We start from the raw sequence: 56,662 nt of genomic DNA on the forward strand, positions 1-56,662 counted from the left end.
TCCCAAGTGGAGCCGATCACCCATGGCTCATCCGGCCGAGATTCGGCAAAATCGCGAATGATCGCAAGCGCCTCTTCCTCCGAACGGGCCGGGAACAAATAGGCGCTATCCATCGTGACAGCCCCATCCATCACGTGAAGGTGAAAATCGTGAAAGCCCGGCATGATCAGCTGGTCTTCAAAGTGATAGACTTTGGTATGCTCGCCCGTGAGCGATTTCATCTCCTCCGCCGTACCCACTGCGATGATTCTGTCCTTTGCGATCGCGATCGCCGCGGGCTGTGGCTGATCGGTCAGGCCTGTAAATACGGCATTGCCGGAAAGAATCAGATCTGCGATTTGTTTTGTCATGACGCATCGTTCCTCTCATTATGGTGATATATGTCCTCCCTCGTGATCAAGCTTCCTCAATCGCGAGCTCGGGAGGTGGTTGTCTAAACATCTTCGTCAGGTTCAACAGGTACAAAAATCCTAAGGCAAGCCAGATCCCGCCCAAAATCAGCGAGTGAATGTCCAGCTTCAGCCAAAACAATCCGGTGAGGCAGGCGCCAATGAATGGAAGGAGGAAATACCGAATAGTCCCCTTCAAGGACCGCTGCTTTTCCCGAATGAAATAGTGGGAGATCACAGACAGATTCACGAACGTAAAAGCGAAAAAGGCACCGAAGCTGATGAGCGATACGGCCGTCGTCAGATTCAGGAAGATGGCGGATAGCGCGACGCATCCAATCAGCAGCAGGTTGAACACAGGTGTCTGGTAGGTGGGCGAAAGATAGCCGAATACTTTGGCGGGAAGCACACGCTCACGTCCCATCGCATATAAAATGCGGGAGGCGCTTGTCCCTGACGCAACAGCGGATGAAAAGCTGGACATGATCCCTTCGGCCAGAACATAGCTGGTCAAAAAGTTTCCCCCGATATGAAAGGCGATCTCCATATAAGCCGCTTCCGGGTTTTGAAAGGATTGGTAGTCCGGCCAAACCAGCTGCAGAAAATAGGAGCCGGTCATATAGTAGATCCCGCCAATGACGGTGATGAGATAAATGGCCCGGGGAAGCGATTTTTGAGGGTTCTTCGTCTCCTCCGACAATGTCGTTACCGCATCAAACCCCAGGAACGAAAAGCACAAAAGAGGAATGACAGCCATAAAGTCCGACATGTTTACATGTGGATCGATAAACGGCAGGCTTGAAAGCAGAGTCCCGGCCCCTTTCCCATTCAGAAGGCCCTGAATCGAGAAAGCCACAAATAAAACGAGTGTTCCGAATTGCAAGAACAAAAGGCCCGTATTGAATTTGGCTGCCACGGTAATGCCGAGGATATTTACCGTCGTCACCGTTACGATAAAGCCGATAATCCAAATGTACATCGGAATGGAAGGAAAGTATGCCTCCATGGCGATCCCGAGCAGAAGTGCACTGATCATGGGACTGAGCACATAATCCAGCAGAATAGTCCAGCCTACGAGAAACCCGATGTGCGGACTTAAGGATTTCTGGGTAAACGTGTAGGCAGCGCCTGCATTGGGAAGGGCCTTTACCATTTGGGCGTAACTGTAGGCCGTAAACAGCATGACGATCAAGGCAACGAGGTAAGCCGTCGGAATCATCCCGTTGGTAGTGTGGACCGCTACTCCGTAAGTAGAAAACATCGTTGTCGGAGCCATAAAGGCCAGCCCGAAGAACACGACGTACTTCAAGGAAAGAGAACGTTTCAGGGTTGGTGAGCCGGTATTACTCATCTGCCTTCCTCCTCACTCGTCACGTAGGGAAACCTTTTCATAAACCACGCTGCCATCTACCATCGTCAACTGGACCTTTGCCTCGAGGATTTCGTCTGCCGATCCATCAAAGAGATTTCGGTCCAGGACGACGAGGTCGGCCAGCTTGCCAGCCTCCAATGTCCCGAGCTCATGCTCGCGGAAAGCGCCGTAGGCGGGGCCGGACGTGTATGCCTTCAAGGCATCAGCCAGCGAGATTCGTTCATGCGGATGCCAGGCCGTCTTTCCGCTGCTGTCGATTCGGGTGACCGCTCGATAGATTTGGAGGAGCGGATGTAAGACATCGATCGGGAAGTCGGTGCCGAATGCCAGCTTCGCTCCGGCTTGTTGCAACGTCCGAATGGGAAAAACGTACTTTTCCCGCGCAGCACCAATCCGGTCCGTATATCCCCCTCTCTCCGACATCGCCAGGTGATCCGGCTGCATGGAAGCCGTGACACCCAGCTCACTGAAGCGCGGAATGTCATCCGGATGAATCACTTCCACATGCTCAATGGAATGGCGCAGCTCCCGCTTACCGTTCGACCTTTGCGCTTCTTCAAAGGCATCGAGGGCGAGGCGAATCGCCCCATCTCCAATCGCGTGGAACCGAATGCTGAATCCCTCTTTATCTGCATCCACGACCCATTTTTTGATCGTCTCGGGGGGAAAAGACGTCTCCCCCCGCGTATCCGGGTCATCTGCATAAGGCTCGAGCATATAAGCCGTCCGGGCTGTGATGACTCCATCGATGAATTGCTTCAGCCCTGACACGCGGAGCCGATCCGACCGGTATCTCGCCCGTAACTGCTTGGCACGTTCCAGATCGCCGTCCAGAGCGGGCCACAAATGAAGGCGCGCGGTGAGTTTCCCACTCGCCTCGCATTCTTCAAACACATCGTAGGCATCGATCGTTTTCAGCCCGTGCAAATCGTGGACAGACGTTACGCCCAAGCTTTTTGCATGGGCAAGGAATCGAGAAAACATCTCCTTCTTCCGGGAATGGGAAAAATCGAAGGCATGGCGCACAACCGGTCCCATCGCTTTTTCAAATAAAATGCCGTTCGGCTCTCCCTTCTCGTCTTTTCGAATCACCCCGTACGGAGGATTTTCCGTCTCGCGCGTGATGCCTGCGATCTCCAGCGCCTTCGTATTGACCCATGCATGGTGGCCTTCCGCGTGAAACAGAATGGCAGGACGGTCTGGCAGAATCCGGTCCAAAGAATGGCGCGTCGGCAATTGCCGGGTGTCCCAATAGCCCGCATCCCACATAAACCCGATAATCCACGGATTCTCCCGGTTTGCATCCGCAAATTGGCGAATCATTTCCACCGCTTCCTCTTCGGAGCGTGCCGCGAACAGATTGACGCTCGTCAACGCCACCGCCCCTTGCATGATGTGGAGGTGGAAGTCGTGAAAGCCCGGGAGGATCAATTGGTCTTGGAATGAGTAGACCTTCGTGTGCTCCCCGGCGTAGCATTGGAGCTCTTCCTCGGAACCCACCGCCACAATTCGATTGGCCCGAATCGCCATACAGGCGGGCGCGGGCCGATCGGAAAGCCCCGTAAAGACAGCCTTGCCTGAAATCAAGATGTCCGCTGCCTGGTGACTCATCCCGCCACCATTCCTTTCGTTTTTCCTGCGTCCTGACGCGGGCACCCGAAAGCGCTTTCAACAATGAATAACGTTGCCGAACCTTGTTCCCCCAATCTTGCGCTGCTGCGTCCCATGACTTGCCCCCCTTGCATCGTTTTCTCTCTCTGTTGCGGATCTATGAGCCCAGTATAAAGTCTCGTCTTACTCCAGAGTAAAGGGGGGAATTTGCACACAAAAAAACAGCCCTGAAATGAGCCAATGGTCATTTCGCGGCTGTGGATCAGTCACCTTTCTCTACAATGGGAATCTGGATCTCGTAATAGGCCTCCTCATACTGATCCGTCAAGGAAATGTCCACTTGCATGATGCGAACGGCGTCCCCGGTAATCACATAGCCATGGGCATCGCAATAATCGAGGAGCTTCTTCAGCTGCGTCAGCATTTTTTCCCGGACCAGCCCTCCGTGATAGGAGCATAGGAAAGCTCCCTTTTCGATCTTTTGCGTGGGCTGGTCCGATGCCTCGTCCTGCACCAGCAGGAAAAGCTGCGACTCCCATTCGCCAAAGCTGTCGCTAAAATCGGTTGCCTGGCGGACTTGATCAAAGTACTCCCGTGGGATGAAGTCTCCAAACTTATTGCTTGCCAGTACCGGGATGATTCCGCCGATCCGGTTTTCCAGCTCCAGGAACCCAAAATACGCTTCTTCGGTATCCGCCCATTTTACCGGCCTGGCTAGCTGGATGTATTCCCGTTCTTCGAAATGCTTCACGACGATGTCCGAATCCTTGTAGCTTTCGAGAAACCTTTCGATGTGGGTAAGCCGGTTCATCATGATGCTGTGGATGGCTTGCAGCTCCCTGATTTTTTCCTGGATCCTGTCCATCGATTGCTGGAGGAATTGAACCGATTTTTTGACGGTGCGATTCGTCAGGAAGTCTTTGATTTCCTCCAGGGAAAACCCGATTCTCCGCAGCTCCTTGATGGTTCCGAGAACTTCATACTGGGAAATCGAGTAGTAACGGTAGCCGGAATCCGGATCTGTGTAATACGGCTTGAGTAATCCAATCTTGTCGTAATGGCGCAGCGTGTCCACCGTCACGCCCCGCAGCTTTGCCATTTCTCCGATCGTCAGCTTGTTTTGCATGTTCTTTCTCCCGCTTACTGGTATCGAAATGAATCGTGGATCGCCATTCTATCTTTTAAAGTACGTGCCCGTTCGAGCCCTCGTCAATGGAGATTTTGTATATGCATGGCGTGTGCCAAAGCCTTTACGGAGCTCTGCCTGGTAGGGATAGTCAGCATTATGGTGCGAGCTTATTCATTTTTGCATGATTGATTTATTTTTGCATACAAAAAAGCCTCTTGGGGAGGCTTTGCAGTTGATCCAATTCCACATTGACCCGTCCATAATGATACGCCATGCCCGCTTGCTCGGTAAACTTTCGTTCATTTCTAATCCTGCAAGTTTCCATGCTTCGTCGTCATTTTGCCGCATCTGCCTTGGGCTTCCGGACGACCGGCTTGATTTTGCCGAACGGTTTGAAATAAGAGATCGCCGTCATGAAGATCAGCGAGACGATATTGGCAATGGCCCCGCCAATCAACGAATAGCTTGCGTTCAGAAAGGCGGAATCGCTCAGCGCAAGAAATCTCTCCTGTTTGGCGATGCGCACGATTTGGGATAACCAGTCTCCCATATACTCGATGCCGAAGCCGATCAACAGGATCGTCAGGATCAGCTTGGTCACGATCCAGTAATGCTTGAAAAGCCCCCCAATTCGTCCAAACGGATAGGACAATTCCGGTGAGCAGCGCGACTAAAGCAGTGTACCGGATGAAGACGACATCGATCACGTGTATATTTTCCAGGGTGTAATAGAGCTGCTCTCCGTTCCCCGCCTTCAGCATGTGCGTACCGAGCAGCAGCATGACCATCGCTCCGCCAAGCCAACAGACTACCGAAAGCACATGGATGATGATGACCATTTGCTTTTTCCTGATAGACAATTTGTACCCCATGTTTCCATCCTCCCTAACCACTTCTTTGGTAGCTATCCTACCAGCAAAATGTTGCGAACTTGTGGTGATCCTCTTTACACATTGTGGGGACTGCCGATATCCTGAAAGTGGTAAATCGGGCAGGATTGGGAGGCTGGAAATGGGCCATAAAGTTCTCATCGTGGAGGATGAAATCAAAATCGCCTCGCTCGTCGAATCGTTTCTTCAAACCGAAGGATACGATTGCCTGACAGCGACGGATGGCAATGCGGCCTTGCAGCTCTTTGCCAAGCATAAACCGGATATCGTGCTCCTGGACTGGATGCTTCCGCAAATGAACGGACTGGACATATGCCGGCAGCTCAGACAGATCGGGTCTCCCGGCATCATTATGGTCACGGCCAAATCCGAAGAAGCAGACAAAATCGTCGGCCTCGAGATGGGCGCGGACGATTACCTGACAAAGCCTTTCAGCTTGAGAGAGCTCTCTGCACGCATCCGTTCCCTCTTGAGACGAATGAACCGAAGCGAACACGACGGTTCCGGCAACGTGCTCCGACGAGGCGATTTGACGATTCACGAGGACAGTCTGCAGGTGTTTAAAGGCACAGAGGAGCTGCATCTCACTCCAACCGAATTCAGGATCCTGCACCTTTTGGCGTCGAGGCCCGGACGGGTATACAGCCGAATGCAGCTGCTGCAGCACGCTTTCGAGGAGGAATTTGTCGTCGACGAACGGACGGTGGATTCCCATATCAGCAAGCTCCGCAAGAAAATAGAGAGCGAGAACCGGACCTTTGACTACATTCAAACGGTTTACGGCTTCGGCTACCGATTCGGAGCGGAACATGAAAATTAGAACCAGGCTGATCCTGACGATGAGCGTGATGATCGTGCTGCTCCTGCTGTTTCAGCTCGGCGTCACGCATATCCAGTTCTATATTTCTCGCGATTTTGCTTATCTGGAGGAGAAAGACACGTTTGAATCCTTGCGGAAGGAGTTCGAACAATTCTATCGGGAGCACGGCGATTCTTGGGAAAATGTCGGCGGAGCAAGGCTTGCCTATTCCGGCTCCTTCGCCGAGATCGTTTTGTCTGTGGATGGAAAAGTCTTGTATCAGCAAGGCAAGCTGAGCGCGGACGAGCTTCGCAGCGACGGCTACAAACTCGCGCTTGCCTCCGGCGACAAAAGGATCGGCAGACTGTACGTGATGAACGACAGTCAGTACAAGACCTACGAGTTTAAAACAATGTGGTACGGCATCTTGCCCAATATCGGCATCGCATCCCTGCTGTTCACTTTTATCGCGGCTCTGCTGGCCATCTTTTTCTTGTCGTGGAGACTGACAAGCCCGATACGAAAAATCATCGCCGGAATCGAAGCCATCAAAAAAGGCGACACTCCAGCAATCTTTCCCGAGCAAAGGAAAGATGAATTCGGAGCGATTTCCAAAGCCCTTCGGGAGATGAACGATTCGCTGGCAGCCGCGGAGCGAGCCCGGAAACAGCTGCTATCCGATGTCGCCCACGAGTTGAAAACCCCGCTGATGATCATTCAAGGGGAATTGGAGCTGGCTCATGAGACGGGCGCCCCCCTTTCCGCGGCCAAGCATGCTTCCCTTCTCGATGAAGTATTGCGGCTGTCGCGGTTGGTACACGATGTGCTGGATTTGTCCAGGCTTGAGGCCGGCATGACCGAGCTCCACCCGCGAACGGAAAACCTGGTTGCGCTATTGGAGGATGTAACGGCGAAGACCCGGTTTCTGGCAGAGGATAAGAACATACAGGTTTCCATTCACGCCGAGGAAGAGATGATTCCTGTTTCGGTCGAGAAATCCCGTATTCTTCAAGCATTGTACAACCTCTTGTCAAACGCCATCTCCTTTACGAATCCCGGCGGAAAAGTCCACCTTCATGCGGAAACCGTACGCCTGCCGGACCGGGAACATCCATACGCCCGCATCCGGGTGGAAGACAACGGGGTCGGCATACCCGAGGCGGATTTGCCCCATATCTACAACCGATTTTACAGAGCCGATCATTCCAGGGCTCGCCCAAGCGGCGGAACGGGTCTCGGGCTCGTGATCGCGCAGCAAAACATTGCGGCTCATCAGGGGTGGATTGAGGTGGAAAGCGCAGTGGGGATGGGGACAGTGTTCAACGTCTATTTGCCGTTGTGAGGGATGGGGAAAGGCGATAGCTCTGTATTCTTTGTGAAAGGGGAAAAGGCAGCCGGTTAATTTGCCGGCTGCCTTTGTGTTGGTGTTCGGTTGTTGAGACTCGATTACTCAAAAACAAAAGCATACTCCGGCCAATGAACAGACAGGAATATGCTTCGTGGTATCCTTATTATGTATGGTGGAGGCGAGTCGTGGCTGTTTAAAACCACAATTCAACGCCTTAAACTGATCAGAAAGTAGAACATGGTAGCATAAAGAAATTTGTAGTACACATTTCAGTAATTTGAAAAATCTATACAAAGAAATGTGCCAAAAAATAGTTTAGCAACTTCCATTTATGTCAAATTTCTCTCCTTCATTCATAATTCAATAGAATATACCAAAATAAATTCTTGACTTCGCAAAGAATCCATGCTATATTTACAAAGTCAGATCGGGAAGTAGCTCAGCTTGGTAGAGTACTTGGCTTGGGACCAAGGGGCCGCAGGTTCGAATCCTGTCTTCCCGACCATATCTGAATTGTTTATTAATTAACCGCCGGGGTGGCGGAATAGGCAGACGCAACAGACTTAAAATCTGTCGGGAGTTTCTCCCGTACCGGTTCAAGTCCGGTTCTCGGCACCACATGCGGGTGTAGTTCAATGGTAGAACTCCAGCCTTCCAAGCTGGTCGCGTGGGTTCGATTCCCATCACCCGCTCCAATTACATAATTAACTAGAAGGCCATTTAGGTATTCAATCCTACATGGTCTTTTTATTGTTCATATAATTAATCCTTGCGATGAGAACGAACATTCGATATACTTGTTTTGCTGATGAGTAGCTTTTGATAGTGTTGCAAAATGTTTGTGGGTTTTTGAGGTTCAACAATTCACTAATGAAGGAGATAACAATGAAAACTGTTGACTCTAAACAATCAGTTACAACTACAGGGGCAGCAAAATATTTAGGAGTAAGTAATGCAACTATTTATAGAATGGTCGAAAATAACTTGTTAAATCCCTTAAAAACCCCTGGTGGTCAAAGACGCTTTGACATTAAAGAACTTGAAGAGTATAAAATAAAAAGCAAAGAAATCAAAGCTCCACAAAACCCTTCAATTAAAGAAAATTTGGTCAAAGAAGGACAAACTTCTTATCAGCAGTTGAATCTTTTAGATTTACCGAACGTAGAGGACTCTAATTCTGTCGATAGCTCCGATGAATTAGTAACAGAATCTGATGGAGTAATTGATCCCAGAAATAAGTTGAATGATTTATCAGGTAAAGATTGGCTCCCAGAAACTAAAAGCTTTTGGTTTCAAAAAGGTCTAGGGTCAAAACATCCACATGCACAAATTGAAAGACAACATCCAGCACCATTTTCATTTCAAGATGTTGGAAGATTAATTAAATTTTTCACTAAAGAAGGACAACATGTATTAGACCCGTTTTCAGGAGTTGGATCTACTTTAAAAGCTGCCGCATTGCTAAATAGAATTGGGACGGGCATTGAACTTTCCGAACACTGGAATACGTTAGCAAAAGAACGTTTAGATTATGAAGTAAGTACAGGTGAGGCTTTGAAACACACCTTTATTACAGGAGATTGTAGAAAAGAATTGAAGAAAATGGTTGACGATTCTTTTGACTTTATCGTAACCAGCCCTCCGTATTGGTCAATTCTTAATAAAAAGGCTGATCATAAGGTTCAACGAGATAGAGTAAATAATAATTTAGCTACAAATTACTCAGATAGTGTTGATGATTTAGGAAACATAAGCGATTATAGCGAATTTCTTGATATATTAGTAGACCAGGTGTTTGTTCAATGTGGAAGAGTCTTAAAAACTAGCAAATATATGTGCATTATCGTATCTGATTTCCGTAATAAGTCAGAGTTTGTAAGTTTTCATAGTGATATTATCCAACGCTTAAACTTAAAATCAATATGTAACAGATCACGACTAACACTCCAAGGCGTTAAGGTTCTATTACAAAACCATAAAAGTTTATTACCTTATGGTTACCCATTTGCTTACGTCGAGAATATACATCATCAGTACATATTGATATTCAAAAAAGTAGAAATAAAAAAGAAGTCAAAAAAGGATATGAATTAAAATGACTTGGGAATTTAATAAAATATACAACCTTGATTCAGATAAGGCATTAACCCAACTTCTCGACTCTGGAATCAAATTTGACCTAATTTTGACAGATCCTCCTTACAACTTAAATAAGGATTTTGGAAATGATAGTGATAAACTAGAATTTAATGAATTTATTAGCATTAACAGAAAACGACTCTCTGTATGTTCCGATCTATTGCATAAGGACGGAAGTATCATTTGGTTTGGAATCCATCATTATATTGGTTTTATCCAGACCATAATGTACGAGTTGGGATTACATTACAGAAGAATGAACATATGGTATTACGAAAATGGATTTTCAAGAACAAAAAAAAGCCCGTTAACCCAATATGAGCCATTTCTATGGTTCTCTAAATCTAATAAAAAGTGGACCTATAATGTAGACGATGTTAGGGTTCCCTACAAGAGTACTGATAGATTAAAAAACCCAATCTATTATAAAGGTTCAAACGGTGAGACCAAAGTCTGGACCCCCAATCCATTAGGGGCAATGAGAGGCGATGTTTGGCAATTCCCAACTTTAGCAGGGAAATTATTTCAAAAAGAAAAGACGGAACATCCTACTCAAAAACCCCAAACTCTAATAACTGAAATTATTAAAGCATATTGCCCCAAAAATGCTGATGGTTTTTACGAGGGGACCATACTAGATCCATTCTTAGGATCTGGAACTTTAGCTGTATGCTGTGAAATATTAAACAAAGAGGGGCATAATATTAAGTGGATTGGAATAGAAATAGAAAAGAAGTGGGTAGAAGTTAGCTATAAACGGTTAAGTGACATTACTTTGATCAACTAAGATCAGTATCAGAAAGACGGACTATTAAATCAACAGTCCGTCTTTCTAATCCCTAATAATTATTTTGCCACCTCAAGTATTCCGCCAATAGAAATATTGGGGTTATCCCCTATTATATTTGCTATAGAACTTCTAATTTCCATACATTCTGAATCTGCATAGAATGAGTCCGTATTAAAATTAACTTTCTTTAGATTCCAAATTAACAGTATTAGAGCACCTATAGTGATAGAATTTATTTTTATTTGAAGCACATTATTAATATCATTAATTACTCTCCAATACTCAGAACGAGTATTAGGAAATGCAATACTGACGATCACTGGCGTAATGTCACTATAGTTGATACCATATCTAGATGATAGTACAGCTAAGTCATCTAATATATTTCGTGGAGAGTCTAACAATGCATTTGAATCAAACTCCACTTCCATTACTCCATAGTTTGTCCCTGGAGGCCCTAGAACTGCATCCATTCTTACATTTACATCTCCACGTCTCCGTATAGAACAAGTAGTACCCAAAGTCATTAACAAGTTTCTTGAAAAAATGTTAGGAAATTGTGCATCTAAGTCTATTAATGCAAGCTGGTTATATATGTTCGTAATTACTTCATCTGTTTCTATTTTCAATTTCCCCGATCTTTTAACCTCACTTAAAAGATACATTTTTTCGCCGAAAATTTTACTGGTATCCCCATCATCTTCATCCAAATTAATCAGATAGTCTCCAATATGATTATTGTTAATCTCTATTCCTTCTTCAATCATATAAATAGCCCCTACTGGGCAACGATCGACACATATCCCACAACTTATACACCTATTATTATCCACCACTGGTATTCCATTTTCATTATCCCAAGCAATCGCATTCGTTGCACAAACCGCAGCAGATTGATCTTGTGGAAATTCAGGAAATGCACTATTTTGCAATTCATGGTCCTTAAAACTTAGACACGGAGCATCAGGGCAATGCAAACAGGATGCAATTTTTCTTTCACCAGTACTAAGTACTATTTCAGCTGGATTTCCAGGTAGGTAAACAATTTCCCTCGGGACACAGCCGTCTCGAAAAACTTTAGGCTGTGTATAATTATTTTTCTGTTTAAATATCTTGGACATCTATAATCCCCCCCAGCATCCTTAGTTGTTCCATAGTAATCGTTTTTCCTCTAAGTACTTTTTGTACTACCAAAATTAATAATGTCCGCAAATCAAATACAGCTATTTTAATACCAAATGTATCGTAAATGTCACTTATTAATCTACCTACATCAGCTCGTTCATTAGGCGAGTTAAATCCAACAACAAACGAAGGGCTTTCGAAATTAGTTGGGTGAACCTTTCTAGAAAGAAGAACTATTTTATTTTCTAAAGCTTGTCTAATAGCTTTAACAGAGATGAACTCTTCTTCCGATGGAGATTTTATCTCAATTGGAATACAGTATTGATCATCCACTATAATTGCATCCCATCTTTGATAATTAATCCCATGCCTTGGATTCTCACATGGAAATCCTAGTAGTTGAAAGAGATTTGCCACGAGAGGATAAAAGACAGTCTTATCCGCAGTTTCATACTCTTTTATTAATTGCTCTACAATGTTATCAATATCCTCTCCATAAACAGCTTTCTTTTCATGAATTTGAAGTGCAATTCCATTTGAAAATTTTGGTTTATCACTAACAATCTCTTTTAGCACTATAGTAGATTTTAGAACTTTTTGCTTTTCTACTTCATAACTGGGTAGATGATCACTTGGTAATTTCTTAGCCTGCTCATCTATCATATTCTTTTCAGATTTATAATACTTACCTAGTGCACTCTCCAACTTTTCCCGACGGAAAGTTTGATATGGAGAAAGAAGTATGTCTTTATTTCTGTATATTTCTTCAATATCAGCGAATTCACTTGCTAGTTCTTCTCTTATTGACGAAATATCAAAATATGACCTCTCAAGCATTTTAAAAAATGAAATTCGTATAATCTTATCTAAATCTTCTTTGGACTCGTGTTCAGATATTTCCGCCCCTATATCAATAGAGCTTTTTATCCATTCCGCCCTTTTTCTTCCTTCATCCGTCAACTTTAGCATGGTCCCTCTCCCCTTGTATATTTTGATTTTATCAGAGGAGACCCAACCGGAATATTTTAATGCGGCCAACGGAAATCTTGTATAATTGTGTAAAGTATTTACTTTTATCTTTGTACTTTCTGACAATTTATTTAAAGCATCAGCTAACTCTTTATTATTATTTTTCTCTCTCCTAATCTTCCTTATCATATCAATCATTACTCGATAGTTGTTATCTACATCATTTAAACTCAGTGGTCCTATAATCATTTCATCTCGACATAATATTTCGTCTAGATCCAACATGCATCTTAAAATAGTAGCAAATGGCCTTATTTTATTATCCGATTTAACAGATATAACCTCATTCGGATAGTTTATACCAAGTAGACTTTCCTGAAATAACGGTAAAGGATTACTTTTAGCACTTGCCATATGTTCGCCAAGATATGTAAAAGAGAATTCTAGTGTTTTTTCTTCTGTTGATTGAATCCATCCTAAAATTCTATATAGTTCGGCATACATCTTTGATTGATTGTAAAGTGGATCTCTAGACCTATCATTCCTAGTTGATAATCTTAATGCTTGCTCACCCATATAACCAGAAGAACTAGCTAAATTCGTATAAGTAAGGGTTGATGACATATCATCTAATGAAAAACTACCATTATTTTTTAGATATGAATGCAGGATCTGAAATATACGAATAAAAGTTGGTATATCAGAACCTGGATTTGGAAACCTTTGCACGATATCTCCACCTTATTTTGTATTTTACTGGTTAAAGACTAGTGTACAGTAAAAATATTGAAAAAAGTAGAGTTGCAGTATATTTCTATATATTAGTATGATTTGTAATAAAACAATTGTCAAATTGATATTATTATTTTGCAATCGATGTATTGCATGTATTTTGCAACTCAAAAATGCAGAGTTTGGCGGCCAATTTATGCAGAACACTGCCAACATCAATACAAAAGAATTTAGGAAGACTTCATGCTGGATAGAGCATGGCGCAGTCGGTAGCTTTCTCCGGTAAACGCCAGAATATGGGCGTGGTGGACGAGGCGATCCACAAGGGCTGCCGTCAATCGCGTATCTCCAAACACCGTATTCCACTGCCCAAACTCCAAATTCGACGTCACAATCACACTGTTTCTCTCATAGCAGGCCGAGATAACATGAAACAACAGCTCAGCCCCCGTTTGGTGAAAGGGAACAAACCCAACCTCGTCCAAAATCAACAACTCACAGTCTGCCAGTTCTTTTTGAAACCGCATCAGTGCCCCATTCGCGTGTTTTTCCTGCAAGAGCGCAACCAGATCGGGAACACGGAAGAATCGAACGGCATATCCCCTTCGGCACGCCTCTACGCCAAGCGCTGTTGCCAGATGGGTCTTCCCCGTGCCCACTTTTCCCAGCATCAGCACATTTTCCTTGCGCTCCAAAAAACGTAGGTCGATCAATCCCTCCTTTGTACATGTTTCCGGTAAGGTGACTGCCTCAAAAGCGTAATCTTCCAGTGTCTTCAGTTGGGGAAACGCGGCTTTCTTTATCAGTCGCTTCAGCTTTGTCTCCTCCCGCCGTTGAATCTCCATCCGCAAGACTCCCAGCAAGAAGCTCTCCCGATCTTCAAACGGCACCTGTTCATAGGTTTCCATCACATGCGCCAAATGCAAAGTTTTGCACACCTTTGCCAGCTCTTCTCTCATTCCACCCTCACCCCCAGGATCCGGTCGTACTCATCCAGCATGGGTATCTGCCCGTGAAGGGCAGGGGGTGTATGCGACTCTGAAAACGGTTCCGGGCGGAAAACAGGGTGTTTTATCGCGTAAAGGGCATGCTCCAAGGCAACAGCCAGATGCTCTTGCTGATGCGACAATTCTCCCAGTACTTGCCCGATTTCCTCCAACGTATAGGTGTCGAGCAATCGATGGAGCAGGCGAATTCGTGCTTTTCGTGCATTCATGTCTTCCACCGTCAAAAACGTTTGGAGCGCCTGAGGCATCATGTTGGTAAAGGAAGAATACATCACCGCCCGCGGGCGTTTTTCATATCTCTTCAATACCGCCTTCCAATCTACTGAAATGACTTTCTCCGTATAGGGACGAGGCAATGTCACAATCGGGGTATATGTCCCGTCTGCCGTTAACACCTCCAGCACATCCCACTTGACTTTCACCAAAACCGGCTGCATGGCCCGACACTGCGGCAACGGGAAGAGAGCCGCGTCAAACGACAGCTCAGCGTATTTGTTCAGGTGGCACGTCTCCAGCCGGAAAATCTCCAGCGGTGTCGTCGGCAGCGTCAGCAGCTTGCATTTTTCTTGCTCCCACAACTCGGCAATGGTTTGCTTTTTCACATAGTGAGGGCGCTGCATATCCGCACGGGCAGCTTCCGCCAAATACGTCTCCAGTTGTTCCGGCGTATCGATAACCGGTGGCGGAACACACCAGTTCCGGCGTCCATACCCCACTTTGTTTTCCACATGGCCTTTCTCATGGCCGCTGTATGGATTGCAAAACAGGGGCTCAAAGCGGTAATGGGCGCAGAAACGCCGAAACGCTTCCGTACACTCTCGTTTTCCGCCTTGCTGGATGGACACAACAGCAGCGGACAAGTTGTCAAACCAAATCTTGCGAGGAACCCCTCCCATTTGCTGAAATAGCCGCCCTAAGGCCTCCAGAAAGCATTCCGTGTTTTCTTTCGGAACCGGGAACACAAAGGCGGCATTGCTGTACGGAAACGACAGGGTCAATACTTTCCGCTCCACCAGTTCTCCCGACTTGACCACGTACACCGTCCCGAAGTCAGCCTGAGCTTCTCCACCTGGATGCTCCAAACGCTCAAAATGTTCGGCTCGTTCGGCTGCCATGGCTTTCTTCCGTTTGGAGACATATTCGGATACCGTTCGCTGCCCGCCAGGGAAGCCGTACTCATCCCGTAACCGCTGAAACATGCGGACGGCTGTATGGCGTTGCTTGCGTGGAAGACGCTCATCATCCTCCAGCCATGTGTCAATAATCTCTAAGTACGGTCCCAACACCGGATGGCGGCCTTTTCGCTTGCATACCGGTTCATTCCAATCGTCGCGATCCGCATATTTCTTGGCGGTTCGCCAATTCACCTGGACACGTTCCGCAATTTCCTGAATCGAACACCCTTCGACTTCTCGCAAAAATCGGATATACTGTTGTTGTGGCACTTTCAACATTCCTCTCACTCCCTCAGATTTTCGCCAAATCCAAGGGTAGATTTTGTAGGGGGATGTTGGCAAGTGCCTTTTTCATGGCCTCAGAATTGCGGTGGAACTCTGCAGTTTTCCGCCGCAATTCTCTGCACTTTTATCCTGCCATAAACAGTATTGCATATACACGATTGACCGGAAATGCCATTCACCCTCAAGTGGATGGCTCTTTTACACTTATTGGGAGGAGAATAATGGAAAATATAAAATGGATGTACTGGCCAACTGAAGAATGTGGGTCAGCAAATAACAACTTCTACTAATCAATAAAAATCGAGAGAGGCACCTTCCCCTAACGACTTTGGGGGAAGGTGCCTTTTCCAATTTGGAGGATGAAAATGAGAACCATCAAAACCATCCAAGGTGTACGCATCTTGCAAAAAGCACGAGTGTTTTCGGTTCATTTCACCAAGTATTTAGAAGATGAATTTTTAGGGTTAAAGGAAGCGTTCGATTTCGATGGCGCGGACACGTCATTTATACTGGATTTGCACGGCTTCATGGTCGTTCTTGAGAAAGGCGATAATCTACGCGATCTCAGCATCGTCGGTCTGAACAGACTAGACGGTGGCTTGCTCGGCAGTCTTCCCAAATTTGTGGAAAAGGTTCAGTGTGATCAAGAGCTATGGCACAAGTTTGTTGTGATTTAAACCAATGAATACGGCATGGCGCTCTACCTTCCCGATGGCTGTTACCGATGATGAAGAAATCCAAACTTGGCTGAGGTGCATGTGGAATGAAAACAGCAGTTTCTACGGGTTCAGATGGTACGAGATTCTAGTCTCCTGTACCCGCAGAGAAGGTGCGAACGGCAAAAGACGTTGTGGAGCTGTTTCTGCGATTTTTGGACCAACCGGATCGTGAACAGTTCTTTTTGCTTTGCATTAATACCAAAAATCAGCCAACAGCCATTCACACGGTATCCATTGGCTCACTTGACGCATCGATCGTGCATCCAAGGGAGGTATTCAAAGCGGCCATTTTGGCTAACGCTTCTTCTATCATTATAGGTCACAATCATCTATCCGGCGATCCAACCCCAAGTCGAGAGGATGTCAATTTCACCCATTCGCTCAAGAACGCTGGTGAACTGATTGGCATTTTGGTTTTGGATCACGTCATCGTCGGTACCGAAGGAGCGTTTGGGAGCATGGAAGAAAAAGGAGACATGTATAGATAATGGGTGGAGAACCAGTATGAGCATGAAATTGCTCATCGATTGGCATTTCTTGAATTTGACCCTTACTGATACGCTAGGGATTATGAAAACTAACGAACTAATATGGGAGGCATAATACGATGATCCATTCATACAAAACAACCATCTCTCGCAAAAGCCTGAAAAGCGGCCAGTACCTGACTGAGAAACTGACCGTGATCAAGGAGTCACCCATTGACTATGACGCTGATAATTACTACGAACCCGCAGTTGCCCTGCTCGGCAAGATGTACCCTGAGTTGAACCGATAAATCCGCCCCTCCCCCTTCCGATTGGGAGGGGCAATATTTCAAGAGAGGAGAAACAAGAGATGAATAAAAAAGCAGCCATCTACACACGCTTCTCAAGCGATAACCAGCGCGACAATCAATCGACGCGCAAATCCGAGCTATCGAGGATTACGCCAAGCGCAACCACTACGACATCGTAAAGGTCTACGCCGACCGCGCCAAAAGCGCCACATCGGACAAGCGTCCCGAATTTCAAAAGATGATTCAGGACAGCACGCTCGGACTGTTTGAAGTAGTAATCGTCCACAAACTGGACCGCTTCAGCCGTGACAAGTACGACAGCGCCACCTATAAACGCAAGCGCAAGCAGAACGACGTCAAGCTGGTCTGCGTCACCGAGAACCTGGATGGCTCGCCTGAAAACGTCATTCTCGAATCTCTGCTGGAAGGAATGGCCGAATACTACAGCAAAAACCTCGCCCGTGAAGTGATGAAGGGCATGAAAGAGAACGCCTACCAGTGCAAACACACTGGTGGCCTCCCTCCCCTCGGATACGACGTAGACCCGAATACCAAACAGTATGTCATCAATGAAACCGAATCCGCTCCGGTCAAGATGATCTTTTCTATGTATCTGGATGGCTATGGCTACAACAAGATTATCGATGCTCTAAACGCAAAAGGTTACAAAACCAAGCTGGGAAAGCCATTCGGTAAGAACAGCATTCACGACATACTGCGAAACGAGAAGTACAGTGGTGTGTGTATGTCTTCAACAAAACGGCAGGTAAAAACCCTTTCGGAAACGAAACGGACACTCAGTCAAAAGTGACGATGACGTGATTCGCGTTCCTGACGGTATGCCAGCACTTGTCTCCCCCGAAGACTACCAAATGGTCGTGGAATAAATGAAAGCAAACAAGCGCTCACCCGCTGCGTACAAATCCAAAGAATCCTACCTGTTAAGCGGCCTGATAGTCTGCGGCGAGTGTCTAGATATACACGGTCGAGAATTCGCGATGATGGGAAACTGCCGACCCATTCGCAGAAGCAAAATGAAGTACGTCACCTACCGCTGCGGGAATCGGGACAACAAGAAGAACCGCGACAACAAAGAGTTGCGCCGGGAACACATCGAAAACTTCGTCATCTCCGAGCTGCACAGCAAAATTTTCAATGACGAGGTGATTCCCCAGCTGGTTGAGCAGCTCAAACCAGAATTCGTTGAATACCGAAAGACAGGAGGAATTGACTGCACTAAAAGCAAAACTGCAAGAAGTCAGCAAGCAGCTCGACAACATCGTTTCGGCTGTCGCCCAAGGCTTCACCCAAGCGTCTTTCCTGGAGAAAATGTCGGAATTGGAGGAACAGAAAAATACTCCCTCTTTTTTCAGCATCAAAGAGCTGGAAATGGACAACAAAAAAACAGTCATCACGGACGACATCCTGCAACAACTGTTTGGCATGTTTAAGACGTATGTAGCTGAAAGTAATATTCCTGAAATCAAGAGGTTCATCGGTAGTTATGTCGAAAAGGTAATCGTCTACAAAGAGCATGTAGATGTTTTCTTCAAGATCAAAATTGTGGATTTGTTAGGTGGAGGCGGGGGGATTCGAACCCCCGTCCGAAAACAGCGATACATGAGCATCTCCGAGCGCAGTCACTCATTTGAATTTCGGCGACAGATTCGCGGAGCGACGCGCTGACCTGGCACCTAGCCTGATTGATCTTCTTCCTTTGGCCCCAGGCGGAGACCTCCGGCGTATCCCACTAAAGTTGAGCGCTAGTCACGCCACATGGGCGATGGAGTGGTAGCGCCTCACTGGTTATTAAGCAGCGAGAGAAAGTTGTTTGTTGCCAGTTAATGGCGTTTGCGTTGATGACGAGGTCCGCAACCCCCCGGCTCGCTTCTCATGCTCTACCATCCCCGTCGAATCCAGAACGCCCCCATGGTATAAGAGGTGCCCAAAAGATCGTGTCTGTCCGATGCCCTCAATGGAGCAGCGGTACTTCCGCCTTTTGAACGGGAACTACCTGTCGAGAAGGTGACAAAAAGTCTAGGTGAAGAGAGGTTACAGACCGTTCCACACCTAGACTGTGTTGTTAACAGTGTGTACTGCTTGCTACCTATTCAATATAGCATATTTGACAGGCAAAACTCAACGTTGATTCCTGCCAGGCATGCCAAGGCGCACCAGTATGTGCTTGCAGCCGAGGCTTGTGTCCGACGCTTGCGCCGCTGTTCCTCGCTTTGCTTTCCTACCACATCTTTCGAGATGCGAACGCTTTGGCACCCTTACGCCTTCTGCCGTTCCCTCAAGGCACGCTCGACTTCGCGCGCAGCGTCCTTCTTCTTGAGGTCCTCGCGCTTGTCGTAGTTCTTCTTCCCTTTGACCAGCGCCAGCTCGACTTTGGCCCAGCCGCCCTTCAAATAAATGCTGAGCGGGACGAGCGAGTAGCCTTTCTCGCGGATCAGGCCGTTCAGCTTGAGGATTTCCAGGCGACGCATCAGGAGCCTGCGGGTACGTTCCGGCTCGTGGTTGAAGCGGTTGCCCTGCTCGTACGGGCTGATGTGCACGTTGTACAGCAGCAGCTCGCCGTTTTGGACGCGGGCAAAGCTGTCCTTGAGCTGGACGCGGGAGGCCCGCACGGATTTGATCTCCGTTCCGGTCAGTTCGATGCCCGCTTCGAATACTTGCTCGATGTGGTAATCGTGGCGCGCTTTTCGGTTTTGGGCAACTGTCTTGGTGCCGGCTTTGTCTTTGGACATGGAGATCACCTCGCTTGCGTTTTTCCTGCGTTTCGTACCAGTAAGTCTAGCAAATTTTTCGGATGGTGGCAAGCCAATTTACCCGGCAAACGCCTGATTATGCCCGTTACACAATCGTTTAACGGCGCTTCCGCTTGGCGCTGCTGGCGACGTTTTTGCGGTTCTTCTTCTTCGATTGCACGAAGTCTTCCCAGAACCCTTTTTGCTGCTGCTTTGGAGTTCCTTCCGCTTCGGTGTTCAGTACGACGACCTCTTCGCTTCCTGTAGCCCCGCGCGAACGGCGCCCCGGGCTGGCTGCCTCGCTCTTGCGCCGCTCCTTGTACTTCTGGCGAGCGGCTGCCGGATGCTGCTTTTCCTTTTTCCGAACCGGCCGATCTGATCGGGAGCGATCCTGCTTGCCGCGGCCGTTGCGTTCTCCGCCGCGCCCGTCGATGACCTTCGGGGTGCGTTCCCGGCTTCCGCGGAAGCCCGATGCCTTGGTCATACCGACTATTTCAAAGTCGATGGTGCGCTCGTCCACGTTGACATTGGCTACACGTACCTGCACCACATCCCCGATGCGGAACTGCTTTCCGGTTCGCTCGCCGATCAGGGCGTACATTTTTTCATGGTAGTGATAGTAGTCGTCTGTCAGGTAGCTGACGTGCACCAGACCTTCGATCGTGTTCGGCAGCTCGATGAAAATCCCGAACGATGTGACGCTCGAAATGACTCCCTCGAACTCTTCTCCGACACGCTCCAGCATGAACTCCGCCTTTTTCAGGTCGTCCGTCTCGCGCTCGGCATCTACCGCGAGGCGCTCGCGCTGGGAAGCATGCTCCGCGATGAGCGGCATATGCTCCGTCCAATACGCCAGCCGTTTTTCCGAGAGCTGTTCTCCCTGTTCGATCCAATCCCGGATGCGGCGATGGACGATGAGGTCGGGATAACGGCGGATCGGGGAAGTGAAATGCGTGTAAAATTCCGTGGACAGACCGAAGTGTCCCAGGCTTTCCGCGTCGTAACGCGCTTGCTTCATCGAGCGCAGCATGACGGTGCTGATGATGATCTCTTCCGGCTTCCCTTTGACCTCTTCCAGCAGCTGCTGCAAGGCCCGGGGATGAACGGAATTCCCTTTGCCGCGAATCGAGTAGCCGAAGTTGGTGACGAACTCCATGAAGGCCATCAGCTTTTCGGCGTTGGGGTCTTCGTGGACGCGGTACATAAACGGCTGCTTCATCCAGTGGAAGTGCTCCGCCACGGTTTCGTTTGCAGCCAGCATGAATTCCTCGATGATCTGCTCCGCAATGGAACGCGTGCGGAACCCGATATCCGTCGGAGTTCCCTCTTCGTTCACGTATATTTTCGCTTCACGGAAGTCGAAATCGATGGCGCCGCGCTTCATCCGCTGCTCGCGGCGTTTGCGTGCCAGCTTCTCCATCTCCTGGAACATCGGGACGAGCTCGCTGTACTTTTCCATCAAGGCTTCGTCCTTGTCCTCCAGGATGCTGCGCACATCCGCATACGTCATCCGCTCGTTCGTGCGAATCACGCTGAGGAAGATGTCGTACTTCACGACCTTCGCGTCTTTGTCCATTTCCATGTCGCAGGAGATCGTCAGGCGATCCACTTTTGGATTCAGGCTGCAGATCCCGTTGGACAGTCGGTGCGGCAGCATCGGAATGACCCGGTCGACCAGATAGACGCTGGTGCCGCGCCGATACGCTTCATTGTCCAGGGCCGATTTTTCCTTGACGTAGTAGCTGACGTCAGCGATGTGGACGCCGAGGCGCACGTTGCCATTCGGGAGAGTCTCCAGCGATACGGCGTCGTCCAGGTCCTTGGCATCCGCTCCGTCGATCGTAACCATCGGCCGGTCGCGCAGGTCGCGCCGTCCTTTGATCTCCTCTTCGGAGATCTCATCCGGAGCGGCTTCCGCTTCCGCCAGCACGTCGTCCGGGAAAGCCTCCGGCAGCCCGAACTTGCGGATGATCGACAGGATGTCTACCCCCGGATCGTTCTTGTGGCCCAAAATCTCCACGACGACACCCTCGGGATTCACCCGGCCTTCCGGGTAGCGGACGACATCCACTACGACCTTGTGCCCGTCCACCGCTCCGTTGTAAGCATCTTTCGGGATGAAAATATCCTTGCCGATCCGCTTTTCATCCGGAATGACAAACGCGTAATGCGTCTCGTCCTTGAACGTGCCGACGACTTGCTTGATGCCCCGTTCGACGATGCGGATGATGCGCCCTTCCAGGCGATTGCCGCCCGCCTCTTTTTCCACCCGGACCAGGACGGTATCCCCGTGCAAAGCGCCGTTCATGTCATTGGCGTGCACGTACACGTCCTCCATCTCCGGCGTTTCCGGAATCACGAACCCGAAGCCTTTGGGGTGGTTTTGCAAGCGTCCCCTCACCAGATTCATTTTTTCAGGTACGCCGTAGCGGTTCGCCCTCGTCCGGATGATTTCGCCGCTCGCCTCGAGAGCATTGAGCGTTCTCACCAGCTCTTTAAAAGCTCCGGTATCCGCGATCCCGAACGCTTCCTCCAATTCCTTCACGGTCATGGGGTGGTACGCCTGCTCCCGCATGAACCCGAGGATTTCTTGTTCTTTCATTCACAAACCTCCTTTTTGCGTGGTTTTCAACCGCGCTTCCTTTTCAGCCATTACTATGTAGTATTCACCGCGCAAGCGCATCGCAATCGGAACAGAGAAAAAGGCAGCAAGTCGCACTTGCTGCCTTTTGGCCATTCGTCTATTACGCTGCTGCTTTCAAGAAATAGCCGAGCAAAATCGCAAAGATCATGAACAATGCCGCGAAAACAACGGTCAGCTTTCCTAAAAGAGCGTCAATCCCACGCGCTTTCTGTTTGCCCATGAGTTGCTCAGCGCCGCCGCCAATCGCTCCCGAAAGACCGGCACTCTTACCAGATTGTAACAACACGACGATAATTAAGCCAATACTTGCAATCACAAGTATAATTTTCGCAGCCAATGCCATCTTCATTCACCTCAAAACGTATTTCCAAGGCGGTCAAAAACCAATACATCCACTGTACCATAATTACTAGCCGTCAGCAAGCGGCCAACCCTGCCATTTTCAGAGAAGTTTTGCAAGAATGATCCCGATCTATGCCGGGGCATAATATATAGAAGAAACGGGGAGTGCGCAACTATATTATGGAAATTGTGTACTTTCTTTGTCGGTTTTTCCGTCGCCTTGCAACTGTCAAGATTTTGCCGTAAAATTGCAGTTGTACCTTTATATCTTGCCTTGGGAGGTCTTTGTCAGATGGCTGGGTCCAACAAAAAAGACATGAATCAAAACGACGTAATTGATTCCGCGAAGGCCTTTTTTACTTCGTTTGGTATCTTGTTTCTAGTTTTTCTCATTGCACTTGTAGGATCGATTATTTTCCCGCCAAAACATGGGGAAGAAGCTGCCGGACCTGGCGGTGGACCTACCGCCAACATTGACGCTGCTGCCATTTTCAAACAAAACTGCGCTTCCTGTCACGGTCAAAACCTTGAGGGGATCGTTGGACCAAACTTGACGAAAATTGGTGCGGAACTGAGCGCCGATGATATCGCCAAGATCATCAAAGAAGGTAAAGGCGGCATGCCACCGGGAGTATTGAAAAAGCAGCCGGAAATTCAAGCGGTTGCAAAGTGGCTGTCTGAACACAAATAAGTACATAGATGGCCCGATCGAAAAACACCGGAGACTCGTCCTCTTCGGTGTTTTCGGCATTCATAAGGAGGCGGCGGCAGATGACGACCGAACTGGAAATCGAACGACTGGGCAAAAGGTTGACCACCTCCCCGGAAACATGGCTGTTTCAAGAGTTTACGGCGCGGATCACCGCACCGGAGATCATCGGCATCCTCGGCAAATCAGGCCAGGGCAAAAGCACCCTGCTCCGAATATTGGGACGTTTGGCAATAGGGGACCAGGGCACAATCCGCCTCGGCAACAAGGATTGGCGCGGGTGGGAGCCTGAAGCGTGGCGGATGACGATGAGCTATGTAGCGCAGCAGCCAGTCATGCTTCCCGGCAGCGTGGAAGACAACCTGCGGGCGGCGAGCGCGCTTCATCAGCGCCCTTTCGACGAGCGGCTGGCACGCCAGTACATGAGCGAGCTGGCGATGGATCATCTGGAGTGGGGCAAACCGGCCCAGCTGCTCTCCGGGGGAGAAAAGCAGCGGCTTGCCCTGATCCGCACTCTTTTGTTGCGTCCGTCGATCCTGCTGCTGGACGAAGTCACCTCGTCCCTCGACGCCGTGAGCAAGCAAGCGGCCGAACGCCTTCTCGTCCAACTGCACACGCGAAGCGGCACGACGCTGCTCTGGATCACCCACGATCTGGATGAAGCACGAAGCGCCTGCAACCGTATCTGGTTCATGGCGAACGGACGGCTGGAGGAGGACTCCCCCAGCCAATCGTTTTTCCGCTCCCCGCAGTCGGCGGCGGCACAGGAGTTCCTGCACCGCTACACAGCGATGGTGGCCGCGGCGAAGGAGGAGCAAGCATGACTGCCTTTTCCATGTGGTTTGCCTTTGCCTTCGTGCTGATCGCCCTGCTCCTGTCCGTCTGGCAGAAGCTCGGCCTGGAAAAGGAAATCGCGATCGGCACCGTTCGCTCCACCGTTCAGTTGCTCGCCATCGGCTACGTCCTGCAATTCGTCTTTCAATCCGACCATATCGGGTTCATCCTGATCCTGATCGTCATGATGGTGAGTGTCGCCTCTTGGAATGCTGCCAGCCGGGGAGCCGGTTTGCCCGGCATTTTCTGGCGGATCGCCATCGCTCTGAGCGTGACCGAGCTCGTCACCATGGGACTGCTGGTGCTGCTCGGCCTGGTCTCTCCTACCCCGCAATATTTGATTCCGATGAGCGGCATGATCATCGGCAGCTCGATGGTCGTCTGCGGTCTCTATCTCAACCATATGAACCGCGAGACAGAGAGCTCGCGCGGCGAGATCGAAGCGCTGCTCTCTCTGGGAGCCACCCCTCGCCAGGCGATTCAGGGCGTGCTGAAACGGGCTGTGAAAGCGAGCATGATTCCCACCTTTGACACGATGAAAACAATCGGACTGGTGCAGCTTCCCGGCATGATGACAGGGATGATTGTCGCCGGTGCCAGCCCGATCGACGCGGTTCGCTACCAGATTCTCATCATGCTCACCTTCTCTTCCTCGGCTGCCATCTCGGCTGTTCTCATCAGTTTGATCAGCTACCGCCTGTGGTTTACAAAAGAATCGATTTTGCGTTCCTGACTCTTTCCTTCCCTAACTGCCGGGCCATCCGGCAGTTTTTTTTCGCGAACTGTAATGAAACATGGCTCGATTCGTCAAATTACAAGGAGAAAGAGCAAAGGTGGTTCCGCTATGAACAAAAACGACTTGATCGAGCAATGGTTCCTGCGTTACGGCGACGACATATACAAGTTTCTCGTCTACTACACAGGCAGCCGGGATGTCGACGATCTGGTCCAGGACGTTTTTCTCAAGGCTCTCGGAGCTGTCGGCTCGTTCGAAGGGAGGGCCCAGCCCAAGACGTGGCTTCTCACGATCGCACGCCACACCGCGATCGATCACGCACGGAAGAAGCGCTTGCGCAGCTGGCTTCCCGACATGTGGCTCTCGAATTTGACGTCAGAAGAAAAAACGCCGGAAGAGATTTTCGATCTCCAGGAAGAACAGCAAACCTTGTACCGCGCCATCCGCCAAGTAAAGCCCGCCTATCGCGAGGTGCTTATTCTCAGGGGCATCAAAGGCCTTTCGTCCAGAGAAACGGCAGAAATCCTCGGCTGGACGGAAAACAAGGTGAATGTCACCCTGCACCGTGCCATGAAGGCCGTCAAGGAGAAACTGGAGCTGGAGGGAAAGGAGCTGATCGGCAATGCCATTTAAAAGCGACGAACAACTGCTGAAGGAGCTCGGCAAGCTGCCCAATATGGAAATGCCACCGGAAACCAAGAAGAAAATCATCACGACTATCCGATCCAAGGAGGCTACTCACATGGAACAAACGGTAAACAAACGCAGCTTTGGCCAAATCGGCAAAGGACTGGCGGTCTGCTCCATCCTCGTCGCTGCATGCTGGATGGGGACTGCGCTCATTCAAGGCAACCAGCCGGCCGCGCTGCCTGACATTACGAATGGATCGTCTCCCGCTGCACCGAAGACGCAGCCTGCCGCTCCGGGGCCAAGCCACGGCACTGCCCAACCGACCCCAGTGGTACCAGCCAATGACGAGCTGCTCACTACCATCCGCAAACAAGCGGAAAAAGGGGCAGTCATCAACTCCCCATATACAGTGGAGACGACGGTGTTTGATACTGTCGAAAAGGCTTGGGGTGCTCCCGACAGCAGCGTCTATGCAAATGGGCTGACGTACGCAACCTATAAAAATCGCGGGGTTGTCATCGGCTACAACAAAGGCATGCAAATCGCCGAAATCCGCTCCCTCGATCCGAAAATCCAAAAGCTCACGCTGGCCGAGATCGAACGGCAGTGGGGCAAACCGAACCGCGTCAGCGAATTCGCCGGGCAACAAATCTACACCTACGATGTCACGGACAAATACCAGGTCAAATTCGCGTTTGAGCAGCCATCCACGGGAAATGGACTGACCCTCGTGCAATACAGCGTCTACTACCCGCAAGGCAACCGGAACCTGATGGCCGATTTGGCCCCTGCTGAGCTGCTTACTACCCTTCGCGACCTGGCGAAAAACGGCCAGACCCTGGGTAGCGAATTCCGTGTGGAAAAGGATGTCTTTGACACCGTCGAAAAGCAATGGGGCAAGCCGGACGTCGTTTCCACCGTCAGCGGCATCACATACAACACGTACCGGGATAGGGGGCTTGTCTTCGGCTTTAACAAAGGAATGCAGATCGTGGATATTCGCTCCTACAACTACCAGCTACAGTACGTTTCCCTCGCAGACGTCGTGAAGACCCTGGGCAAACCGACTAGCACAGCCAATGTAGCGGGCCAAACCATCTACACCTACAAAGTCAGTGACAAGTACGAGCTGAAAATTGTCTTTTCCAGCATCGCCACCGGCTCCAACAACGACAAAGTGTTTGTCGATCACGTCAACGTCTTCTATCCGCGCGGCACGATCAACAACATGGCAGGCTGAAAAAACGAAAAAGACGGCTGAAGCTATTCGCTTCCAGCCGTCTTTTCCTTCCCGATCTTATTTGCCGATGATGTAGCCTTCCAGCTCATCCAGCACTTTATTTGCCGCGATCACGCCGCCGGAGGTGTTCCAGATGGTGTCATCCACTTTGAAAGCCTTGCCCGCTTTTACGACGTTCAGGTTTTTCCACAGAGGATCGTTGGTCCACTCTTGCTCCAGCTTGGACGCTTCGCCTTTGCCTGTCTCATACGTGAAGTAGAACATGATGTCGCCATCCATTTCCGGGATGCGCTCTTTCGTCACTTCCGCTGCGAAATCGTCTTTGTCTTGGGCAGCAGGACGAGCGAGGCCGAGGTCTTGGAAAATAGCGCCGGTGAACGTGTTTTTGTAGTAGATGCGTACTTTGCCCGGCATGAAGCGTACGACCGATACCTTCGTATTCAGCTTATCGCCTGCTTTTGCTTTGAAGTCTTCTACGCGTTTGTTCCAATCTGCGAGGATCTTTTCGCCTTCCGCCTTTTTGTTTACGGCTTCCGCGTACAGCATGAAGTTTTCTTTCCAGTCGCCGCGCGGCTCTTCTACAAACACGGTAGGAGCGATAGCGGAGAGCTGCTGATAGATTTTTTCATGACGAAATTTCATGCCCAGGATCAGGTCCGGTTTGAGAGCAGCGATGGCTTCAAGGTTTGGCTGGCCTTCCGTTCCGACCAGTTTGGCGCCTTCGAGGTCTTTGCTTACGAAATCAAAGAATTTCGTCGGATCTACAGTGGAACCGACTGCACCGACCGGTTTGATCCCCAGCGCGATCAGAGTTTCCTCACCTTGGTTCGTCAGCATCACGATGCGCTGCGGAGTGCCTTTGATGGTCGTCTCACCCATCGCATGTTTAACGGTATAGGATTGCTCGGAAGCGTTCGACCCGCCAGCCGCCTGCTGTTCCGTTTTTTGCTCGGCAGGCTTCTGCTCGGTGGCTTGCCCCCCGCCGCCGCAGCCTGTAACGATCAACATCAAGGCCATCATGACGGCGACAAACGCTTTCCCGCCCGTGGCCCAATATGTACGTGAAAACATGATGAAAAGACCCCTTTCAAAACTTTATTGAGAGTGAGAATTGTATTCAATGACAATCATTATCCTACCTTCCAGCACATAAGAAGTCAATAACAAAATGATAATGAATCTCAACATCATTGACACATCATGATCCTACCTCTAAACTTATCATTGTACTGATTTTCTGGATCGTGTAAGAACTCGCTAATGAGATAAGGAAGAAACCAAATGAACTCGTTACTGTCCAATACCTTTCTCAAAATAATGGGAGTAGTCGCAGCCTTCGTGCTTTTGGCTTACCTCAGCTACACCAGCCTCGTCTTCGGGGTGATCGATACGAGCTGGCAAACCGCCATCGATGCCTACACGCACTTCAATGGTTCAAATGAACACATCGCCATTCGAGAGCTGCGTGTCCCCCGTGTGCTGAACGCACTTACGGTAGGCTTCACCCTTGGTGTCGCCGGCACCCTGCTCCAATCGTTGACGAGAAATCCTGTCGCAGACGTCGAACTGTTCGGCCTGAATGCAGGTGCTTCCCTGTTCGTCGTTTTCGCAGTCACCTTCATCGGCATCAGCTCGTTGACCGAGTTTACCTGGATTTCGTTCCTCGGCGCAGCTGTCGCGGGGATCATCGTCTACGTGCTCGGGTCGCTGGGCAGGGACGGATTGACTCCGGTCAAGCTCGTACTCGCCGGAGCCGCGATCACCGCACTGGCCTCGTCTATCCGCCACGGCATGATGGTCTTGAACGAGAAGGCGACCGATGAAGTCCTCTTCTGGCTCTCCGGCTCCGTCGGCGGACGAAAGCTGGAGTACTTGGCCACCGTCTTTCCGTACATGCTCGTCGCCTGGGTCGCCGCCTTCGCTTTGGCCAGACCGATCCAGACCTTGCTCATGGGAGATGACGTCGCCAAGGGGCTCGGGCAGCGCACCTTGCTGGTGAAGCTGGCGACCGGCGCTGTCATCGTTCTCCTGTCCGGCTGCGCTGTCGCCGTCGCTGGCCCCATCGGCTTTGTCGGTTTGGTGACGCCCCATTTGGCGCGCTACTTCGTCGGCATCGACACGCGCTGGGTCTTGCTTTACAGCGGACTGCTCGGCTGCATCCTGCTGCTGATGGCGGACATCGCCGCTCGCTTCGTCGCGATGCCTGCTGAAGTCCCTATCGGTGTCATGACCGCCCTGATCGGCATCCCGTTCTTCATCTACGTCGCACGAAAGGGGCTGGATAAAGGATGAAAGAGTACTTTTCGCTGCGTCTGGGCAAACGTGCGACTTCCGTGCAAATCCATAAGAAAACGCTGTTGTTCAGCCTGATCGCCCTCTTTCTGACCTTTGCCGTGGCTGTCGTCAGCCTGGGGCTGGGGGAAATGAAGATCCATCCCCTCGATGTGCTGAAGGTCATATTCGGCGCCGGATCGGAGCAGGACGCCTTGATCGTCCAGCAGTTTCGGATGCCGCGCATCATCGTCGCCATCCTGGTAGGTGCGGCCTTAGCTTCAGCCGGGGCGATCATGCAAGGGATCGTCCGCAATCCACTGGCTGCTCCCGACATTCTCGGGATCTCCGGAGGCGCTTCGATCGCTGCCGTCGGCTTTTTGCTCCTGTTTGAAACGGCCAGCATCAAATGGCTGCCGCCCATCGCTTTTCTCGGGGCCATGCTGACGACGCTGCTCCTGTACATCCTGGCCTGGAAAAATGGCGTGACTCCGCTCCGACTCGTGATGATCGGGGTCGGAATCAAGATCGCGGCTGGCGCTATCGTGACCATCCTGATCATGTTCAGCCCGTTTCTCTTGCAAAACAAAGCATTGCTCTGGCTCACCGGAAGCATTTACGGAGTGGACTGGAACGACGTCCTGATGATCCTCCCCTGGGTGGTCATCCTGATCCTGGCAGCCGCCTTGCTTACGCGCCGCGTCAACATACAGCAGCTCGGCGACGATGTCGCCACGAGTCTCGGAAGCTACCTGCAATGGGATCGCTTCCTCTTGCTGATGATTTGCGCAGCCTTGACCGGAACAGCCGTGTCCGTCGGCGGCGATATCAGCTTCGTCGCGCTGCTGGCGCCGCATATCGCCAAACAGCTGATCGGCCCTTCATTTGGCGGAGCGCTGCCGCTTTCGGCATTCATCGGTGCCTTGATCGTGCTCCTCGCTGATCTCGTCGCCAGAGTAGCTTTTACACCCATCGAAGTCCCGGTAGGCGTCTTCACCTCGGCAGTCGGCGCCCCGTTTTTCATTTACTTGCTGTACAAAAACCGGAATCGCTAGTGAAAGGAGACGAACGATCATGCACGCTTTGGAAACTCGCCAGTTGACGTTATCCTATGGAGAACGCAATATCATTGAAGGGCTGAATCTGAACATCCCCCGCGGCAAGATTACGGTCTTTATCGGCAGCAACGGGAGCGGAAAGTCGACGCTGCTGCGTTCCCTTGCCCGTTTGCTGAAGCCAAAGGACGGCGCCATCCTGCTCGACGGCGAATCGATCGCCAAGCAATCGACCAAGGAAGTTGCCAAACGGCTTGCCATATTGCCGCAAGGACCAAGCGCTCCCGAGGGACTGACCGTGCTGCAGCTGGTCAAGCAAGGGCGCTATCCGTACCAAAACTGGCTACAGCAATGGTCCGAGGAAGACGAGAAGATGGTGACACGCGCCCTCGAAGCCACACAGCTCTCCGCCCTCGCCAACCGCCCCGTCGACTCTCTCTCCGGCGGTCAGCGCCAACGTGCATGGATCGCTATGACGCTGGCGCAAGGGACGGAAACGATCCTGCTCGACGAACCGACCACGTATCTCGACATGTCCCACCAGATCGAGATCCTGGACCTATTGTTCGAGCTGAACGAGACCGAGCAGCGCACGATTGTCATGGTCTTGCACGACTTGAATCTGGCATGCCGCTACGCCCATCACATCGTCGCGGTGCACAACCAGACCGTCGTGGCAGAAGGCTCTCCCGACGATGTGCTGACGACAGACCTGGTCCGAACCGTCTTTGATATGGATTGCCAAATCACTCTCGATCCTCTCTACGGCACGCCGATGTGCATTCCGTACAGCAAGAGCCGCCTGGCTGCCGCTGTCCTGGAGCAGAGGACCGCTGTGCTGTCGTAATAGGCTCTGACTGCAAAAAACAAGCCACTCCGATTGGAATGGCTTGTTTTTTTTTCGAAAAAGGGCTGCGCCCGCGTCAAACCCGTCCGCGAGTGCAGCCCTAGTCATTCCTGCAAAGGAGCTTACTTTTTCAAGTTGTAGAAAGCAGCACGGCCGCCGAAACGGGACGTGTCGCCCAGCTCGTCCTCGATGCGCAGCAATTGGTTGTACTTCGCTACGCGGTCGGTACGGGATGGCGCACCGGTCTTGATTTGACCCGCATTGGTCGCCACTGCGATGTCGGAGATCGTGGAGTCCTCGGTCTCGCCGGAGCGGTGGGAAATCACTGCTGTGTAGCCGGCGCGCTTCGCCATTTCGATCGCTTCGAACGTCTCGGTCAGCGTACCGATTTGGTTCACTTTCACGAGGATGGAGTTGCCTGTCGCCGATTCGATCCCACGTGCCAGGCGCTCGGTGTTGGTCACGAACAGGTCGTCGCCCACCAGCTGCACTTTGCTGCCCAGTTTGTCGGTCAAAGCCTTCCAGCCGTCCCAGTCGTCTTCGGACAGACCGTCTTCAATCGAGATGATCGGGTATTTGCTCACCAGATCTTCGTAGAACGCGATCATTTCTTCGGTTGTTTTGACGACTCCTTCGCCTTCGAAGTGGTATTTGCCGTCTTTGAACATTTCTGTCGCGGCTACGTCGAGTGCGAGGAATACGTCTTTGCCAGGCTCGTAGCCAGCAGCCTTGATCGCAGCCAGGATGGTGGTGATCGCTTCTTCGTTGGACTTCAGATTGGGCGCAAAGCCGCCCTCATCGCCAACAGCGGTGCTCAGACCTTTTTCAGACAGCACCTTTTTCAGGGAGTGGAAGATTTCCGCACCGGTGCGCAGCGCTTCTTTAAAGGATTCCGCCCCTACCGGCATGACCATGAATTCCTGGATGTCGACGGTGTTGTCCGCATGCTTGCCGCCGTTCAGGATGTTCATCATCGGCACAGGCAAGGTTCTCGCATTGAAACCGCCGAGGTAGTTGTACAGCGGCAGCCCCAAGGAATCTGCTGCTGCGCGTGCAACTGCCATGGAGACGCCCAGGATCGCATTGGCGCCCAGCTTGCCTTTGTTGTTCGTGCCATCGAGCTGAAGCATCGCCATATCGACGCCGACCTGATCCAGCGCGTCCATGCCGATCAGCTCAGGCGCGATGATTTCGTTTACGTTTTCGACCGCTTTCAGTACGCCTTTGCCCAGGTAACGGGACTTGTCGCCATCGCGCAGCTCTACCGCTTCATAAGCGCCGGTAGAAGCCCCGGACGGTACTGCAGCGCGGCCCATCGAACCGTCTTCCAGATAGACTTCGACTTCCACAGTCGGGTTGCCGCGGGAATCCATAATTTCGCGTGCGTAGATGTCAGTAATCATCGCCATTTCTCATCCATCTCCTTTTTGTGTGCGGGTCTCCCCACCAATTTTTATATAAGCTTGCGATCGGGCACCATTTCAGTTTGTGCCAGAGCGGCTTATTTTGCAAGTAACGATTTGCCTGTCATTTCCTCTGGCTGCGGCGCACCCAGCAGGTCGAGCAGGGTCGGCGAAAGATCGGCCAGGACGCCGCCCTCGCGCAGGGTGGCTCCTTCCTTCGTCACGATCACCGGCACCGGGTATGTGCTGTGCGAAGTGATCGGACGGCCTTCCGGATCGAGCATCAGGTCGGCATTGCCGTGATCGGCTGTGATGACCGCCACCCCGCCTTTTGCCGTGATCGCCTCCACTACGCGGCCCAGGCACGTGTCCACGGTCTCGACCGCCTTGATGGTCGGCTCCATCTTGCCCGAATGGCCGACCATGTCGCAGTTGGCGAAGTTGAGGATAATCGCGTCGAAGTGGTCTGCCTCGATCTCGGCCACGACCGCATCGGTCAGCTCGATCGCGCTCATCTCCGGCTTGAGATCGTAGGTCGCGACTTTCGGCGACGGAATGAGAATGCGCGTCTCGCCCGGGAACTCCTGCTCTCGTCCGCCGCTGAAGAAGAACGTCACGTGCGGGTACTTTTCCGTCTCCGCAATGCGCAGCTGCTTCAGTCCTTGCTGAGACAGCACTTCGCCCAGCGTGTTGTCCAGATTGGAAGGCTTGTAGGCCACATAGCCGTCCACCGACTCGGAAAAATGGGTCAGGCAGACGAAGTGCAGGTGACGCGGATGCTTTTCTCCCCGATCGAATCCGCGGAAATCGTCGTTGGTGAATGCCTGCGAGATTTGAATCGCCCGGTCCGGACGGAAGTTGAAAAAGATGATGGCGTCCTCGTCCTGGATCGTAGCGACAGGCTCTCCCTGCTCATCCACGATGACTGTCGGCATGACGAACTCGTCCATGATCGACTTCTCGTACGATTCCTTGACGGCCTTGATCGGATCCTGATACTGGGGAGCATCCGCGTACACCATGGCGCGGTACGCTTTCTCGATACGTTCCCACCGCTTGTCGCGATCCATCGCGTAGTAGCGGCCTTGCACGGTGGCGATCCTGCCTACGCCGGTCTCTGCAATCTTGGCTTGCAGCCGCTCGATGTAGCCTACTGCGCTGTCCGGCGAAACGTCCCGTCCGTCCAAAAAGCCGTGGATGTAGACCCGGTCGACGTTTTGCCGCTTCGCCATCTCGAGAATCGCAAACAGATGGTCAATGTGGCTGTGTACGCCGCCGTCCGACAAAAGCCCGAACAAATGCAGCTGCTTGCCTTTTTCCTTGACGTGGCGAAAAGCTTCGAGCAAGGTTTCGTTCTCGAAAAATTCGCCTTCCCGGATCGATTTGGTGATGCGGGTCAAGTCCTGGTAAACCACGCGGCCGGCACCGATGTTGAGGTGGCCTACCTCGGAATTGCCCATCTGTCCCTCGGGCAAGCCGACAGCGAGCCCGCTCGCCTCCAATGTCGTGTGGGGATATTGGTTCCAATAACGGTCAAAGTTCGGTTTTTTCGCTTGCGCTACCGCATTGCCGTACGTCTCGTCGCGCAGGGCAAAGCCGTCCAGGATCAGCAGCGCAACCGGTTTGGGCCGATGTGCCATCTTTTTCTCCTCCTACTTACTTCGCTGCTCCATTGATCAGCTGCAAATAACTGTCAGGCTGTAGGCTCGCTCCGCCCACCAGCGCTCCGTCGATATCCGGCTGCGCCATGTAGCTGGCGATGTTCTCCGGCTTGACGCTTCCCCCGTACTGGATGCGCACTTCCTCCGCCGTCTTTTGGCCGAAGCGCTCGGCAATGACCTGCCGAATGATCGCGATCGTCTCATTCGCATCCTCTGCCGTGGATGACTTGCCTGTTCCAATCGCCCAGATCGGCTCGTATGCGATGACGACATCAGCGAGCTGCGCCGCTTCCAGTCCGGCCAAAGCGCCTTCGGTCTGGGTGCGCACGACGGTCGCGGTCTCGCCCGCTTCCCGCTGCTCCAGGCTTTCCCCTACGCACACGATCGGCTTCAGTCCGTGCTTCAGGGCAGCGAGCACTTTTTTGTTGACGGTTTCATCCGTCTCATTGAAGTACTGACGGCGCTCCGAGTGGCCGAGGATGACGTACTTCACGCCGATTTCCTTTAGCATGCCCGGGCTGATCTCGCCGGTGAAAGCGCCTTGTTCCTCAAAGTGCATGTTTTGCGCGCCCAGTGCGATATCCGAGCCTGCGAGAATTTGCCCGAGGGCAGGCAAAGCGGTAAACGGTGCGCAAACCACCTTTTCTACACCAGCAGCTGCGCCGCCCGCAACTGCGTCCTTCGCAAACTGCGTCGCCTCGGCAATCGTTTTGAACATCTTCCAGTTCCCCGCGATAATTGGCGTTCTCAAGAAATCTCCCCCTATTCGTTATCTGCAAGCACCGCTACACCCGGCAGTTCTTTGCCTTCCATGAATTCCAGGGATGCGCCGCCTCCAGTGGAAATGTGTGTCATTTGTTCGGCTACGCCCGCTTTTTCCACGGCTGCCACCGAGTCGCCTCCGCCGATGATGGTCGTGCCCTTGCATTCGGCCATCGCTTTGGCCACGCCGATGGTGCCGCCTGCAAATGCGTCCATTTCAAAGACGCCCATCGGCCCGTTCCAGACGACCGTCTTGGAATCGACGATGACGCGATGGTATTGTTCCACGGTTTTCGGGCCGATATCGAGCGCCATCCAGCCATCCGGAATCGCCTCGATGGATACGGTCTGTTTTTGCGCATCTGCTGCGAATCGGTCCGCTACGATGACGTCGACCGGCATGAGCAGCTCCACGCCGCGTTCTTTTGCCTGCGCCATCAGCGTGCGCGCCAGATCCAGCTTGTCGTCCTCGCACAAAGAAGCGCCGATGCCGTAGCCTTGCGCTTTGAGGAACGTATTGGCCATCCCGCCGCCGATGATCAGATGATCGACTTTCGTCAGCAAATTTTCGATGACTGCGATTTTATCTTTTACCTTTGCCCCGCCGACGATCGCCGTAAACGGACGTTCCGGCTTGGACAAGGCTCCTCCCAAGAAGCGAATTTCTTTTTCCATCAAAAGGCCTGCAACAGCCGGTATGTAGTCTGCGATGCCTGCCGTCGAAGCATGTGCGCGATGGGCTGCGCCAAAGGCATCGTTCACAAACAGATCGGCGAGTGCAGCAAAGCTCTTCGCCAGCTGTGGATCGTTCTTTTCTTCTCCCGCATGGAAGCGCACGTTTTCAAGCAGGATGACATCCCCCGCCTCCATGTTTTTGACTGCCGCTTCTACTTCCGCGCCCACGGAATCATCCAGCTTCTTCACTTCTTTGCCCAGAAGAGCGGACAAATGGGCAGCGACCGGGGTCAGACGCATCTCTTCCACTACTTGCCCTTTAGGACGGCCAAAATGGCTTGCCAGGATGACTTTTGCCCCTGCTTCCACCAGGAAACGAATGGTCGGCACGGCAGCACGGATGCGCGTATCGTCGGTGATGATCCCGTCCTGCATTGGCACGTTGAAGTCGACTCGGCAGAAAACGCGCTTGCCTGCCAGCTCAACATCGCGGATAGATTTCTTGTTCATGAACGATCCTCCCAAACATTGGCTTTTTATTCGGAAAATAAGATATGGGAAAAGGGAGATTGCTCTCCCTTTTTATCCACAACAGTTCTATTTTACGTGTTACAAGCCGCGCTGCGCAACAAAATGGCACAAGTCTACGACGCGATTGGAGTAGCCCCATTCATTGTCGTACCAAGAGACTACTTTCACCATGTTGCCTTCCAAGACCATGGTCGACAGCGCATCGATGGTCGAGGACGCCGGATTGCCATTGTAGTCGGAGGAAACCAGCGGAGCTTCGGAATAGCCGAGGATGCCTTTGAGCGGGCCCTCTGCCGCTTCCTTGAGCGCCTGGTTCAGTTCGTCTACCGTCACGTCTGTTTTCAGTTCGGCCACCAGGTCGACTACCGATACGTTCGGAGTCGGCACGCGCATGGCAAATCCGTTCAGCTTGCCTTTCAGCTCAGGCAGTACGAGCGCCACCGCTTTGGCCGCCCCTGTCGAGGTCGGGATGATGTTCTCAGCCGCTGCACGCGCACGACGCAAGTCCTTGTGCGGCAGGTCGAGAATTTGCTGGTCGTTGGTGTAGGAGTGGACAGTCGTCATCAAGCCGCGCACGATGCCGAATTTGTCGTTCAGTACTTTGGCAAACGGAGCCAGGCAGTTGGTGGTGCAGGAAGCGTTGGAAATCACGGTATGCTGCGCCGGATCGTACTTGTCTTCGTTCACGCCCATGACCACGGTGATGTCTTCGTTCGTTGCAGGTGCGGAAATGATGACTTTTTTCGCTCCGCCCTCCAGGTGCTTCGCCGCATCTTCGCGTTTGGTGAAACGGCCTGTGGATTCTACGACGATCTCTACGCCGTACTCCGCCCACTTCAGCTCAGCAGGATCGCGTTCCGCCAGCACCTTGATTTCTTTTCCGCCCACGATCAGCGTGTTGTCGCCCGCTTCGACCTCCAGATCGAGCACGCCGTGAACGGTGTCGTATTTCAACAGATGCGCCAGCGTATGTGCGTCGGTCAAGTCATTGACCGCGACGATTTCTACATCAGGATTGTTCAGCGCTGCGCGAAATACGTTGCGTCCGATACGTCCAAAACCGTTAATTCCAACCTTCACCATATGAATACCTCCTGCTTATATCGCTTTTTTGTTTGCAAGCCATCCTCCCTCCGTGGAAAAGGTACGGGAGGAAATAATCGTGACAATCGGCAACAGCAAGGAAAAGAAGAGAAAAGGCAACGTCTGTACCGTAGACACTCCCAGCGTAATGGCCATCACCATCGCCAGCCCGTTCCACGGAACCAGCACGGGCATGACCAGTGTGGAGTCGAGCATCGTCTTGCCCAACAGCTCGCGGCCCCTGCTCAGCCGGGAAAAGCGCCCGAGCAAGGTAGAGCCCAGCACCAGGATCGGGATCGTCTGATTGCAGCTGATGATCACGACCAAAAGGGACAAGACAGCCGCCTTCGCTACCAGCACGGTGTTGTTGTTCGTGCTGCCCATCATTTTGTCGACGATGGGGGTCAAGAGATTGGCCTTGTTCAAAATTCCGTTTAGGAAGCCCGCCAGAATGATCAGAAGCAGAACGCTGAGGATGGACATCATCCCGCCCCCGTGCACCAGCTCATCCAGCGAGGTGCCGGAATGCAGCTCGTACCCAGTAAGCATCGACCTGACGAATGTCCCCGCATCCAGCGACGCCGTTGCGAGAACCATGATGGCGCTGGCCGCAATCCCGTACAGCAAGGCCACAAATGCCTTTACCCGAAAGGAGAACGAGGCGATGAGCACAATCAGCGGCAGCATGAGCAGCCAGCTGATGGAAAAGTGGCTCGCCAACAGCTCCTGGTACATCCCGATCGTGCCGCTGGAGCCGGAATTGGCCCGAAACAGATCGAACGTCAGGAACAGGATCGCGCAGAGCACGGTAGTCAGCAGCGCAGGGCGCCGGGTCTGTCTGTCCTGCGCTTCCGTCATGCCGACGTTCGCCAGCACCAGCAAACGGCTGCTCGAGATGGGGGAAAACCGCTCTCCCACCATCGCACCCGAAATCAATGCTCCTCCAACCATGCCGGCCGGAATGTCCGCCGCGTGGGCGATGCCCATGAGCGAAAGCCCGATCGTGCTCAAGGTACCGACAGACGTGCCAAGCAAATAGCTGACGCCGGCCGTCATAAGAAAAGACAGCACAAGCAAATAGTTGACGTTGACGATGGAAAGTCCGTAGTAAATGATGGCGGGAATGGTCCCTCCCATCATCAGCAGCGGAATCAGCAGGCCGACCAAAAACAGGATCAGCAGCACCGGCTTGGTCTGCTTGACGCCGTCCCAGCCAAATGCGAACTGTTGTTTCCAGGTATAGCCCAGTCTGTTTACACTAACCAGTGTGACCAGGATCGCGAAAACAATCCCCAGCGCGAGCGGAAAACCGATCGTCAGGCTGAGCACGATCCCCGCGATCAGCGCCAGAATGGGGAGTACCGCTGCCATAGGCATTTCAATCCACTACCTTTCCGAATGCAGTCATGTGGACAAGAGAGCCTTGGCAGCTCCTTCGTCCGTGATAAGTACATTCTGACACGACTGCTTGGCAAAGGAAAGGATCGCTTTTGCCTTGCTTTCGCCCCCCGCGATGGAGAGCACGGTTTCTGCTTTGTGCACTTCTTCCAGCTGCAAGCCGATGGTCGGCATGCGCTGGACCGTTTCCCCGGCTTCATTGAAGTAATACCCGAATGCCTCGGATACCGCCCCCGCTGCCTCCAGCTCCCGGAGCTCTTCTTCGGAGTAGTTGCGCCGCCTCGCCATCGTCAGGGCGTCGCCGATGCCGTGCAGGACGATCCGCGTGTCGCCGAGGAGTGTGAGGACATCCTGCACCTGCGGCTCCTTGACCAGCGTCTGCAGTGCCTCTGGATGGAGCCGGTCCGGAACGTGCAGCAGGCGGTATGACGCACCCGTCTTGGCTGCCATGGCGGATGCCAGCGTGTTCGCCTGCAGCTCCACCCGCTCTCCCAGCCCTCCGCGAGCCGGCACGAATTGAACGTTTCGGAATGCAGCGGATGGCGACAGATGGTTGGCGACACTAGCGATGGAAGAGCCTCCTGTCACAGCGACGATATCGCCTTCCTGAATTACCTGCTTGAGGACGCGCGCCCCTACGCGCCCCAGCTCTTCCTTGACCCATGGCGACTGATCGGCATTGCCTTGTACCACAATGACCTCAGGGATGCCGAGCTTTTGCTGCAATCGCTCCGCGAGCTCCGTCAGCCCGAACAGCTCGCCGACCATCGGCTCCAGATCATCCAGCACCTGGATCCCCTCATCCGTCAGAGTCATTCCCGCAGCCGACACATTCAGCAGCCCGGAATCTTTCAGCAGGTCGACCTCGGCCCGCAAGATCCGCTCGGTGCTGTCCATAGCCTGGGCCAGCCCTCTGCGCCCGATCGGCTGCAAATGGTAGATGGAGCGAAGCAGCATGTAACGCTCGCGCAACACCTGGATCAAGTCAGGCACCAGCTTTTGTTGCAACTCGAGTAATCGGCGCATGTACCTTCTTCCTTGTTTGAGTGAAATTTTTAACCGGGACATTTTTCGTCCCTCTATATACATTTTATGTCCCAGTCAGTGCAAAAAAAAGAAACTCGTTACACATCGAATGTAGCATATCTGTCAGAAACTTGCAAGACCTCCCCGTGCCCATCGGGTCGGGGAGGTGCTTACTCGCCTATCCGGCTGAGAAACGCTTCTCTCAGCTCGTGAAACGTCGGTACGTGGGTGACGGAACGAAGCGCCATTTCCCCATCGATCCGGACCGCTGGAATGACCAGCATCAATTCCTCATGCAGCGCTTCGTCACTCTCGATGTCGACCAGCTGCAGACGAAGAGGAAACTCCTCGGCCAAGGCGCGGATGGCGATCTCCACATCGTCGCACAGATGGCATTTTCTTCTTCCGTAGAGGACCACATCCAAAATCTTTTTCTCAGTCAACAGTCAAAACCTCTTCCGCTTCGCCGACGACGGGATCATCATTTCTTCCCGGTACTTGGCTACCGTCCGGCGGGAAATTTCAATTCCTTCGCTCTGCAGCAATTCTCCCAGCTTTTGATCGGACAGCGGCGCCTTGCGATCCTCCTGCTCGATCAAAGCCTTGATCCTGCGCTTGACGCTCTCCGACGACGTCGCTTCCCCGTTTGCGGTGGACAGCGCCGAGGTGAAGAAGTACTTGAGCTCAAAAATCCCCCGGGGCGTCTGAACGTATTTGTTGCTCGTAGCCCGGCTGATGGTGGACTCGTGCAGATTGACCCTCTCGGCGATTTCCTTTTGCGTCATGGGCTTCAAATAATGAATGCCGCGATCGAAAAAGTCCCGCTGCATCTCCACAATCGCCTGGGTCACCCGCATGAGCGTCAGCCTGCGCTGCTCCAGGCTTTTCGCCAGCCACATGGCTGCTCCAAGCTTTTCGTGGATGAATTGCTTGGCGTCTTCCTGGCTTTTTTGCTGGCTCAGCATTTTTTCGTAAAAGCTGTTGATCTTCAGGCGCGGCGTGGAAATGTCGTTGACCAGCACGACGTACTCGTTGCCCACCTTTTCCACCGCCACATCCGGGATGACGTAGCGCGTATCCGCACGGGAGTAGGCTGCGCCGGGACGCGGGTTCAGCGTGCGAACCAGATCCGCCATCGCCTGTACGTCCTGAGGCGTGCACCCCACTTTATCCGCGATCCGCTGATAGCGTCTGTCCGCCAGATCCTGCAAGTGGAAACGGACGACCTGCACGATCTTTTCATCATCGAGCGCCAGGTGCTCCAGCTGCAGCAGCAAGCACTCCTCCAGGCTGCGCGCAGCTACACCGATCGGATCGAAATGCTGCAAGACGGACAGCACGTCTTCGATTTCAGGGAGCTCCACGCCCAATTGCTCGCCCGCTTCCTCGAGGGTGACCTCCAGATACCCCTTTTCATCCAGGTTCCCGATCAAAAACAGCGCGATTTTTCGCTGCAGGGAAGAGAAGCCCTTGACGTAACCGAGCTGGCGTTCGAGATGTTCGTACAGCGTATCCGACCCTTGGTGGATAAAGTCAAGCGGATTGTAAGTGCTTTCATTTTTCGATGCCGAATACTCGCCGGTCGCGCGATTCCCCACGATTTCCTTCCAGTCGATCTCGGGTGCCGGCTTTTCCGCCTTGGCGGTGGCGATTTCCCGCGGCGCCTCCAGCTCGATCACCGGATTTTCATTTGCCTGCTCCTGCAAGTAGGAAATCAGATCGATCGTCGAGTACTGCAATATCGTAATCGCCTGACGCAATTCCGGCGTCATCACCAACTTTAGCGTCTGCTCTTGAAACAGTCCCAGTCCCATGTTCATGAAGATCGCCCCTTTCCTCTCCCGCACTTCCACTTGCCGTTCTCTCTATTTTCATTATATTCGTTCCTTCATGCAATTTTCCTGCCAATATAATGAATGCCCAGCGGAAAAAAGTGACCGATCGATCAAGCTCACTTTGCCGAAAAGGCGGCTGTTCCCTCCCCTCTATGTGCATCCCTAAACAATTTCACCATCACGAAAAAAATAACCCAAAAACACGTTTTTTGTTTGCATTTGGCTTGGAAGATGTCTTATAATAAGTAAGTACCACTTTTTCATAACATACGCCTGTAGCTCAGTGGATAGAGCAATGGTCTCCGGAACCATGTGCGGGGGTTCGATTCCCTTCAGGCGTACCATCGATGTCACGAGAAGACTGGAAGCATCCAGTCTTCTTTTGTTTTTCCTTGCTACGTCTTAGGTGGACCTGACGATGAAAAAGCCTGCAGCACCGTACAAAGAGCACGGCTGCAGGCTTTGAATCTTCACTCCTAGGGCTTTGCTGCGTCCTCAGGCTTTGCGAGCCGAGTTTTGCTGCGATCATCCGTTATTGATCAAGCTCCTTTTGCACCAACTCTTTGCTTGGGAGCGGATCGATTTGCTCAGGTTTTCGGGCGTAAGCCTTGTTGGTGACCCAGATCGTGCTGCCGATGATGATGACGAAAATAATGACGACCGCTATGATAAACCCCGTACTCATTCTCAAATCCCCCCCTGCCATTATACCTGATTCTATTTGTTCAGAAGCTTCATCCTTCTGCCAATCGCGAATTTCCTTTCCATTCGGTCAAGTCTGTCTGCGCGATAGGAAAAAACCGTCCACAGAGCGAATACATAAGCAATTACTCACTATACTACCACAAGGGCAAGGACGGGGAAAACCATGACCAAACTCTCATCCCCCTTTTCATGGAAAAAGAAGCGCTCGAGAAAAGAAATAACCCAGATGCTTCCGGATCAGGTCCTGCGAGCGTTTTTCCTTTATACAACGGATGCGATTTCCTTTTGCGACATCGATCACAACCTCATTCTGATCAACCAGGCTTTCGGGCATTACTACGGCTGGACGCTCCATGACTTGAAGAGGGATCCTTATTGCTTCATCCCGAGCGATCTGGAGACCGAAACTCGCCAACTGTTCGACGCGGTTTGTACGATGGGCATCCACCTCAACAATTACGAGACCGTCCGCCTGCGAAAGGACGGCACCCTGCTCCACGTCAATCTGACCGTAGCGCCTGTCCGCGACGCTTCCGGAGCCATTATCGGCTCCTCCTGCATTTCCCGTGATATTTCTGATCGCAAGACCGCCGAAAAAGCGCTCCGGGAAAGCGAAAGCAAGTACCGCCTGCTGATCGATCACACGCAGGATATCGTGGCGGTATACACCCCTGCAATGGAACGCATCTACATATCGCCATCCGTGGAGCAGCATTTGGGATACTCCTCTGCCGACTTCCTCCCTCCCGGCCGCTTGCAATTGACCCATCCGGATGATGAGCCCTTGCTGCATGCCTACCACCAGGAAATTTTGCAGACCAAAATGCCCGTCCAGTTTGAAATCCGTTCGAAGGGGAAGAACGGAAGCTACGTGACATTCGAAACCCGCGGCGTTCCCATTCTGAACGACCACGGGGACGTAGAGAACATCATGTTCGTCTCGCGCAATGTCATGGAACGCAAAGTCTCCGAAGCCGCCCTGCTGCGAAGCGAGGAGAAAAACCGGATCATCGCGGAGCATACCGAAGATTTGATCATGATTACCGATCAAGCGGGAGAAATCGTCTACTTGTCTCCTTCTCACGAGCGGATCTTTGGTCGGGCGAATCCGCAGTTTCTGCCTGCTCTCCAGTCTGTCCACGACGAAGACCGCGACCTTGTGAGCAAGCATTTTCAACAGCTGATCCAGACGCAAAAATCCGGCACAATCGAATTTCGTTACCAATGCGAAAACGGCAAATGGATTGTGCTGGAGTCGAAAGGCGTGCCGATCATGAACCAGGAGGGGGAATGCGACGGCTTCATCGTGGTCTCCCGCGACATCACAGAGCGCAGGCACAACGAGGACCTGCTGCGGAAAGCGGAAAAGCTGTCGCTGATCGGCGAGCTGGCAGCCGGGATCGCCCATGAAATACGCAATCCATTGACCTCTCTCAAAGGCTTTATCCAGCTCCTGTACCCTACCCTGCAGGAAAACAAGCTGTACGCCGACATCATGCTGTCAGAGCTGGAACGGATCAACTTTATCGTGAGCGAGCTGCTCGTCCTGGCCAAGCCGCAGAACATGCAGATCAAGCCTCTCTCGATTTCCGTCCTGCTGCAAAACGTCCTGGCTCTGCTCGCGTCCGAAGCAAACCTGAAGAACATCCGCTTCCAGACCTCCTTCGGCAAATGCCCGCTCATCGCCGGAGAAGAAAACCAGTTGAAGCAGGTCTTTATCAACGTCATCAAGAACTCGATCGAGGCGATCTCGGGACACGGGCAAATTCGCATCACGACCCGCTCGTTGCCCAACGGCCAAGTGCTGGTCCGGCTTGCGGACACCGGCTGCGGCGTGTCGGAAGAATACCTCTCCAAATTGGGCGAACCGTTTTTTACTACCAAGGAAAAGGGTACCGGCCTTGGATTGATGATCAGCAGCAAGATCATCAAGGACCACAATGGCCACTTCGAGATCACCAGCAAAAAGAATAAGGGTACTGTGGTCAAAATCTCGCTGCCGATTGCCGAGGAGCAAATTGGGCCATCCTAAAAGGGCATCCAACTTGCCCTGGAGGTGTCCTATGGACTTTACCAAAATGAGCACGAGCGAGTTTGTCGCCAAGATCCACGAAGCTCAGGCCAAGGATCTGAAAAACAAGCAGCATCAGGGGTACAATCACCCCGAGAAGCGCTTGCCCAGCAAGCAAGGCATCTAGCATGGCCACAGCCGAAAAAAGCCCACCCGAGGTCGCGCCTCCAGGTGGGCTTTCCATTTGCTGCTTATTGCGGATCCTGCTTGTTCAAGTTGCGGTCGCGTTCTGACTTTTGCTGATTGCTCGTTTGCGTTTTGGTGCTGTGACCCTTGTTGCCGCCGTTTTTGGTGTTGCGGTTGTTTGACATGCGATTCCCTTCCTTTGCGCTAAAGGTGGTGATGCCAAACGTAGTATGTCCCAAACGGCCTGTTCCTACCGGGTCTTACTTCGCTTCGCCGATGTACACTTTTTGTCCGTTTTCGTACTTGTACACGTATACGGAAGCAAACTCGTTGTCCCCTTTGTCGTTGAACGTCACGTTGACGAATTTGCCTTTGAAGTCCTTCGTTTTGTGGACAGCTTCCAGCACTTGCTCACGGGTAGGCTTTTTGCCGCCGTTCGCCTTGATCGCTTCTTCCAGACCATTCAGCATGACGCCCATGGAATCGTAGCCGAAGGACGTAAAGATCCCCACTTTGTTGCCCGTGGACTGTTCAAAGTCCGCGATCCATTTCTTCCCTTCCTCTGTTGCGCCTACATCGCCTACAGTGGAGGTGAATACGACGTTGTTCGCATTTTCTGTGCCTGCGATTTTCACCAGGTCGGCGGAGTCGTAGCCGTCTCCACCCATGAATACGCCCTTGAAGCCTTTTTCACGGGCTTGCTTCACGATGATTCCCGCATCGGAGTAGTAACCGCCGAAGTAGATCATGTCCGGTTTCGCCGCGATGATTTGGTTGATGACCGCGCTGTAATCCTTCTCGCCAGCGGTTACACCTTCAAATCCAACGACTTGTACACCGTCTTTTTCAAACTGCTTTTTCACTTCTTCGGCGAGACCTTGTCCATACGCTTGCTTGTCGTGCATCAGATAAGCGGTCTTGATGCCCAATTGGTTTTTCGCATAAACAGCGGCTTTGGACCCTTGTTGGTCGTCGCGCGCGCAGATACGGTGTACGATTTTCTTGCCTTGCTCCGTCAGATCGGAACCGGTAGCGGACGGAGATACCATGACCAGGCTTTCCTGATCGTATTGCGCCGCTGCTGTGATCGAAGCCCCCGTCGTAGCATGTCCCACGACCCCGACTACGTCCGGATTGGAGATGAGCATTTGCGCCACCGCTACCCCTTGTTTCGGGTCAGCCTGGTCGTCCTGTGCGGACAGCTGTACGTCAAAGCCCAGCTTCTTGAACTCTTCCAGCTTTTCTTTCAATGCGTATTCCGCACCTGCTTTAGCAGTGCTGCCGTAGTCGGAGTATTGGCCGGACATCGGACCGACCACGCCGATCACCAGCTTCTCCAGCTTGCCGCCTTCGCTGGCGCCCCCTGTATTGCCGCCGTTTTGCTCAGTCGTGCCGTTTTGCGGCGGTGCAGCATTTTGGCCTCCGCCGCCACCACAACCCGCAAGCAGCGAGCCCAAAGCGAAAGTAGCTGCCAAAACAGATAGCGTCTTTTGTTTTTTCATAGCGTACATCCCCCTCTTTATTTACGAGCAAACTATGGAACCACTCCTTCATTTTAAAATAAATTAGAAAATTTGCAACAGAAATAACAATTTTTCTTTTTCATATGATCAGTATATATATTACGAACAGAAAGAGCAGCCGATTCTCGAATGCGATCGACTGCTCTTTTCCATATCATACCTATTCTCTGTATTTTTGGGAATACACTTTGCACATCACGTAAACGGCCGTTGCCGCAAAGCCAATGACCATCGCTACGGTGGCAAACGTGATACCTTGCATAACTGGTTCTCCTCTCCGCCGCGCGAGCTTTCCTCTATTATACGGGAAGCAAAGAGGCTGCTACAACGGATGAATCAACCAGTGAGTGAAATCTCTATGACTTGACTTCGATCGACAGGTTGTAGGTCAGCGTTTTGGCATCGTACGTCACCTTCGCGCCGAGCTCCTGTGCGATGAACACGAGCGGCACCAGAACTGCTCCGGTGGTTACGCGAGGAGCGTACGGCACTCTGGTTTCCTTGCCGTTTTTGTAGGCAAACGTGCTGTTCTGGTACATGCGCAGCGCGTAGGTTTTGTCCTTGGCTACCAGCAAGGATTTGTTCATGGTATCCCAGGCTGCGGATCCGCCGAGCGCGATTGCCAGCGTGCTGGCATTCACGTAGGCTACCCCGTTTTCCGTCACGATGTCTTGTGGAAACGGCAGCTCCTTGTTGTTCAAATTGACTTTGATTTTTTGTTGTTGGACAGGAGCCGTTTGCGCAAAGGCAGCGGTCGCTGCCACACTGCTGGTCAATAGTGCCGCTGTCAACAACATCGCGGGAATCTTGCGAAGCATAATAAACACCTCTCGTTTGAAATGAAATGACTTCCAAATTTGTAACGTTCGACATCATCGACAAAATCCCTTTTTTTCCATACCATTCTTTTCCTATGTAAAAGAAACCCTTCTCATGACCACACTAAAGGGAAAAAGACGCGAAAAATATATCCCGCGAACAAATGTTTTTGTGCACAACCTGTTGATAACTTTGTGGATAAACTCCCGAAGCGAGGTACGCCAATGGCAGACGAGCGATTTTTCCTGATCTATCAGGAGGCAAGCGATGAAGAATGCCTGTTGACGATCCAGCCGTACCAGGACGAACAGGCGCTGGCGGAAGCCATCAATCAGCTGCAAGCCAAGCAAGTAGACGAGTACACCATCATCAAGGGAAGGAAAATGACGGCAAAGCTCCGTCTGGCGGTTGAATTGAGCGAGGCCGCCGACGACGAATAAATGTTTTCTCTCCTCCATAGGTTTAGGGAGAAGCAAGTTGGCAAACATGGTAGGGAGGGCTTGCAGTTAATTGTTTGACCTTCATTGACCTTTTGTGTATGATATTCTTACAAAGAGAGGAGGAAGACTAGATGCACATGAATTTGATCCCTACTGTCATTGAACAGACAAACCGCGGTGAACGTGCTTACGATATCTACTCGCGCCTGCTCAAGGACCGCATCATCTTTCTGGGTACCCCGATCAACGACACGGTAGCCAATATTGTGGTAGCGCAACTGCTGTTCCTTCAGGCGGAGGATCCGGATAAAGACATTTCTCTGTACATTAATAGCCCTGGTGGCTCCATTACAGCCGGTATGGCCATTTACGATACGATGAATTTCATCAAGCCTGCTGTCTCCACGATCTGTATCGGTATGGCGGCTTCCATGGGCGCCTTCCTGCTGGCTGCCGGTGAGAAAGGCAAGCGTTTTGCGCTTCCGAACAGCGAAGTGATGATCCACCAACCGCTCGGCGGTGCCCAAGGTCAGGCGAGCGACATCGAGATCGCGGCAAAACGCATTTTGAAAATGCGCGACCACCTGAACAAGATCCTGGCCGAGCGCACCGGTCAGCCTCTGGAACGCATCCAGAAGGACACGGATCGGGACAACTTCCTCACTGCTGCTGAGGCCGTCGAGTACGGATTGATCGACAAAGTGATCACATCCGAGCCTTCTTCGAAAAAGTAAGCACACAAACGAAAACACCCGACCAATTTGGCCGGGTGTTTTTTTGATTTGGCTATTCGGCAGGGATGTATGCAAAGCCCGTGCGAATCGCATGGCTGTAATCGGGTCTGCCCGCTTTCTCGGCGAGCTTTGCTGCCTGCTCCCAGTCATAAGGCAGCATCACCTGTTCGATCCCCCATCCATTTTTCGTCTGCCGCAGGATTGCATATCTCGCGTGGGGAGACATGGCTTCCATCACATGAGGATAAGGCGCGTCCTCATAGTACGCCGGGAAGCCTACGCTGCCGGGGTTGAGGACGAGCTTGCCGTCCGGCAGGTGCACGCACCGGGGCAAATGAGTATGCCCACAGACGACGATGCTTTGCGGCACTTCCCGGAGCAGCTCTGCCACCTCCAGGACGTTTTTGGCCGTCGCCCCTCGTTCGTTCACCTCTTCCAGCAAATACTGCTCATCGGAGAAAGGCGTTCCGTGGCAAAACAGAATGTCCTCGAACACCCACGCGTTGCGGAAGGTTCGGATCCATTCCAGCATCTCCTGTGTGAGCAGCGGCTTGACCTGCTGAAAGGTAAGCGAAGGACTCTCTTCCTGAAGCAAAGCCCTGTCGCAGTTTCCCATGATCGAGACGATATCGCTCCGCTCCATCAGCCGCTTGGCACTCTCCACGGGAGCGACTGGCCCGAACAGCGTATCTCCCAGATTCACGACCGTATCGATGCCTCTTCGGGCAATATCAGACAGCACGGCGTCAAGCGCATACACATTGGAATGAACATCGGACAGTACGGCAATCGTCTTGGTCGTCATGAGGCGTTGGGTGCCTTTTTCACAGACGCGACGTGGTAAGCCCCTACATCCACGCTCACGATGTACTCAGGCGCCGGCTTGCCGCGGTTGGCCTTGTGTCCGGCAATATGGGCATCGCTCTTCTCCCACTGCTTCCAGTGCTCTTCCGACTCCCAGCGCACCAGCACCATGACTTCTTCATCGCCGCGCTGCACTTTTTTCACCATGACGGTGAGGTCCACGAACCCTTCCTGTTTTTCGATCAACCCTTCCCCGCTGAAGCGATCTACGACTTTATCTGCATTTCCTTCGGTCACGACGGTTTTTCGAACTTGTACGAACATATTTTTCCTCCCCCGATTCCCTCTCTGTTTTCCTGTTATTATTATAATTGATACTGATTCTCATTGTCAAACTTGAAACTGCCACCCTTGTCTTTTGTCCGCTTTCGCTTAAAAATTCCTGTAGGTTCCCTTCAAAAAAAGAACCGATCAACCATCCGGACGATCCTCATGGTTGCTCGGCTCGCTTTTCGATTACCTTTCCTCCAGCTGTTCTACCTCGACCCGCAAACTGCTTGCAGGATTTCGTTCCGTATGGACGCGGGCGGTCGCCGTGGATTCATCGAGCTCGTCAATCCACACGGAATCTCCCTTGTAGTGGACTACGATCTTGTCCTCGGAACGAACAATCTCCCGGGCGCGTGTCAGATCCATCTTGATCCCTCCTTATGCCTCGACGTTTTCATCGGCTTGTTCTTCGTTGCTCGCCCCGCTCATTGTGTCGACGGTGGTCTCCTCGATAAGTCCATTTTGATCAGATACGGTCCCGCCACCTAGACCTTCGTTGATCATGCGGTCAATGTCCATGTCATAGGCTTCGCGTCCCTCCGTGTACGGTTCGCGGTTGCTCATGTCGCTTTCCCCCTTGTCAAGTTTTACATGCTTTAGCATGTCCCAACCGGGTGGAAAACGATGCAACGTCCTGCGCATTTCCTGCACAAAAAAAGACACTCGCCCGCGGGTAAGTGTCTTTCGTCTTCTATTCTTCCTTGCTCACCAGGTTGGCAAGGCTCTTGACTGCCTGGGAAGCATCCGGCCCTTCCGCCGAGATGGTGATTTCCGTTCCCGAACTGATCGCAAGGCTCATGATGCCCATGATGCTTTTCGCGTTTACTTTTTTGTTATCTTTTTCCACGAATACTTCGGCTGCAAAACGGTTGGCCTCTTGTACGAAAAAGGCCGCCGGACGTGCTTGCAAACCGGTCTTCAATTGAACCACGACCTGCTGTTGAACCATGAATGGACCTCCTAACTCGGTAACCTATTATCCATTAGTATATCATGTATCTACATCGAAATATTTTGTTTTTCTCGTAATTTGTCAGCGATTTCGTTAATTTTTCGCAGGCGGTGGTTGACTCCTGATTTGCTGACCACCCCGCTCGGCAGCATTTCCCCCAATTCCTTCAAGTTGATGTCGGGGTGAGCTACTCGGAGCTCCGCCACTTCGCGCAAGCGTTTGGGCAGGTTTTCCAGTCCGATCTCCTGGTCGATCAGTTGGATGTTTTCCAGCTGCTGGGTGGCTGCGTTCACCGTTTTGTTGATGTTGGCGATTTCACAGTTGTGCAGACGGTTGACCGAGTTGCGCATATCCTTCACGATCCGCACGTCCTCAAAATAGAGCAGGGCCTGGTGCGCCCCGATCAGGCTGAGAAACTCCGTAATCTTTTCGCCTTCTTTAATATAGAAAACATACCCTTTTTTCCGCTCGATGCACTTGGCATTTAGTTTATACCGATTGGCGATCTTGGTCAATGCCTCGCAAAAATCCTGATAGGACGTAAAGATCTCCAAATGGTAGCTGGACGCCTCCGGGTGGTTTACGGAGCCCCCGGCCAGAAAAGCTCCCCGCAAATAAGCCGCGCGGCAGCACGACTTTTTCACGAGCTCGGGAGCGATCCCGGGAACGAAGGAGAGGCTTTGATCCATGATTCCCAGGTCTTGCAGGATCTCGTTGGCCTTGCTCGGAATTCTCACGATGTACACGTTGTTTTTCTTGAGGCGCATTTTTTTCCGGACCAATAGCTCGGCATGGATATGAAACAACCTTTTGATCAAGGTGTAAATCCGTCTGGCAATCGCCGCGTTTTCCGTGGTGACATCGAGCACTAGCCGTCCGGCTCCGAACTGAAGACTGCCGTTCATGCGGATCAGGGCGGACAATTCCGCCTTGCTGCAGCAGTCAGCGCCTTCCTGCATCGTTAATTCCTTTTTGGTTTGCGCGGCGAATGACATCGACCTTCACTCCTTCTCTATCTTCAGCACCTTCCTTCTGCGCTTGACGAGAGCCACTACCTGTTTGCTCACCGCCTGCGCATCGTGTCTAAGGAAGCCGTCCTCGAATGTGACCAGCGGCTTCGCCACGACATGCAAACCGAGCTGTCGCAGCTTTTTCAGATCACATGGGACAGGAGCTGCTCCTTTTTCGGCGTACTTCTCCAAAACGTGTCCCGGCAGCTCTGCAGAATTGACAATAATCGTATCTAAAAATGGTCCATCGACGTGCTCGTACATGACGTTCACATGCTTCGAAGCCGTAAACCCGTCCGTTTCTCCCGGCTGCGTCATCACGTTGCAGATGTAAATCTTCGGGGCCGTCGCCTGTTTGATCGCGGCAAACAGCCCCCGTACCAGCAAATTGGGCAGAATGCTGGTGTAAAGGCTTCCGGGCCCGATCAAGATCGCATCCGCCTCTTCGATCGCGGCCAGTGCTTCACTAAGCGGCACGGCGTCTTCCGGGTCGAGAAACACCCGTTTGATCTCTTTGCCGGTCAACGGTATTTGTGATTCGCCCATCACGAGGGATCCGTCGGTCATTTCCGCTACGAGCCGAATTGACTGGGTTGACGCAGGCAACACGTCCCCGCGTACCGCCAGCACCCCGCTGAGCGTCTTGACAGCCGTGACAAAATCGCCCGTGATCTCGTTCATCGCTGCAAGTAGTAGATTTCCCAAATTATGCCCTGCCAATCCCGTACCCGTGGAAAAACGGTACTGCATCACTTTTTCCATCAACGGCTCCGTATCGGCCAAGGCGGTCAAGACATTGCGAATGTCTCCCGGGGGGAGCATATCCATCTCCTCGCGCAATCGCCCGGAGCTCCCTCCGTCGTCAGCCACAGTAACAATTGCGGTAATATGCACAGGCTCGTGTTTGAGCCCTCGCAACAACACGGACAGACCCGTCCCTCCGCCGATTACGACAATACGCAACTGTCTTGGCTGCAGCCTCCCCATTCCCTTCGTCGGCATATGTCACCTCATTATCCACTTAGTGCCCTCTGGCACGTGGCCTTTTCTCTGTCAGGGGCATCCCCCAATTTCTTCCTGCATCCTATGCTCACTTGTTCTTTTCGATGTCACGATGGCTCACCCGCACCGTAAAATCTTTTCCGAACGTCTCTCCCAAATGTTCGGCGATGGCCACAGAGCGATGCTTTCCGCCCGTGCAGCCGATGCCAATGACGAGCTGGCTTTTGCCCTCACGCTGGTAGTGCGGCAGCGTAAACGCCAGGAAATCTGTCAGCTTTCCGAGGAATTCTTGCGTCTCGCTATGTTTCATGACGTAATCCGCGACTTCCCGGTCACAGCCGGTCTTGGGGCGGAGTTCTTCTACATAGTGCGGATTCGGCAGGAACCGCACATCAAACATCAAGTCGGCATCGATAGGAGCGCCGTATTTAAACCCGAATGAAAGTACGTTGATCGTAAGCGGAGATCCCTGCTGCCCGTACTGGCTGATGATCTTTTCCCGCAGCTGGGCCGGTTTCATCTGGCTTGTATCGATGATCTGGTGCGCCCATCCTTTCATCTCTTGCAGCAGGCGGCGCTCAGCGTGAATCCCTTCCAAGGGTGAACCGTTTGGCGAAAGCGGATGGCGGCGACGCGTTTCCTTGTAGCGAGACACCAATGTCGTATCGCTCGCATCCAGATAAAGAATGTGGTACGAAAGTCCGTTCATCTGATTGAGGCTCTCGATCGTATCGGACAGGCTCTCGAAGAACTCGCGTCCGCGCAAATCGATCACCAATGCAACCCGCTCGATACTTCCGCCGGACTGCTTGACCAGCTCGGCAAATTTGGGGATCAGCACCGGCGGCAGGTTGTCTACACAAAAATAGCCCAAGTCTTCCAAGCTTTGTACAGCAACAGTCTTCCCAGCACCGGACATCCCCGTAATGATCAGCAGATTAATGGCCTTGTCGTTTCCCAATTCCGTCACGCATCTCGCCTCCTACGATTCTGACAATAGCATACCATAATGGCTGGCATATTCGCATCCTTTTGCACGCTTCCCGCGACCCCTCACGTACAAGCCTGCAGAGAAAAAAAAGATGCGCGGCTGAATCCCAGCCACGCAACAATTGTTTATATAGATAAGGGGGTCAATTCATTGTCTTTATCTTAACTCCCAAATATTTCACTTATGTTACAACCAGGTTAAGAGATTGTGACATTTTGTTCCTTTAACGCTTCATTGAGTTCTTCCACATAGTGCTGAGCGGATTGGGCTGCAATGGATCCGTCGCCTGTTGCTGTCACGACTTGGCGCAGCATTTTTTCGCGTACATCCCCTGCGGCGAATACGCCTTTTACTTTGGTGTACATTTTCTCATCGGTCAGTACATAGCCGGCATCGTTGGTGATGCCCAGCGAACGCACGCTTTCTGTCAGCGGGTCCATCCCTACGTAGATGAATACGCCATCGGTGGCAAATTCCCGTTGCTCGCCGGTCTTGTTGTTTTCCAGCAGGACGGATTGGACCTTGCCTTCACCGCGGATTTCTTTTACAGCCGTATCCCAGATCACTTCGATCTTTTCGTTTTCAAATGCGCGTTTTTGCAGGATTTTTTGGGCGCGGAACTGATCGCGGCGGTGGATGATGGTCACTTTGGACGCAAAGCGGGTCAGGAACACCGCTTCTTCTACAGCGGAGTCGCCGCCGCCTACCACTACCAGCTCCTTGTTGCGGAAAAAGGCACCGTCACATACCGCGCAATACGATACGCCGCGGCCGGACAGTTCTTTTTCGCCCGGTACGCCGAGGAGACGGTGTTCAGCACCTGTCGCGATGATGACCGACTTGGCCAAGTATTCCTTGTCGCTCGTGATCACCCGCTTGTACGGTGCTTCGTCGCGGACTTCCTTGATCTCTCCGTAAGCGTACTCAGCGCCGAATTGCTGTGCGTGTTCGAACATTTTGGTGGACAGGTCAGGACCGAGAATCGATGTAAAGCCTGGGTAGTTCTCGATCTCCTCTGTATTGGCCATTTGGCCGCCAGGGATCCCTCTCTCCAGCATCAGCGTGCTCATGTTGGCGCGGGAAGTGTATACTGCAGCCGTCATACCGGCAGGGCCGGCACCGGCAATGATCACATCATATATTTTTTGTTCACTCATATAGGATGCCTCCTTGGCAAGCAGGTTTGTCTTTCCTTGTTTAAACTAATTATAATGTAATAATCTATTTAAAATCAAGCGTCGTCAATACTTTGACGCACTTCGCGACAGTCGAGACGGATATCCCGTATTTTTCGGCCAGGTGAGCTTGCGATTTTTTATCGTGCGTCACGGCTCCGTATACATATTCTAATGCGGCGACCCACGCTACTGCTTTCCGCACTTGTACTTGACCGCTCGCATACTCTCCATGCTCTCGCCACACCTGCAGACACCAGTTGCCTGCCGATGCCTGTCCGCTCTCCAACAGGTAGCGGCGGATGCTCTCCTCGACGCTTTCCCCGGTCGTTTCTTCGGGAGCTGTCTGCTTTGGCAAATGCTCCGGCATGGCCGCACCCATATCGGCCAAGGCCAGCAATGCCAGCTTTTGCAGCTGCGGATCATCCGTCGCGTGATAAAACTGACGGACAGCCTGCTCGGCTTCATCGTCGCCAATCAGCGACAAGGTCTGCAATACCGCGAATTTGACTTCGTCTCTGCCATGCTGCAGGGCCCAGAGCAAGGACGCGCGAATCATCGGATCAGTCTTGAAGTCTTCCACGCCTGTGAAAGAAGCCTGCTCCCACGACACGTTCCGTTGCGGCGGATTGTATTGATAAGGGATCGGTTTTATAGTTTCCCCTTCTTGTTCGTTTTTTACCATTTGAATGTACTGGTCGGCAATGCCGGCTTCCGGGTCCATCTGCTTGGCCTTTTGCCACCAGCGCAGCGCCTGGTCCTTGCGTCCGCTCAAATAGGCGGAGATAGCTGCGTAGTGGTACGTGCAAGCCTCGTTTGGACGTCCCGCCCTCAGCATTCGCTGATAATGGAAGTAGGCCTCATCGTGCTGCCCCAGCACCCCCATGGTCGTCGCCAGCTTGTAGGTGTTCTCCGGATGAAACGGCACGACCTTTTTCAGCATGTCCATCAAAGTGATCAGCTCCGCCGCCTGGTTGTGATGCGACAGCAGCACGGCCAGGTTGCATAGTGCATGCAGGTTGCCTTGCTCCAGCTCCAGCGTCTTTTCGATCGTCTTCATGGCATTTTGGAAATCGCCGACATAGTAGTAGGCGAGCGACAAATTATTCCAGGCGGGAAGGAAGGACGGGTCCGCTTCCACGATTTCCTTCAAGATGTCCAGCGCTTCCAGAAAGCGCCCTTCTTCAAGGCTGCGTCTCGCCCGCTCATGCTTGCTGAAGACGTCCTCCTTGTCGCTCGGCAAAAAGTGGCGAGGCGGCATATCCAGCTCGAAGTAAATGTAATCGAGCAGTTCTTCGGCTTCCTCCCGATACGGACCGTTACCATCTTCCTGGAGATAACGGATCGCCATTTCTTCCGCCATCTGGTAGTCTTCCAGATTGGCGTAGTTGTTTGCCATGTAAAAATATACTTCCGTCATGGAGGTATCCCATTTTTCGATCACTTCATAGAGCACGTCATTCGATGCTTCAAATTGCCCGGTCTCGGCGAGCGCACTTGCCAGATGGCAGTGGCACTCAGCATTCGTAGGCTCTAGCTCAATCGCACGGCGAAAAGAACGCAGTGCTTTTTCGTAATCATAGCGGTTCAAAAAGCGCGTGCCTCTGTCGAGAAAAAAGGCAGCGTCTTGTTTAAAGTCAACGACTGTTGTTTTCTTCAAAATACCTTTGTTATGTTTCATAGAACCTCCAACATCGTAGGAGCAGTTACTTCAAGTATCGTACCAGATGCGCTGCTGCCCTACAAGCTGACTCGTCTTGTAAAGTGTTCTGTGGGTAAAAGCAGGAAAACACCACTTGCTATGGAGCCAGTGGTGTTTACGGACAACGAATGGAGCGGACGACGGGTCTCGAACCCGCGACCTTCGCCTTGGCAAGGCGACGCTCTACCAATTGAGCTACGTCCGCATGACTTTCTATCTATTTCATTTATACCCTTAGAAAAAACTGGTGAGCCATGAAGGACTCGAACCTTCGACCCTCTGATTAAAAGTCAGATGCTCTACCAACTGAGCTAATGGCTCGCACATGGTGGCTCGGGACGGAATCGAACCGCCGACACGAGGATTTTCAGTCCTCTGCTCTACCGACTGAGCTACCGAGCCGCATTGTTCTTTTCATTGCCATTTGGGAAAATGGCGGAGCTGACGGGACTCGAACCCGCGACCTCCGGTGTGACAGACCGGCGTGAACTCCAACTTCACCACAGCTCCATTTTGAAAGAATAGCGACAAATGTCATTCCTTCAAAACTGAATACGCATGTATGCAAGGATTGTGTGGATAAGCCCTC

Annotated in this window: 56 protein-coding genes, 8 tRNA genes, 1 rRNA gene and 1 other RNA gene (2 of these 66 running past the window's edge); 25 read left to right on the forward strand and 41 right to left on the reverse strand. The window is 51.9% G+C overall.

The window, feature by feature from the left end; translation table 11 throughout:
* The 5 genes from RGB73_RS27330 to RGB73_RS27350 form a co-directional block, all read right to left on the reverse strand.
* A protein-coding gene (locus RGB73_RS27330) for an amidohydrolase (protein ID WP_310766290.1) crosses the window boundary here: on the reverse strand, positions 1-350 show its start. 1,282 nt of this gene lie to the left of the window's left edge; only the first 350 of its 1,632 coding nucleotides appear in the window; the start codon lies at positions 348-350; its stop codon lies off the left edge, out of view.
* Positions 351-396: 46 nt separating this feature from the next.
* Positions 397-1,740 (reverse strand): APC family permease, encoded by a 1,344-nt coding sequence (locus tag RGB73_RS27335; RefSeq protein ID WP_310766292.1) that lies wholly within the window; start codon positions 1,738-1,740, stop codon positions 397-399.
* A gap of 12 nt (positions 1,741-1,752) precedes the next feature.
* A complete protein-coding gene (locus RGB73_RS27340) occupies positions 1,753-3,372 on the reverse strand; it encodes an amidohydrolase (RefSeq protein ID WP_310766294.1) in 1,620 nt (539 codons plus the stop codon).
* Positions 3,373-3,634: 262 nt separating this feature from the next.
* Positions 3,635-4,498 carry a MerR family transcriptional regulator gene (locus RGB73_RS27345; RefSeq protein WP_310766296.1) on the reverse strand — a complete coding sequence of 288 codons (864 nt, stop codon included), beginning with the start codon at positions 4,496-4,498 and terminating at the stop codon, positions 3,635-3,637.
* 337 nt (positions 4,499-4,835) lie between these two features.
* Entirely contained in the window at positions 4,836-5,102 is a 267-nt protein-coding gene (locus RGB73_RS27350; protein ID WP_310766298.1) for a hypothetical protein, read from the reverse strand.
* 410 nt (positions 5,103-5,512) lie between these two features.
* Here RGB73_RS27350 and RGB73_RS27355 point away from each other — a divergent pair, with 410 nt between their 5' ends.
* The 7 genes from RGB73_RS27355 (at position 5,513) to RGB73_RS27385 (ending at position 10,464) form a co-directional block, all read left to right on the forward strand.
* Positions 5,513-6,211 (forward strand): response regulator transcription factor, encoded by a 699-nt coding sequence (locus RGB73_RS27355; protein ID WP_310766300.1) that lies wholly within the window; start codon positions 5,513-5,515, stop codon positions 6,209-6,211.
* Entirely contained in the window at positions 6,201-7,532 is a 1,332-nt protein-coding gene (locus tag RGB73_RS27360) for a sensor histidine kinase (RefSeq protein WP_310766302.1), read from the forward strand. Before RGB73_RS27355 ends, RGB73_RS27360 begins: the two co-directional genes overlap by 11 nt.
* 434 nt (positions 7,533-7,966) lie before the next feature.
* Positions 7,967-8,043, forward strand: a tRNA-Pro gene (locus RGB73_RS27365).
* A 25-nt stretch (positions 8,044-8,068) separates the two neighbouring features.
* Positions 8,069-8,156 (forward strand) — tRNA-Leu (locus RGB73_RS27370).
* A gap of 3 nt (positions 8,157-8,159) precedes the next feature.
* A tRNA-Gly gene (locus RGB73_RS27375) sits at positions 8,160-8,233 on the forward strand.
* A gap of 190 nt (positions 8,234-8,423) precedes the next feature.
* Positions 8,424-9,632, forward strand: a complete 1,209-nt coding sequence (locus RGB73_RS27380) for a DNA methyltransferase (protein WP_310766304.1) — start codon at positions 8,424-8,426, stop codon at positions 9,630-9,632.
* A gap of 1 nt (position 9,633) precedes the next feature.
* Positions 9,634-10,464, forward strand: a complete 831-nt coding sequence (locus tag RGB73_RS27385; RefSeq protein WP_310766305.1) for a DNA-methyltransferase — start codon at positions 9,634-9,636, stop codon at positions 10,462-10,464.
* A gap of 59 nt (positions 10,465-10,523) precedes the next feature.
* Here RGB73_RS27385 and RGB73_RS27390 read toward each other — a convergent pair whose 3' ends face one another.
* The 4 genes from RGB73_RS27390 to istA all read right to left on the reverse strand — a co-directional run bounded on the left by RGB73_RS27390 (position 10,524) and on the right by istA (position 15,754).
* On the reverse strand, positions 10,524-11,588 hold the full coding sequence (locus RGB73_RS27390; protein ID WP_310766307.1) for a 4Fe-4S binding protein: 1,065 nt from the start codon (positions 11,586-11,588) through the stop codon (positions 10,524-10,526).
* Positions 11,572-13,290, reverse strand: coding sequence for a hypothetical protein (locus RGB73_RS27395; protein WP_310766310.1), 1,719 nt, complete (start codon positions 13,288-13,290; stop codon positions 11,572-11,574). Before RGB73_RS27395 ends, RGB73_RS27390 begins: the two co-directional genes overlap by 17 nt.
* 233 nt (positions 13,291-13,523) lie before the next feature.
* Positions 13,524-14,252: an IS21-like element helper ATPase IstB gene (gene istB / locus RGB73_RS27400; protein ID WP_023555238.1), complete on the reverse strand. Its 729-nt coding sequence runs from the start codon at positions 14,250-14,252 to the stop codon at positions 13,524-13,526.
* Positions 14,249-15,754 carry an IS21 family transposase gene (gene istA, locus RGB73_RS27405; protein WP_024985199.1) on the reverse strand — a complete coding sequence of 502 codons (1,506 nt, stop codon included), beginning with the start codon at positions 15,752-15,754 and terminating at the stop codon, positions 14,249-14,251. The genes istB and istA overlap by 4 nt, the downstream gene beginning before the upstream one ends.
* A gap of 371 nt (positions 15,755-16,125) precedes the next feature.
* Here istA and RGB73_RS27410 point away from each other — a divergent pair, with 371 nt between their 5' ends.
* From RGB73_RS27410 to RGB73_RS27430, 5 genes are all read left to right on the forward strand, one after another.
* Positions 16,126-16,437, forward strand: coding sequence for a hypothetical protein (locus RGB73_RS27410; RefSeq protein WP_310766311.1), 312 nt, complete (start codon positions 16,126-16,128; stop codon positions 16,435-16,437).
* Positions 16,438-16,610: 173 nt separating this feature from the next.
* The gene (locus RGB73_RS27415) at positions 16,611-16,967 is read left to right on the forward strand and encodes a JAB domain-containing protein (RefSeq protein WP_310766312.1); all 357 of its coding nucleotides are present in this window, start codon (positions 16,611-16,613) and stop codon (positions 16,965-16,967) included.
* 119 nt (positions 16,968-17,086) lie between these two features.
* A complete protein-coding gene (locus tag RGB73_RS27420; protein ID WP_310766314.1) occupies positions 17,087-17,257 on the forward strand; it encodes a hypothetical protein in 171 nt (56 codons plus the stop codon).
* A gap of 172 nt (positions 17,258-17,429) precedes the next feature.
* The gene (locus tag RGB73_RS27425; protein ID WP_310774573.1) at positions 17,430-18,068 is read left to right on the forward strand and encodes a recombinase family protein; all 639 of its coding nucleotides are present in this window, start codon (positions 17,430-17,432) and stop codon (positions 18,066-18,068) included.
* Positions 18,069-18,255: 187 nt separating this feature from the next.
* Positions 18,256-18,708, forward strand: a complete 453-nt coding sequence (locus RGB73_RS27430; protein ID WP_310774575.1) for a hypothetical protein — start codon at positions 18,256-18,258, stop codon at positions 18,706-18,708.
* Between the two features lie 123 nt (positions 18,709-18,831).
* Here the strand turns inward: RGB73_RS27430 and ssrA are convergent.
* The 4 genes from ssrA to secG form a co-directional block, all read right to left on the reverse strand.
* Positions 18,832-19,186, reverse strand: a transfer-messenger RNA (tmRNA) gene (ssrA, locus tag RGB73_RS27435).
* Between the two features lie 347 nt (positions 19,187-19,533).
* On the reverse strand, positions 19,534-20,007 hold the full coding sequence (gene smpB, locus RGB73_RS27440) for an SsrA-binding protein SmpB (protein ID WP_310766315.1): 474 nt from the start codon (positions 20,005-20,007) through the stop codon (positions 19,534-19,536).
* Between the two features lie 118 nt (positions 20,008-20,125).
* On the reverse strand, positions 20,126-22,609 hold the full coding sequence (gene rnr, locus RGB73_RS27445; protein WP_310766317.1) for a ribonuclease R: 2,484 nt from the start codon (positions 22,607-22,609) through the stop codon (positions 20,126-20,128).
* Positions 22,610-22,751: 142 nt separating this feature from the next.
* Positions 22,752-22,994: a preprotein translocase subunit SecG gene (gene secG, locus RGB73_RS27450; protein WP_310766319.1), complete on the reverse strand. Its 243-nt coding sequence runs from the start codon at positions 22,992-22,994 to the stop codon at positions 22,752-22,754.
* Positions 22,995-23,285: 291 nt separating this feature from the next.
* Here secG and RGB73_RS27455 point away from each other — a divergent pair, with 291 nt between their 5' ends.
* The 5 genes from RGB73_RS27455 to RGB73_RS27475 all read left to right on the forward strand — a co-directional run bounded on the left by RGB73_RS27455 (position 23,286) and on the right by RGB73_RS27475 (position 27,142).
* Positions 23,286-23,684 carry a YqzM family protein gene (locus RGB73_RS27455; protein WP_310766321.1) on the forward strand — a complete coding sequence of 133 codons (399 nt, stop codon included), beginning with the start codon at positions 23,286-23,288 and terminating at the stop codon, positions 23,682-23,684.
* Between the two features lie 80 nt (positions 23,685-23,764).
* On the forward strand, positions 23,765-24,526 hold the full coding sequence (locus tag RGB73_RS27460) for an ABC transporter ATP-binding protein (protein ID WP_310766323.1): 762 nt from the start codon (positions 23,765-23,767) through the stop codon (positions 24,524-24,526).
* Positions 24,523-25,269, forward strand: coding sequence for an ABC transporter permease (locus tag RGB73_RS27465; RefSeq protein ID WP_310766325.1), 747 nt, complete (start codon positions 24,523-24,525; stop codon positions 25,267-25,269). The genes RGB73_RS27460 and RGB73_RS27465 overlap by 4 nt, the downstream gene beginning before the upstream one ends.
* A gap of 111 nt (positions 25,270-25,380) precedes the next feature.
* Entirely contained in the window at positions 25,381-25,905 is a 525-nt protein-coding gene (locus RGB73_RS27470) for an RNA polymerase sigma factor (RefSeq protein ID WP_310766327.1), read from the forward strand.
* Positions 25,895-27,142: a YjgB family protein gene (locus RGB73_RS27475; protein ID WP_310766330.1), complete on the forward strand. Its 1,248-nt coding sequence runs from the start codon at positions 25,895-25,897 to the stop codon at positions 27,140-27,142. The genes RGB73_RS27470 and RGB73_RS27475 overlap by 11 nt, the downstream gene beginning before the upstream one ends.
* Positions 27,143-27,199: 57 nt before the next feature.
* On the opposite strand, the gene RGB73_RS27480 is transcribed toward RGB73_RS27475, so the two are convergent.
* Positions 27,200-28,213: an ABC transporter substrate-binding protein gene (locus tag RGB73_RS27480; protein WP_310766333.1), complete on the reverse strand. Its 1,014-nt coding sequence runs from the start codon at positions 28,211-28,213 to the stop codon at positions 27,200-27,202.
* A gap of 210 nt (positions 28,214-28,423) precedes the next feature.
* Between RGB73_RS27480 and RGB73_RS27485 the strand changes: the two genes are divergently transcribed.
* Genes RGB73_RS27485 through RGB73_RS27495 form a run of 3 tightly spaced genes read left to right on the forward strand, consistent with a single transcriptional unit; the run spans position 28,424 to position 31,315 of the window.
* Positions 28,424-29,434 (forward strand): FecCD family ABC transporter permease, encoded by a 1,011-nt coding sequence (locus RGB73_RS27485; RefSeq protein ID WP_310766336.1) that lies wholly within the window; start codon positions 28,424-28,426, stop codon positions 29,432-29,434.
* On the forward strand, positions 29,431-30,468 hold the full coding sequence (locus tag RGB73_RS27490; protein WP_310766337.1) for a FecCD family ABC transporter permease: 1,038 nt from the start codon (positions 29,431-29,433) through the stop codon (positions 30,466-30,468). The genes RGB73_RS27485 and RGB73_RS27490 overlap by 4 nt, the downstream gene beginning before the upstream one ends.
* 19 nt (positions 30,469-30,487) lie before the next feature.
* Positions 30,488-31,315 (forward strand): ABC transporter ATP-binding protein, encoded by an 828-nt coding sequence (locus RGB73_RS27495; protein ID WP_310766340.1) that lies wholly within the window; start codon positions 30,488-30,490, stop codon positions 31,313-31,315.
* Between the two features lie 122 nt (positions 31,316-31,437).
* Here the strand turns inward: RGB73_RS27495 and eno are convergent, their stop codons facing one another.
* From eno to rpoN, 9 genes are all read right to left on the reverse strand, one after another.
* Positions 31,438-32,724 (reverse strand): phosphopyruvate hydratase, encoded by a 1,287-nt coding sequence (eno, locus tag RGB73_RS27500; RefSeq protein WP_310766342.1) that lies wholly within the window; start codon positions 32,722-32,724, stop codon positions 31,438-31,440.
* Between the two features lie 92 nt (positions 32,725-32,816).
* On the reverse strand, positions 32,817-34,358 hold the full coding sequence (gene gpmI / locus RGB73_RS27505) for a 2,3-bisphosphoglycerate-independent phosphoglycerate mutase (protein WP_310766345.1): 1,542 nt from the start codon (positions 34,356-34,358) through the stop codon (positions 32,817-32,819).
* 16 nt (positions 34,359-34,374) lie between these two features.
* Complete coding sequence (gene tpiA, locus RGB73_RS27510; protein ID WP_310766348.1) at positions 34,375-35,130, reverse strand: triose-phosphate isomerase; 756 nt, start codon at positions 35,128-35,130, stop codon at positions 34,375-34,377.
* A gap of 11 nt (positions 35,131-35,141) precedes the next feature.
* Complete coding sequence (locus RGB73_RS27515; RefSeq protein WP_310766350.1) at positions 35,142-36,326, reverse strand: phosphoglycerate kinase; 1,185 nt, start codon at positions 36,324-36,326, stop codon at positions 35,142-35,144.
* Positions 36,327-36,425: 99 nt separating this feature from the next.
* Positions 36,426-37,430, reverse strand: a complete 1,005-nt coding sequence (gene gap / locus RGB73_RS27520) for a type I glyceraldehyde-3-phosphate dehydrogenase (protein WP_310766353.1) — start codon at positions 37,428-37,430, stop codon at positions 36,426-36,428.
* A gap of 15 nt (positions 37,431-37,445) precedes the next feature.
* Positions 37,446-38,801, reverse strand: a complete 1,356-nt coding sequence (locus tag RGB73_RS27525; protein ID WP_310766355.1) for a Na+/H+ antiporter NhaC family protein — start codon at positions 38,799-38,801, stop codon at positions 37,446-37,448.
* Between the two features lie 33 nt (positions 38,802-38,834).
* The gene (locus RGB73_RS27530) at positions 38,835-39,854 is read right to left on the reverse strand and encodes a sugar-binding transcriptional regulator (RefSeq protein ID WP_310766358.1); all 1,020 of its coding nucleotides are present in this window, start codon (positions 39,852-39,854) and stop codon (positions 38,835-38,837) included.
* Between the two features lie 170 nt (positions 39,855-40,024).
* Positions 40,025-40,297, reverse strand: a complete 273-nt coding sequence (locus RGB73_RS27535) for a glutaredoxin family protein (RefSeq protein WP_310766361.1) — start codon at positions 40,295-40,297, stop codon at positions 40,025-40,027.
* A gap of 3 nt (positions 40,298-40,300) precedes the next feature.
* On the reverse strand, positions 40,301-41,674 hold the full coding sequence (rpoN, locus tag RGB73_RS27540) for an RNA polymerase factor sigma-54 (protein ID WP_310766364.1): 1,374 nt from the start codon (positions 41,672-41,674) through the stop codon (positions 40,301-40,303).
* Positions 41,675-41,958: 284 nt separating this feature from the next.
* Here rpoN and RGB73_RS27545 point away from each other — a divergent pair.
* Positions 41,959-42,033, forward strand: a tRNA-Arg gene (locus RGB73_RS27545).
* A gap of 188 nt (positions 42,034-42,221) precedes the next feature.
* On the opposite strand, the gene RGB73_RS27550 is transcribed toward RGB73_RS27545, so the two are convergent.
* Entirely contained in the window at positions 42,222-42,374 is a 153-nt protein-coding gene (locus RGB73_RS27550; protein ID WP_310766367.1) for a hypothetical protein, read from the reverse strand.
* 246 nt (positions 42,375-42,620) lie between these two features.
* Here RGB73_RS27550 and RGB73_RS27555 point away from each other — a divergent pair, with 246 nt between their 5' ends.
* Positions 42,621-44,426, forward strand: coding sequence for a PAS domain S-box protein (locus tag RGB73_RS27555; protein ID WP_310766370.1), 1,806 nt, complete (start codon positions 42,621-42,623; stop codon positions 44,424-44,426).
* Between the two features lie 31 nt (positions 44,427-44,457).
* Positions 44,458-44,592, forward strand: coding sequence for a DUF4023 domain-containing protein (locus tag RGB73_RS27560; protein ID WP_310766373.1), 135 nt, complete (start codon positions 44,458-44,460; stop codon positions 44,590-44,592).
* 259 nt (positions 44,593-44,851) lie between these two features.
* Here RGB73_RS27560 and RGB73_RS27565 read toward each other — a convergent pair whose 3' ends face one another.
* Together RGB73_RS27565 and RGB73_RS27570 are read right to left on the reverse strand one after the other, a co-directional pair.
* Positions 44,852-46,093, reverse strand: a complete 1,242-nt coding sequence (locus RGB73_RS27565; protein WP_310766376.1) for a branched-chain amino acid ABC transporter substrate-binding protein — start codon at positions 46,091-46,093, stop codon at positions 44,852-44,854.
* A gap of 377 nt (positions 46,094-46,470) precedes the next feature.
* The gene (locus RGB73_RS27570; protein ID WP_310766379.1) at positions 46,471-46,932 is read right to left on the reverse strand and encodes a copper amine oxidase N-terminal domain-containing protein; all 462 of its coding nucleotides are present in this window, start codon (positions 46,930-46,932) and stop codon (positions 46,471-46,473) included.
* A gap of 225 nt (positions 46,933-47,157) precedes the next feature.
* On the opposite strand from RGB73_RS27570, the gene RGB73_RS27575 reads away from it, so the two are divergent.
* Both RGB73_RS27575 and clpP read left to right on the forward strand, forming a co-directional pair.
* On the forward strand, positions 47,158-47,373 hold the full coding sequence (locus RGB73_RS27575) for a hypothetical protein (RefSeq protein WP_310766382.1): 216 nt from the start codon (positions 47,158-47,160) through the stop codon (positions 47,371-47,373).
* A 137-nt stretch (positions 47,374-47,510) separates the two neighbouring features.
* Complete coding sequence (clpP, locus tag RGB73_RS27580) at positions 47,511-48,107, forward strand: ATP-dependent Clp endopeptidase proteolytic subunit ClpP (protein ID WP_310774577.1); 597 nt, start codon at positions 47,511-47,513, stop codon at positions 48,105-48,107.
* Positions 48,108-48,159: 52 nt separating this feature from the next.
* Here clpP and RGB73_RS27585 read toward each other — a convergent pair whose 3' ends face one another.
* The 15 genes from RGB73_RS27585 to RGB73_RS27655 form a co-directional block, all read right to left on the reverse strand.
* A complete protein-coding gene (locus RGB73_RS27585; protein WP_310766384.1) occupies positions 48,160-48,912 on the reverse strand; it encodes a metallophosphoesterase family protein in 753 nt (250 codons plus the stop codon).
* Positions 48,909-49,235 carry an antibiotic biosynthesis monooxygenase gene (locus RGB73_RS27590; RefSeq protein WP_310766387.1) on the reverse strand — a complete coding sequence of 109 codons (327 nt, stop codon included), beginning with the start codon at positions 49,233-49,235 and terminating at the stop codon, positions 48,909-48,911. Before RGB73_RS27590 ends, RGB73_RS27585 begins: the two co-directional genes overlap by 4 nt.
* A gap of 192 nt (positions 49,236-49,427) precedes the next feature.
* Complete coding sequence (locus RGB73_RS27595) at positions 49,428-49,607, reverse strand: H-type small acid-soluble spore protein (protein ID WP_310766389.1); 180 nt, start codon at positions 49,605-49,607, stop codon at positions 49,428-49,430.
* Positions 49,608-49,619: 12 nt separating this feature from the next.
* Positions 49,620-49,805 (reverse strand): hypothetical protein, encoded by a 186-nt coding sequence (locus tag RGB73_RS27600; protein ID WP_310766391.1) that lies wholly within the window; start codon positions 49,803-49,805, stop codon positions 49,620-49,622.
* 127 nt (positions 49,806-49,932) lie between these two features.
* On the reverse strand, positions 49,933-50,190 hold the full coding sequence (locus RGB73_RS27605; protein WP_310766393.1) for an HPr family phosphocarrier protein: 258 nt from the start codon (positions 50,188-50,190) through the stop codon (positions 49,933-49,935).
* Positions 50,191-50,240: 50 nt separating this feature from the next.
* The gene (gene whiA, locus RGB73_RS27610) at positions 50,241-51,188 is read right to left on the reverse strand and encodes a DNA-binding protein WhiA (RefSeq protein WP_310766395.1); all 948 of its coding nucleotides are present in this window, start codon (positions 51,186-51,188) and stop codon (positions 50,241-50,243) included.
* Between the two features lie 6 nt (positions 51,189-51,194).
* Positions 51,195-52,205 carry a gluconeogenesis factor YvcK family protein gene (locus RGB73_RS27615; protein ID WP_310766397.1) on the reverse strand — a complete coding sequence of 337 codons (1,011 nt, stop codon included), beginning with the start codon at positions 52,203-52,205 and terminating at the stop codon, positions 51,195-51,197.
* A gap of 88 nt (positions 52,206-52,293) precedes the next feature.
* On the reverse strand, positions 52,294-53,175 hold the full coding sequence (rapZ, locus tag RGB73_RS27620) for an RNase adapter RapZ (protein WP_310766400.1): 882 nt from the start codon (positions 53,173-53,175) through the stop codon (positions 52,294-52,296).
* A gap of 218 nt (positions 53,176-53,393) precedes the next feature.
* Complete coding sequence (gene trxB, locus RGB73_RS27625; protein WP_310766404.1) at positions 53,394-54,353, reverse strand: thioredoxin-disulfide reductase; 960 nt, start codon at positions 54,351-54,353, stop codon at positions 53,394-53,396.
* 64 nt (positions 54,354-54,417) lie between these two features.
* Positions 54,418-56,052: a tetratricopeptide repeat protein gene (locus RGB73_RS27630; RefSeq protein ID WP_310766405.1), complete on the reverse strand. Its 1,635-nt coding sequence runs from the start codon at positions 56,050-56,052 to the stop codon at positions 54,418-54,420.
* Positions 56,053-56,202: 150 nt separating this feature from the next.
* Positions 56,203-56,278: transfer RNA gene (locus RGB73_RS27635), tRNA-Gly, on the reverse strand.
* A 40-nt stretch (positions 56,279-56,318) separates the two neighbouring features.
* Positions 56,319-56,394: transfer RNA gene (locus RGB73_RS27640), tRNA-Lys, on the reverse strand.
* 5 nt (positions 56,395-56,399) lie between these two features.
* Positions 56,400-56,475: transfer RNA gene (locus tag RGB73_RS27645), tRNA-Phe, on the reverse strand.
* Positions 56,476-56,506: 31 nt separating this feature from the next.
* A tRNA-Asp gene (locus tag RGB73_RS27650) sits at positions 56,507-56,583 on the reverse strand.
* 65 nt (positions 56,584-56,648) lie between these two features.
* Positions 56,649-56,662 (reverse strand): 23S ribosomal RNA (locus RGB73_RS27655) (it continues 2,914 nt past the right edge of the window).

Source organism: Brevibacillus brevis (assembly GCF_031583145.1).
Taxonomy (GTDB): Bacteria; Bacillota; Bacilli; order Brevibacillales; family Brevibacillaceae; genus Brevibacillus; species Brevibacillus brevis_E.

Excerpts from the sequence above, each read along its gene's own strand:
- RGB73_RS27335 (WP_310766292.1), bottom strand. The coding sequence starts at position 1,740 with ATGAGTAATACCGGCTCACCAACCCTGAAACGTTCTCTTTCCTTGAAG.
- RGB73_RS27340 (WP_310766294.1), bottom strand. The coding sequence starts at position 3,372 with ATGAGTCACCAGGCAGCGGACATCTTGATTTCAGGCAAGGCTGTCTTT.
- RGB73_RS27345 (WP_310766296.1), bottom strand. The coding sequence starts at position 4,498 with ATGCAAAACAAGCTGACGATCGGAGAAATGGCAAAGCTGCGGGGCGTG.
- RGB73_RS27355 (WP_310766300.1), top strand. The coding sequence starts at position 5,513 with ATGGGCCATAAAGTTCTCATCGTGGAGGATGAAATCAAAATCGCCTCG.
- RGB73_RS27360 (WP_310766302.1), top strand. The coding sequence starts at position 6,201 with ATGAAAATTAGAACCAGGCTGATCCTGACGATGAGCGTGATGATCGTG.
- RGB73_RS27380 (WP_310766304.1), top strand. The coding sequence starts at position 8,424 with ATGAAAACTGTTGACTCTAAACAATCAGTTACAACTACAGGGGCAGCA.
- RGB73_RS27385 (WP_310766305.1), top strand. The coding sequence starts at position 9,634 with ATGACTTGGGAATTTAATAAAATATACAACCTTGATTCAGATAAGGCA.
- RGB73_RS27390 (WP_310766307.1), bottom strand. The coding sequence starts at position 11,588 with ATGTCCAAGATATTTAAACAGAAAAATAATTATACACAGCCTAAAGTT.
- istB (WP_023555238.1), bottom strand. The coding sequence starts at position 14,252 with ATGAGAGAAGAGCTGGCAAAGGTGTGCAAAACTTTGCATTTGGCGCAT.
- istA (WP_024985199.1), bottom strand. The coding sequence starts at position 15,754 with ATGTTGAAAGTGCCACAACAACAGTATATCCGATTTTTGCGAGAAGTC.
- RGB73_RS27410 (WP_310766311.1), top strand. The coding sequence starts at position 16,126 with ATGAGAACCATCAAAACCATCCAAGGTGTACGCATCTTGCAAAAAGCA.
- RGB73_RS27420 (WP_310766314.1), top strand. The coding sequence starts at position 17,087 with ATGATCCATTCATACAAAACAACCATCTCTCGCAAAAGCCTGAAAAGC.
- RGB73_RS27430 (WP_310774575.1), top strand. The coding sequence starts at position 18,256 with ATGATGGGAAACTGCCGACCCATTCGCAGAAGCAAAATGAAGTACGTC.
- smpB (WP_310766315.1), bottom strand. The coding sequence starts at position 20,007 with ATGTCCAAAGACAAAGCCGGCACCAAGACAGTTGCCCAAAACCGAAAA.
- rnr (WP_310766317.1), bottom strand. The coding sequence starts at position 22,609 with ATGAAAGAACAAGAAATCCTCGGGTTCATGCGGGAGCAGGCGTACCAC.
- secG (WP_310766319.1), bottom strand. The coding sequence starts at position 22,994 with ATGGCATTGGCTGCGAAAATTATACTTGTGATTGCAAGTATTGGCTTA.
- RGB73_RS27455 (WP_310766321.1), top strand. The coding sequence starts at position 23,286 with ATGGCTGGGTCCAACAAAAAAGACATGAATCAAAACGACGTAATTGAT.
- RGB73_RS27460 (WP_310766323.1), top strand. The coding sequence starts at position 23,765 with ATGACGACCGAACTGGAAATCGAACGACTGGGCAAAAGGTTGACCACC.
- RGB73_RS27465 (WP_310766325.1), top strand. The coding sequence starts at position 24,523 with ATGACTGCCTTTTCCATGTGGTTTGCCTTTGCCTTCGTGCTGATCGCC.
- RGB73_RS27470 (WP_310766327.1), top strand. The coding sequence starts at position 25,381 with ATGAACAAAAACGACTTGATCGAGCAATGGTTCCTGCGTTACGGCGAC.
- RGB73_RS27475 (WP_310766330.1), top strand. The coding sequence starts at position 25,895 with ATGCCATTTAAAAGCGACGAACAACTGCTGAAGGAGCTCGGCAAGCTG.
- RGB73_RS27480 (WP_310766333.1), bottom strand. The coding sequence starts at position 28,213 with ATGTTTTCACGTACATATTGGGCCACGGGCGGGAAAGCGTTTGTCGCC.
- RGB73_RS27485 (WP_310766336.1), top strand. The coding sequence starts at position 28,424 with ATGAACTCGTTACTGTCCAATACCTTTCTCAAAATAATGGGAGTAGTC.
- RGB73_RS27490 (WP_310766337.1), top strand. The coding sequence starts at position 29,431 with ATGAAAGAGTACTTTTCGCTGCGTCTGGGCAAACGTGCGACTTCCGTG.
- RGB73_RS27495 (WP_310766340.1), top strand. The coding sequence starts at position 30,488 with ATGCACGCTTTGGAAACTCGCCAGTTGACGTTATCCTATGGAGAACGC.
- eno (WP_310766342.1), bottom strand. The coding sequence starts at position 32,724 with ATGGCGATGATTACTGACATCTACGCACGCGAAATTATGGATTCCCGC.
- gpmI (WP_310766345.1), bottom strand. The coding sequence starts at position 34,358 with ATGGCACATCGGCCCAAACCGGTTGCGCTGCTGATCCTGGACGGCTTT.
- RGB73_RS27515 (WP_310766350.1), bottom strand. The coding sequence starts at position 36,326 with ATGAACAAGAAATCTATCCGCGATGTTGAGCTGGCAGGCAAGCGCGTT.
- gap (WP_310766353.1), bottom strand. The coding sequence starts at position 37,430 with ATGGTGAAGGTTGGAATTAACGGTTTTGGACGTATCGGACGCAACGTA.
- RGB73_RS27525 (WP_310766355.1), bottom strand. The coding sequence starts at position 38,801 with ATGGCAGCGGTACTCCCCATTCTGGCGCTGATCGCGGGGATCGTGCTC.
- RGB73_RS27530 (WP_310766358.1), bottom strand. The coding sequence starts at position 39,854 with ATGCGCCGATTACTCGAGTTGCAACAAAAGCTGGTGCCTGACTTGATC.
- rpoN (WP_310766364.1), bottom strand. The coding sequence starts at position 41,674 with ATGAACATGGGACTGGGACTGTTTCAAGAGCAGACGCTAAAGTTGGTG.
- RGB73_RS27550 (WP_310766367.1), bottom strand. The coding sequence starts at position 42,374 with ATGAGTACGGGGTTTATCATAGCGGTCGTCATTATTTTCGTCATCATC.
- RGB73_RS27555 (WP_310766370.1), top strand. The coding sequence starts at position 42,621 with ATGCTTCCGGATCAGGTCCTGCGAGCGTTTTTCCTTTATACAACGGAT.
- RGB73_RS27560 (WP_310766373.1), top strand. The coding sequence starts at position 44,458 with ATGGACTTTACCAAAATGAGCACGAGCGAGTTTGTCGCCAAGATCCAC.
- RGB73_RS27565 (WP_310766376.1), bottom strand. The coding sequence starts at position 46,093 with ATGAAAAAACAAAAGACGCTATCTGTTTTGGCAGCTACTTTCGCTTTG.
- RGB73_RS27570 (WP_310766379.1), bottom strand. The coding sequence starts at position 46,932 with ATGCTTCGCAAGATTCCCGCGATGTTGTTGACAGCGGCACTATTGACC.
- RGB73_RS27575 (WP_310766382.1), top strand. The coding sequence starts at position 47,158 with ATGGCAGACGAGCGATTTTTCCTGATCTATCAGGAGGCAAGCGATGAA.
- clpP (WP_310774577.1), top strand. The coding sequence starts at position 47,511 with ATGAATTTGATCCCTACTGTCATTGAACAGACAAACCGCGGTGAACGT.
- RGB73_RS27585 (WP_310766384.1), bottom strand. The coding sequence starts at position 48,912 with ATGACGACCAAGACGATTGCCGTACTGTCCGATGTTCATTCCAATGTG.
- RGB73_RS27590 (WP_310766387.1), bottom strand. The coding sequence starts at position 49,235 with ATGTTCGTACAAGTTCGAAAAACCGTCGTGACCGAAGGAAATGCAGAT.
- RGB73_RS27595 (WP_310766389.1), bottom strand. The coding sequence starts at position 49,607 with ATGGATCTGACACGCGCCCGGGAGATTGTTCGTTCCGAGGACAAGATC.
- RGB73_RS27600 (WP_310766391.1), bottom strand. The coding sequence starts at position 49,805 with ATGAGCAACCGCGAACCGTACACGGAGGGACGCGAAGCCTATGACATG.
- RGB73_RS27605 (WP_310766393.1), bottom strand. The coding sequence starts at position 50,190 with ATGGTTCAACAGCAGGTCGTGGTTCAATTGAAGACCGGTTTGCAAGCA.
- whiA (WP_310766395.1), bottom strand. The coding sequence starts at position 51,188 with ATGTCATTCGCCGCGCAAACCAAAAAGGAATTAACGATGCAGGAAGGC.
- RGB73_RS27615 (WP_310766397.1), bottom strand. The coding sequence starts at position 52,205 with ATGCCGACGAAGGGAATGGGGAGGCTGCAGCCAAGACAGTTGCGTATT.
- trxB (WP_310766404.1), bottom strand. The coding sequence starts at position 54,353 with ATGAGTGAACAAAAAATATATGATGTGATCATTGCCGGTGCCGGCCCT.
- RGB73_RS27630 (WP_310766405.1), bottom strand. The coding sequence starts at position 56,052 with ATGAAACATAACAAAGGTATTTTGAAGAAAACAACAGTCGTTGACTTT.